The sequence below is a fragment of the Streptomyces odontotermitis genome, from assembly GCF_050510915.1.
Taxonomy (GTDB): domain Bacteria; phylum Actinomycetota; class Actinomycetes; order Streptomycetales; family Streptomycetaceae; genus Streptomyces.
The window spans coordinates 680,086-736,832 of sequence record NZ_JBNJLS010000002.1; the positions used below are offsets into that span (position 1 = coordinate 680,086).

General features: G+C 72.0%; 54 protein-coding genes (2 of these 54 only partly in view). 28 read left to right on the top strand and 26 right to left on the bottom strand.

What is annotated here, in order from left to right; genetic code table 11:
• Both ACQB60_RS09215 and ACQB60_RS09220 read right to left on the bottom strand, forming a co-directional pair.
• On the bottom strand, positions 1-318 hold the 5' portion of the coding sequence (locus tag ACQB60_RS09215) for a toxin Doc (protein ID WP_496925340.1). It extends 57 nt beyond the left edge of the window; only the first 318 of its 375 coding nucleotides appear in the window; its start codon is at positions 316-318; its stop codon lies off the left edge, out of view.
• A complete protein-coding gene (locus ACQB60_RS09220; protein ID WP_496925341.1) occupies positions 318-560 on the bottom strand; it encodes a hypothetical protein in 243 nt (80 codons plus the stop codon). Before ACQB60_RS09220 ends, ACQB60_RS09215 begins: the two co-directional genes overlap by 1 nt.
• A 391-nt stretch (positions 561-951) precedes the next feature.
• Between ACQB60_RS09220 and ccrA the strand changes: the two genes are divergently transcribed.
• The 7 genes from ccrA (at position 952) to pssA (ending at position 8,746) form a co-directional block, all read left to right on the top strand.
• Entirely contained in the window at positions 952-2,289 is a 1,338-nt protein-coding gene (gene ccrA / locus ACQB60_RS09225) for a crotonyl-CoA carboxylase/reductase (protein ID WP_496925342.1), read from the top strand.
• 1 nt (position 2,290) lies between these two features.
• A complete protein-coding gene (locus ACQB60_RS09230; RefSeq protein WP_496925657.1) occupies positions 2,291-4,363 on the top strand; it encodes a protein meaA in 2,073 nt (690 codons plus the stop codon).
• A complete protein-coding gene (locus ACQB60_RS09235) occupies positions 4,360-5,331 on the top strand; it encodes an HpcH/HpaI aldolase/citrate lyase family protein (protein ID WP_496925343.1) in 972 nt (323 codons plus the stop codon). Before ACQB60_RS09230 ends, ACQB60_RS09235 begins: the two co-directional genes overlap by 4 nt.
• A gap of 6 nt (positions 5,332-5,337) precedes the next feature.
• Positions 5,338-5,862: a MaoC family dehydratase gene (locus ACQB60_RS09240; protein ID WP_496925344.1), complete on the top strand. Its 525-nt coding sequence runs from the start codon at positions 5,338-5,340 to the stop codon at positions 5,860-5,862.
• Positions 5,863-5,864: 2 nt separating this feature from the next.
• The gene (locus tag ACQB60_RS09245; RefSeq protein ID WP_384828279.1) at positions 5,865-7,070 is read left to right on the top strand and encodes an acyl-CoA dehydrogenase family protein; all 1,206 of its coding nucleotides are present in this window, start codon (positions 5,865-5,867) and stop codon (positions 7,068-7,070) included.
• Positions 7,071-7,242: 172 nt separating this feature from the next.
• Entirely contained in the window at positions 7,243-7,899 is a 657-nt protein-coding gene (locus ACQB60_RS09250) for a phosphatidylserine decarboxylase (protein WP_496925345.1), read from the top strand.
• Positions 7,886-8,746, top strand: coding sequence for a CDP-diacylglycerol--serine O-phosphatidyltransferase (gene pssA, locus ACQB60_RS09255; protein WP_384828283.1), 861 nt, complete (start codon positions 7,886-7,888; stop codon positions 8,744-8,746). The genes ACQB60_RS09250 and pssA overlap by 14 nt, the downstream gene beginning before the upstream one ends.
• A 117-nt stretch (positions 8,747-8,863) precedes the next feature.
• Here pssA and ACQB60_RS09260 read toward each other — a convergent pair whose 3' ends face one another.
• On the bottom strand, positions 8,864-9,712 hold the full coding sequence (locus ACQB60_RS09260; RefSeq protein ID WP_496925346.1) for a PhzF family phenazine biosynthesis isomerase: 849 nt from the start codon (positions 9,710-9,712) through the stop codon (positions 8,864-8,866).
• 161 nt (positions 9,713-9,873) lie between these two features.
• Here ACQB60_RS09260 and ACQB60_RS09265 point away from each other — a divergent pair, with 161 nt between their 5' ends.
• Positions 9,874-10,473, top strand: coding sequence for a TetR/AcrR family transcriptional regulator (locus ACQB60_RS09265; RefSeq protein WP_496925347.1), 600 nt, complete (start codon positions 9,874-9,876; stop codon positions 10,471-10,473).
• A gap of 49 nt (positions 10,474-10,522) precedes the next feature.
• Here ACQB60_RS09265 and ACQB60_RS09270 read toward each other — a convergent pair whose 3' ends face one another.
• Positions 10,523-10,945 carry a winged helix-turn-helix transcriptional regulator gene (locus ACQB60_RS09270; protein WP_496925348.1) on the bottom strand — a complete coding sequence of 141 codons (423 nt, stop codon included), beginning with the start codon at positions 10,943-10,945 and terminating at the stop codon, positions 10,523-10,525.
• A gap of 102 nt (positions 10,946-11,047) precedes the next feature.
• On the opposite strand from ACQB60_RS09270, the gene ACQB60_RS09275 reads away from it, so the two are divergent.
• Positions 11,048-11,899 carry an alpha/beta fold hydrolase gene (locus ACQB60_RS09275; protein ID WP_496925658.1) on the top strand — a complete coding sequence of 284 codons (852 nt, stop codon included), beginning with the start codon at positions 11,048-11,050 and terminating at the stop codon, positions 11,897-11,899.
• A gap of 33 nt (positions 11,900-11,932) precedes the next feature.
• On the opposite strand, the gene ACQB60_RS09280 is transcribed toward ACQB60_RS09275, so the two are convergent.
• Positions 11,933-12,946: a zinc-binding dehydrogenase gene (locus ACQB60_RS09280; protein WP_496925349.1), complete on the bottom strand. Its 1,014-nt coding sequence runs from the start codon at positions 12,944-12,946 to the stop codon at positions 11,933-11,935.
• Positions 12,947-13,034: 88 nt separating this feature from the next.
• Positions 13,035-14,273, bottom strand: a complete 1,239-nt coding sequence (locus ACQB60_RS09285; protein ID WP_496925350.1) for an LLM class flavin-dependent oxidoreductase — start codon at positions 14,271-14,273, stop codon at positions 13,035-13,037.
• Between the two features lie 144 nt (positions 14,274-14,417).
• Here ACQB60_RS09285 and ACQB60_RS09290 point away from each other — a divergent pair, with 144 nt between their 5' ends.
• The 3 genes from ACQB60_RS09290 to ACQB60_RS09300 all read left to right on the top strand — a co-directional run bounded on the left by ACQB60_RS09290 (position 14,418) and on the right by ACQB60_RS09300 (position 17,980).
• Positions 14,418-15,260, top strand: coding sequence for a PaaX family transcriptional regulator (locus ACQB60_RS09290; protein WP_496925351.1), 843 nt, complete (start codon positions 14,418-14,420; stop codon positions 15,258-15,260).
• A 142-nt stretch (positions 15,261-15,402) separates the two neighbouring features.
• A complete protein-coding gene (locus ACQB60_RS09295) occupies positions 15,403-16,245 on the top strand; it encodes a mycofactocin-coupled SDR family oxidoreductase (protein WP_496925352.1) in 843 nt (280 codons plus the stop codon).
• A 25-nt stretch (positions 16,246-16,270) separates the two neighbouring features.
• Positions 16,271-17,980: an amidohydrolase gene (locus ACQB60_RS09300; protein ID WP_496925353.1), complete on the top strand. Its 1,710-nt coding sequence runs from the start codon at positions 16,271-16,273 to the stop codon at positions 17,978-17,980.
• Positions 17,981-18,303: 323 nt separating this feature from the next.
• Here ACQB60_RS09300 and ACQB60_RS09305 read toward each other — a convergent pair whose 3' ends face one another.
• Both ACQB60_RS09305 and ACQB60_RS09310 read right to left on the bottom strand, forming a co-directional pair.
• Positions 18,304-19,623, bottom strand: coding sequence for a sensor histidine kinase (locus ACQB60_RS09305; RefSeq protein ID WP_496925354.1), 1,320 nt, complete (start codon positions 19,621-19,623; stop codon positions 18,304-18,306).
• The gene (locus tag ACQB60_RS09310; protein WP_496925355.1) at positions 19,620-20,294 is read right to left on the bottom strand and encodes a response regulator transcription factor; all 675 of its coding nucleotides are present in this window, start codon (positions 20,292-20,294) and stop codon (positions 19,620-19,622) included. The genes ACQB60_RS09305 and ACQB60_RS09310 overlap by 4 nt, the downstream gene beginning before the upstream one ends.
• A 122-nt stretch (positions 20,295-20,416) precedes the next feature.
• On the opposite strand from ACQB60_RS09310, the gene ACQB60_RS09315 reads away from it, so the two are divergent.
• Positions 20,417-21,196, top strand: coding sequence for a response regulator transcription factor (locus ACQB60_RS09315; protein ID WP_496925356.1), 780 nt, complete (start codon positions 20,417-20,419; stop codon positions 21,194-21,196).
• Positions 21,197-21,214: 18 nt separating this feature from the next.
• Here ACQB60_RS09315 and ACQB60_RS09320 read toward each other — a convergent pair whose 3' ends face one another.
• The 4 genes from ACQB60_RS09320 to ACQB60_RS09335 form a co-directional block, all read right to left on the bottom strand.
• Positions 21,215-21,568 carry a hypothetical protein gene (locus ACQB60_RS09320; protein ID WP_496925357.1) on the bottom strand — a complete coding sequence of 118 codons (354 nt, stop codon included), beginning with the start codon at positions 21,566-21,568 and terminating at the stop codon, positions 21,215-21,217.
• Between the two features lie 218 nt (positions 21,569-21,786).
• The gene (locus ACQB60_RS09325) at positions 21,787-22,542 is read right to left on the bottom strand and encodes a bestrophin-like domain (RefSeq protein ID WP_496925358.1); all 756 of its coding nucleotides are present in this window, start codon (positions 22,540-22,542) and stop codon (positions 21,787-21,789) included.
• A complete protein-coding gene (locus ACQB60_RS09330) occupies positions 22,539-23,138 on the bottom strand; it encodes a hypothetical protein (RefSeq protein WP_496925359.1) in 600 nt (199 codons plus the stop codon). Before ACQB60_RS09330 ends, ACQB60_RS09325 begins: the two co-directional genes overlap by 4 nt.
• 115 nt (positions 23,139-23,253) lie before the next feature.
• Positions 23,254-23,811 carry an EF-hand domain-containing protein gene (locus ACQB60_RS09335; RefSeq protein ID WP_496925360.1) on the bottom strand — a complete coding sequence of 186 codons (558 nt, stop codon included), beginning with the start codon at positions 23,809-23,811 and terminating at the stop codon, positions 23,254-23,256.
• Between the two features lie 109 nt (positions 23,812-23,920).
• On the opposite strand from ACQB60_RS09335, the gene cqsA reads away from it, so the two are divergent.
• Entirely contained in the window at positions 23,921-25,186 is a 1,266-nt protein-coding gene (gene cqsA, locus ACQB60_RS09340; protein ID WP_496925361.1) for an alpha-hydroxyketone-type quorum-sensing autoinducer synthase, read from the top strand.
• A 37-nt stretch (positions 25,187-25,223) separates the two neighbouring features.
• On the opposite strand, the gene ACQB60_RS09345 is transcribed toward cqsA, so the two are convergent.
• The 5 genes from ACQB60_RS09345 to ACQB60_RS09365 all read right to left on the bottom strand — a co-directional run bounded on the left by ACQB60_RS09345 (position 25,224) and on the right by ACQB60_RS09365 (position 30,170).
• A complete protein-coding gene (locus tag ACQB60_RS09345) occupies positions 25,224-26,510 on the bottom strand; it encodes a sensor histidine kinase (protein ID WP_496925362.1) in 1,287 nt (428 codons plus the stop codon).
• Between the two features lies 1 nt (position 26,511).
• Positions 26,512-27,255 carry a two-component system response regulator CseB gene (gene cseB / locus ACQB60_RS09350; RefSeq protein WP_496925363.1) on the bottom strand — a complete coding sequence of 248 codons (744 nt, stop codon included), beginning with the start codon at positions 27,253-27,255 and terminating at the stop codon, positions 26,512-26,514.
• 96 nt (positions 27,256-27,351) lie between these two features.
• Positions 27,352-28,266, bottom strand: coding sequence for an endonuclease/exonuclease/phosphatase family protein (locus ACQB60_RS09355; protein ID WP_496925659.1), 915 nt, complete (start codon positions 28,264-28,266; stop codon positions 27,352-27,354).
• Positions 28,267-28,325: 59 nt separating this feature from the next.
• Positions 28,326-29,354, bottom strand: coding sequence for a D-alanyl-D-alanine carboxypeptidase family protein (locus tag ACQB60_RS09360; RefSeq protein WP_496925364.1), 1,029 nt, complete (start codon positions 29,352-29,354; stop codon positions 28,326-28,328).
• A 120-nt stretch (positions 29,355-29,474) separates the two neighbouring features.
• Positions 29,475-30,170 (bottom strand): FadR/GntR family transcriptional regulator, encoded by a 696-nt coding sequence (locus ACQB60_RS09365; protein ID WP_496925365.1) that lies wholly within the window; start codon positions 30,168-30,170, stop codon positions 29,475-29,477.
• A gap of 175 nt (positions 30,171-30,345) precedes the next feature.
• Here ACQB60_RS09365 and ACQB60_RS09370 point away from each other — a divergent pair, with 175 nt between their 5' ends.
• On the top strand, positions 30,346-31,686 hold the full coding sequence (locus tag ACQB60_RS09370; RefSeq protein WP_496925366.1) for a CynX/NimT family MFS transporter: 1,341 nt from the start codon (positions 30,346-30,348) through the stop codon (positions 31,684-31,686).
• A gap of 101 nt (positions 31,687-31,787) precedes the next feature.
• Here the strand turns inward: ACQB60_RS09370 and ACQB60_RS09375 are convergent, their stop codons facing one another.
• On the bottom strand, positions 31,788-32,948 hold the full coding sequence (locus ACQB60_RS09375) for a glycerate kinase (protein WP_496925367.1): 1,161 nt from the start codon (positions 32,946-32,948) through the stop codon (positions 31,788-31,790).
• Positions 32,949-33,104: 156 nt separating this feature from the next.
• Here ACQB60_RS09375 and ACQB60_RS09380 point away from each other — a divergent pair, with 156 nt between their 5' ends.
• The gene (locus ACQB60_RS09380; protein WP_496925368.1) at positions 33,105-34,832 is read left to right on the top strand and encodes a BCCT family transporter; all 1,728 of its coding nucleotides are present in this window, start codon (positions 33,105-33,107) and stop codon (positions 34,830-34,832) included.
• 84 nt (positions 34,833-34,916) lie between these two features.
• Positions 34,917-36,020, top strand: coding sequence for an ADP-ribosylglycohydrolase family protein (locus ACQB60_RS09385; RefSeq protein WP_496925369.1), 1,104 nt, complete (start codon positions 34,917-34,919; stop codon positions 36,018-36,020).
• On the opposite strand, the gene ACQB60_RS09390 is transcribed toward ACQB60_RS09385, so the two are convergent.
• The 4 genes from ACQB60_RS09390 to ACQB60_RS09405 form a co-directional block, all read right to left on the bottom strand.
• Positions 36,006-36,860, bottom strand: coding sequence for a hypothetical protein (locus ACQB60_RS09390; protein ID WP_496925370.1), 855 nt, complete (start codon positions 36,858-36,860; stop codon positions 36,006-36,008). The genes ACQB60_RS09385 and ACQB60_RS09390 overlap by 15 nt on opposite strands.
• Complete coding sequence (locus ACQB60_RS09395) at positions 36,844-37,749, bottom strand: helix-turn-helix domain-containing protein (RefSeq protein ID WP_496925371.1); 906 nt, start codon at positions 37,747-37,749, stop codon at positions 36,844-36,846. The genes ACQB60_RS09390 and ACQB60_RS09395 overlap by 17 nt, the downstream gene beginning before the upstream one ends.
• The gene (locus ACQB60_RS09400; RefSeq protein WP_496925372.1) at positions 37,746-37,988 is read right to left on the bottom strand and encodes a hypothetical protein; all 243 of its coding nucleotides are present in this window, start codon (positions 37,986-37,988) and stop codon (positions 37,746-37,748) included. The genes ACQB60_RS09395 and ACQB60_RS09400 overlap by 4 nt, the downstream gene beginning before the upstream one ends.
• Positions 37,989-38,426: 438 nt before the next feature.
• Complete coding sequence (locus ACQB60_RS09405) at positions 38,427-38,963, bottom strand: hypothetical protein (RefSeq protein ID WP_496925373.1); 537 nt, start codon at positions 38,961-38,963, stop codon at positions 38,427-38,429.
• Positions 38,964-39,128: 165 nt separating this feature from the next.
• Between ACQB60_RS09405 and ACQB60_RS09410 the strand changes: the two genes are divergently transcribed.
• The 9 genes from ACQB60_RS09410 (at position 39,129) to ACQB60_RS09450 (ending at position 52,016) form a co-directional block, all read left to right on the top strand.
• A complete protein-coding gene (locus tag ACQB60_RS09410) occupies positions 39,129-41,249 on the top strand; it encodes a WD40 repeat domain-containing protein (protein ID WP_496925374.1) in 2,121 nt (706 codons plus the stop codon).
• Between the two features lie 55 nt (positions 41,250-41,304).
• Positions 41,305-41,694 carry a DUF2089 domain-containing protein gene (locus ACQB60_RS09415; RefSeq protein ID WP_496925375.1) on the top strand — a complete coding sequence of 130 codons (390 nt, stop codon included), beginning with the start codon at positions 41,305-41,307 and terminating at the stop codon, positions 41,692-41,694.
• Positions 41,691-41,951, top strand: a complete 261-nt coding sequence (locus tag ACQB60_RS09420) for a hypothetical protein (protein WP_496925376.1) — start codon at positions 41,691-41,693, stop codon at positions 41,949-41,951. The genes ACQB60_RS09415 and ACQB60_RS09420 overlap by 4 nt, the downstream gene beginning before the upstream one ends.
• A 58-nt stretch (positions 41,952-42,009) precedes the next feature.
• Positions 42,010-42,441 (top strand): SHOCT-like domain-containing protein, encoded by a 432-nt coding sequence (locus tag ACQB60_RS09425; protein WP_496925377.1) that lies wholly within the window; start codon positions 42,010-42,012, stop codon positions 42,439-42,441.
• A 461-nt stretch (positions 42,442-42,902) separates the two neighbouring features.
• Positions 42,903-43,391 carry a CU044_2847 family protein gene (locus tag ACQB60_RS09430; RefSeq protein ID WP_496925378.1) on the top strand — a complete coding sequence of 163 codons (489 nt, stop codon included), beginning with the start codon at positions 42,903-42,905 and terminating at the stop codon, positions 43,389-43,391.
• A gap of 2 nt (positions 43,392-43,393) precedes the next feature.
• Positions 43,394-45,952, top strand: coding sequence for a VMAP-C domain-containing protein (locus ACQB60_RS09435; RefSeq protein ID WP_496925379.1), 2,559 nt, complete (start codon positions 43,394-43,396; stop codon positions 45,950-45,952).
• A complete protein-coding gene (locus ACQB60_RS09440; RefSeq protein ID WP_496925380.1) occupies positions 45,949-46,956 on the top strand; it encodes an AAA family ATPase in 1,008 nt (335 codons plus the stop codon). The genes ACQB60_RS09435 and ACQB60_RS09440 overlap by 4 nt, the downstream gene beginning before the upstream one ends.
• A 497-nt stretch (positions 46,957-47,453) precedes the next feature.
• Positions 47,454-51,467, top strand: a complete 4,014-nt coding sequence (locus ACQB60_RS09445; protein WP_496925381.1) for an SAV_2336 N-terminal domain-related protein — start codon at positions 47,454-47,456, stop codon at positions 51,465-51,467.
• A gap of 48 nt (positions 51,468-51,515) precedes the next feature.
• Positions 51,516-52,016 carry an NUDIX domain-containing protein gene (locus tag ACQB60_RS09450; RefSeq protein ID WP_496925382.1) on the top strand — a complete coding sequence of 167 codons (501 nt, stop codon included), beginning with the start codon at positions 51,516-51,518 and terminating at the stop codon, positions 52,014-52,016.
• A gap of 4 nt (positions 52,017-52,020) precedes the next feature.
• Here the strand turns inward: ACQB60_RS09450 and ACQB60_RS09455 are convergent, their stop codons facing one another.
• Entirely contained in the window at positions 52,021-52,890 is an 870-nt protein-coding gene (locus ACQB60_RS09455) for an aldo/keto reductase (RefSeq protein ID WP_496925383.1), read from the bottom strand.
• 14 nt (positions 52,891-52,904) lie between these two features.
• Entirely contained in the window at positions 52,905-53,966 is a 1,062-nt protein-coding gene (locus tag ACQB60_RS09460; RefSeq protein ID WP_496925384.1) for an NAD-dependent epimerase/dehydratase family protein, read from the bottom strand.
• A gap of 71 nt (positions 53,967-54,037) precedes the next feature.
• Here ACQB60_RS09460 and ACQB60_RS09465 point away from each other — a divergent pair, with 71 nt between their 5' ends.
• Together ACQB60_RS09465 and ACQB60_RS09470 are read left to right on the top strand one after the other, a co-directional pair.
• Complete coding sequence (locus tag ACQB60_RS09465) at positions 54,038-54,937, top strand: LysR family transcriptional regulator (protein ID WP_496925385.1); 900 nt, start codon at positions 54,038-54,040, stop codon at positions 54,935-54,937.
• A gap of 259 nt (positions 54,938-55,196) precedes the next feature.
• On the top strand, positions 55,197-55,613 hold the full coding sequence (locus ACQB60_RS09470) for a hypothetical protein (protein ID WP_496925386.1): 417 nt from the start codon (positions 55,197-55,199) through the stop codon (positions 55,611-55,613).
• Between the two features lie 21 nt (positions 55,614-55,634).
• On the opposite strand, the gene ACQB60_RS09475 is transcribed toward ACQB60_RS09470, so the two are convergent.
• Positions 55,635-56,417, bottom strand: coding sequence for a hypothetical protein (locus tag ACQB60_RS09475; RefSeq protein WP_496925387.1), 783 nt, complete (start codon positions 56,415-56,417; stop codon positions 55,635-55,637).
• A 141-nt stretch (positions 56,418-56,558) separates the two neighbouring features.
• Positions 56,559-56,747, bottom strand: partial view of a methylated-DNA--[protein]-cysteine S-methyltransferase gene (locus ACQB60_RS09480; protein WP_496925388.1) — the final stretch only. 321 nt of this gene lie beyond the right edge of the window; the window shows 189 of its 510 coding nt (coding positions 322-510); the start codon falls outside the window, past its right edge; it ends in the stop codon at positions 56,559-56,561.

Below are 56,747 nucleotides of genomic sequence, written 5' to 3' on the forward strand. Positions count from 1 at the left end.
GCGGATCCTGCGGACGAGTTCGGGGAGCGCACCGTACGGGGGGTCGATGCCTTCGCCGGACTGGCCCATGTACTGGGCCGCGACGATCGCCGCGAACAGCGAGTTGCGGTAGGGCAGGGGCTCCAGGCGTACGAGGGTGTGGAGCAGGGCCGCGGCGCGCCAGGCCGCGTCCGGGTCGGCGGCGGCCAGGGTCGGCAGCCGCGTCCGGTGCCGGGCGACGGCGGCGACGAGTGCCGAGTAGTCGGCGACGGTGACGTCCTCGGGGACGGCTTGTTCCTGGACGTCGAGGAGCCAGGCGACGTCGATGTGGAGGACCATCAGGCGGCGTCGGCTCCCCGGTGGGGGCGGGGGTCGGGCGGGGCCTCGTCGGGGAACGCCTCGTCGAACTGGTCGCGGAGCCGGTCCGCCCACTCGAGCGCGCCGCTGACGAACTGCTTGCGCTGCATCTCCCGCACGCCGAGGTCGTGCAAGTACTGCTTGAGGCTCTTGTTCTCGGCGGCCGCGGCGGCGCGGACGCCTTCCAGTTCCTCTTCGGTGAAGGGCACGTTCAGGGAGGGCATGCCTTCATGGTATCCAGCCAGGTACCAACTAGGTACCTGGCGGGTAGCCGACCTCCCCGCACCCCTCTGACCTGCACTGATCGATCATCGCTCAAAAATTTTTGGCACCCAGTGTCTTGCACGCTGGCACGCGGTGCCATACGTTGAAGTCGTCCGGGCGGCCGGCGTACAGAGATCTTCCGTACGCCGGCTGTCCCCGCAAACCCCGCACCGCCGGGGCGAGCGCGCCCGGACGCCTGCGTCACAGGCAACCTCCCGCGCACACACAGCGCTGCCGAAGCTCCACCCCGCCGAACCGACGGCACAGCTCTCACCACAGCACCCTCAGCAGCCAGCAACGCATCCCGACGAAACCCTCAGCGCTCCTCTCAGCGCTCGCCGGAGGCACCCCGTGAACGAAATCCTGGACGCGATCCAGTCCGAGAACGCCACGTCCGCCGACTTCGCCGCTCTCCCCCTGCCGGAGTCGTACCGCGCGGTCACCGTCCACAAGGACGAGACGGAGATGTTCGCCGGGCTCACCACCCGCGACAAGGACCCCCGCAAGTCCCTGCACCTCGACGACGTCCCGGTCCCCGAACTCGGCCCCGGCGAGGCCCTGGTGGCCGTCATGGCCAGCTCGGTGAACTACAACTCGGTGTGGACCAGCATCTTCGAGCCGCTCTCGACCTTCGGGTTCCTCGAAAGGTACGGAAAGCTCAGCGAGCTGACGAAGCGTCATGACCTGCCGTACCACGTCATCGGCTCCGACCTCGCGGGCGTCGTCCTGCGCACCGGCCCCGGTGTCAACGCCTGGCACCCCGGTGACGAGGTCGTCGCGCACTGCCTCTCCGTCGAGCTGGAGTCCAGCGACGGCCACAACGACACGATGCTCGACCCCGAGCAGCGCATCTGGGGCTTCGAGACCAACTTCGGCGGCCTCGCCGAGATCGCCCTCGTCAAGTCCAACCAGCTCATGCCCAAGCCCGACCACCTGAGCTGGGAGGAGGCCGCCGCCCCCGGGCTGGTGAACTCCACCGCCTACCGGCAGCTGGTCTCCCGCAACGGCGCCGGGATGAAGCAGGGCGACAACGTCCTGATCTGGGGCGCCTCCGGTGGACTCGGCTCCTACGCCACCCAGTTCGCGCTCGCGGGCGGCGCCAACCCCATCTGCGTCGTCTCCAGCGAGCAGAAGGCCGACATCTGCCGCTCGATGGGCGCCGAGGCGATCATCGACCGCAACGCCGAGGGCTACAAGTTCTGGAAGGACGAGCGCACCCAGGACCCGAAGGAGTGGAAGCGCTTCGGCAAGCGCATCCGCGAGTTCACCGGCGGCGAGGACATCGACATCGTCTTCGAGCACCCCGGCCGCGAGACCTTCGGCGCCTCGGTCTACGTCACCCGCAAGGGCGGCACCATCACCACCTGCGCCTCCACCTCGGGCTACATGCACGAGTACGACAACCGCTACCTGTGGATGTCCCTGAAGCGCATCATCGGCTCGCACTTCGCCAACTACCGCGAGGCGTGGGAGGCCAACCGCCTCATCGCCAAGGGCAAGATCCACCCGACGCTCTCGAAGGTGTACTCCCTCGAAGAGACCGGGCAGGCCGCCTACGACGTGCACCGCAACCTCCACCAGGGCAAGGTCGGCGTCCTCGCCCTCGCGCCCACCGAGGGACTCGGCGTGCGCGACCAGGAGAAGCGCGCCCAGCACATCGACGCCATCAACCGCTTCCGCAACATCTGAACTGCCCCAGGAGCGCGTACAGATGACTGAGCGTCAGAAGGACCGTCCGTGGCTCATGCGCACCTACGCCGGTCACTCCACGGCGGAGGCGTCGAACGAGCTGTACCGGCGCAACCTCGCCAAGGGCCAGACCGGTCTGTCGGTCGCGTTCGACCTGCCGACGCAGACGGGCTACGACCCGGACCACATCCTCGCCCGCGGCGAGGTCGGCCGGGTCGGCGTCCCGGTCTCCCATCTCGGGGACATGCGCAGGCTGTTCCAGGACATCCCCCTGGAGCAGATGAACACCTCGATGACCATCAACGCCACCGCGATGTGGCTCCTGGCGCTCTACCAGGTGGTCGCCGAGGAGCAGGGCGCCGACATCACCAAGCTCCAGGGGACGACGCAGAACGACATCGTCAAGGAGTACCTGTCGCGGGGCACCCACGTGTTCCCGCCGGGGCCCTCGCTGCGGCTGACGACGGACATGATCACGTACACCGTCGCGCACATCCCCAAGTGGAACCCGATCAACATCTGCAGCTACCACCTGCAGGAGGCGGGGGCCACTCCGGTGCAGGAGATCGCGTACGCGATGTCCACCGCCATCGCCGTCCTGGACGCCGTGCGCGACTCCGGGCAGGTCCCCGAGGAGAAGTTCGGGGACGTCGTGGCCCGCATCTCCTTCTTCGTGAACGCGGGCGTCCGCTTCATCGAGGAGATGTGCAAGATGCGGGCGTTCGGGCAGCTCTGGGACCGGGTCACGCGTGAGCGGTACGGGATCACCGACCCCAAGCAGCGCCGCTTCCGTTACGGGGTGCAGGTCAACTCCCTCGGCCTGACCGAGGCGCAGCCCGAGAACAACGTCCAGCGGATCGTGCTCGAAATGCTGGCCGTGACGCTGTCGAAGGACGCACGCGCGCGTGCCGTGCAACTTCCGGCCTGGAACGAGGCGTTGGGGCTCCCCCGGCCCTGGGACCAGCAGTGGTCGCTGCGCATCCAGCAGGTCCTCGCGCACGAGTCGGACCTCCTGGAGTACGAGGACATCTTCGCGGGCTCGCGGGTCGTCGAGGCGAAGGTGGACGCCCTCGTCGAGGAGTCCCTGGAGGAGATGGACCGGATCGAGCAGATGGGCGGCGCGATGGCCGCCGTCGAGTCGGGCTACCTCAAGTCGCAGCTCGTCTCCTCGCACGCCGAGCGGCGCGCCCGCATCGAGTCCGGCGAGGAGAAGATCGTCGGCGTCAACTCCTTCGAGTCGACGGAGCCGAGCCCGCTCACCTCGGACCTGGACACCGCGATCATGACGGTGGACCCGGCGGTCGAGGCGCGCGTGGTGTCGGCGCTCGACACCTGGCGCACCACGCGTCAGGAGTCCTCCGACCGCCAGGGCGAGGGCGACCCGTTCCACTACCCGACCACCCGGCAGGCCCTCGACCACCTCAAGGAGGTGGCCGCGGGGACGGGCAACCTCATGGAAGCCACTCTGGAGTGCGCACGCGCCGGTGTGACGACCGGGGAGTGGTCGGGTGCCCTGCGGGAGGTCTTCGGCGAGTTCCGGGCGCCCACGGGCGTCTCCAGCGCTCCGGTGGCCGTCACCGCCGAGGCGGGCACGCCGCTGGCCGTCGTGCGCGAGAAGGTCGAGAAGACCGCCGCGGACCTCGGCGTCGGCAAGCTCCGCTTCCTGGTCGGCAAGCCGGGCCTGGACGGGCACTCCAACGGCGCCGAGCAGATCGCCGTCCGCGCGCGGGACGCCGGCTTCGAGGTGGTCTACCAGGGCATCCGGCTCACGCCCGAGCAGATCGTGGACGCCGCGCTCGCGGAGGACGTGCACGCCGTGGGCCTGTCGATCCTCTCGGGCTCGCACGCACAGCTCGTGCCGGACGTCCTGGAGCGCCTGCGGGCGGCGGGCGCGCCCGACATTCCCGTGATCGCGGGAGGCATCATCCCCAACAGCGACGCCGAGGACCTGAAGGCCGCGGGTGTGGCCGCCGTCTTCACCCCGAAGGACTTCGGCATCACGGAGATCATCGGCCGTATCGTCGACGAGATCCGGAAAGCGAACAAGCTCGACCCTCTGGAGGTCCCCGCATGACCGAGAGCACCCCCGTCAACCGGCTTCGCCCGCGTCGCTCCTGCCTGGCGGTCCCCGGCTCCAACCCCCGCTTCCTGGAGAAGGCCCAGGGCCTCCCGGCCGACCAGGTCTTCCTCGACCTGGAGGACGCCTGCGCCCCGCTGGCCAAGCCGGAGGCCCGGCACACCATCGTCAAGTTCCTCAACGAGGGCGACTGGACGGGCAAGACGCGGGTCGTGCGCGTCAACGACTGGACCACCGAGTGGACGTACCGCGACGTCGTCACGGTCGTCGAGGGCGCCGGCCAGAACCTCGACTGCATCATGCTGCCGAAGGTGCAGACGGCCGACCAGGTCGTGGCCCTCGACCTCCTCCTGACCCAGATCGAGAAGACGATGGGCTTCGAGGTCGGCAAGATCGGCATCGAGGCGCAGATCGAGAACGCCCAGGGCCTCAACAACGTCAACGCGATCGCGGAGGCGTCCCCGCGCGTCGAGACGATCATCTTCGGCCCGGCCGACTTCATGGCGTCGATCAACATGAAGTCCCTCGTCGTCGGCGAGCAGCCGCCCGGCTACCCCGCGGACGCGTACCACTTCATCCTGATGAAGATCCTGATGGCGGCCCGCGCCAACAACCTCCAGGCGATCGACGGCCCCTACCTCCAGATCAAGAACGTCGACGGCTACCGCGAGGTCGCGAACCGCGCCGCCGCGCTCGGCTTCGACGGCAAGTGGGTGCTGCACCCCGGCCAGGTGGAGGCGGCCAACGAGGTGTTCTCGCCCTCCCAGGAGGACTTCGACCACGCCGAGCTGATCCTGGACGCGTACGAGTACTACACGTCCGAGGCGGGCGGCAAGAAGGGCTCGGCGATGCTCGGCGACGAGATGATCGACGAGGCGAGCCGGAAGATGGCGCTCGTCATCTCCGGGAAGGGCCGTGCGGCGGGCATGCAGCGCACGTCGAAGTTCGAAGCCCCGGAGGCGTAAGACACCATGCAATTCGGCCGCACCTACGAAGAGTTCACCGTCGGGGACGTCTACAAGCACTGGCCCGGCAAGACGGTCACCGAGTACGACGACCACCTCTTCTGTCTCCTGACGATGAACCACCACCCCCTCCACATGGACACCAACTATGCGGAGAAGACGACGGACTTCGGCAAGAACGTCGTCGTGGGCAACTACATCTACTCGCTCCTGCTCGGCATGTCCGTGCCGGACGTCTCCGGCAAGGCGATCGCCAACCTGGAGATCGAGTCGCTGAAGCACGTGGCGCCGACCTTCCACGGCGACACCATCTACGGCGAGACGACCGTCCTCGACAAGACGCCCTCCAAGTCCAAGAGCGACCGCGGGATCGTCTACGTGGAGACCAAGGGCTACAAGCAGGACGGCACGCTGGTCTGCGTGTTCCGCCGCAAGGTGATGGTGCCCACCGAGACGTACATCAAGGAGCGCGGCGGCGAACAGCCCGGCCGCCCGGAGCTGAACGCCCCTTCGAAGAGCACGGAGAAGTAGCCATGAGCCGACTCGCCCAGACCGCCGGACTCACCGACGTCCAGCAGGAGATCCTGTCCACCGTCCGGGACTTCGTCGACAAGGAGATCATCCCGGTCGCCACGGAGCTGGAGCACCGCGACGAGTACCCGCAGCAGATCGTCGACGGCCTCAAGGAGTTGGGCCTCTTCGGCCTCATGATCCCGGAGGAGTACGGGGGTCTGGGCGAGTCGCTGCTCACCTACGCGCTGTGCGTGGAGGAGATAGCGCGTGGCTGGATGTCGGTGTCCGGCATCATCAACACGCACTTCATCGTGGCGTACATGCTCAAGCAGCACGGCACGCAGGAGCAGAAGGAGACGTTCCTGCCGCGCATGGCGCTCGGCGAGGTGCGGGGCGCGTTCTCGATGTCGGAGCCGGGCCTCGGCTCGGATGTGTCGGCGATCACATCCAAGGGCGTCAAGGACGGCGACGAGTACGTCCTCAACGGCCAGAAGATGTGGCTGACGAACGGCGGATCGTCGACTTTGGTGGCCGTTCTGTGCCGAAGTGACGAAGGACACCCCGAGGGCACCGCGCCCCACAAGTCGATGACGACCTTCCTCGTCGAGAAGGAGCCCGGCTTCGGAGAGGTCCGGCCCGGCCTCACCATCCCCGGGAAGATCGACAAGATGGGTTACAAGGGCGTCGACACCACCGAACTCATCATGGATGAACTGCGCATTCCGGCCAATAGGGTCCTCGGCGGGACCACCGGACGCGGGTTTTACCAAATGATGGACGGCGTGGAAGTCGGCCGCGTGAATGTCGCCGCGCGTGGTTGCGGCGTCGCCCAGCGTGCCTTCGAACTGGGTGTCTCTTATGCCCAGCAGCGCCACACTTTCGGCAAGCCGATCGCCCAGCACCAGGCGATCCAGTTCAAGCTGGCCGAGATGGCTACCAAGGTTGAGGCCGCCCATGCGATGATGGTCAATGCAGCACGCAAAAAGGACTCCGGGGAGCGAAACGACCTGGAGGCGGGGATGGCCAAGTACCTCGCGTCCGAGTACTGCAAAGAAGTCGTAGAGGACGCGTTCCGGATTCATGGCGGCTACGGCTTCTCCAAGGAGTACGAGATCGAGCGTCTCTACCGCGAGGCACCGATGCTGCTGATCGGTGAAGGTACCGCCGAGATCCAGAAAATGATCATTGGCCGACGACTGCTCGAAGAGTATCGATTCCAGGGCTGAATGCCCGAATTGGGGCGATTTCTTCGGGACGAAGATCACACCCTGTCAACACGCTTCAGCCCCCGACTCGGCTTCCTGGCTTGCCCAGTTGTGGCTCGCAACCGATACCATCCCGGGAAAAGCCGCCGTCCCCCTCTACGCAGCGCGGCATCATCCGCTACGAAGGTCATCCATGCCCCACAGCCAAACCTCTGCACCTCGCGACAGCCGGGCCGGCGTACGCCTCGCGCGCGGAGCATCGCCGTGGCTCCTGCCGACCGTCGCCACCGCGGCACTCAGCCTGGCCAAGGCCCGCCGCTCCAAGGGCGCGGCGGTGGTCGCCGTACCTGCGACCGCCCTCGCGGCCGGAATGCTGTGGTTCTTCCGCGACCCGGAGCGTGAGATCACCCAGGGCCGGGTGATCTCCCCGGCCGACGGCGTGGTGCAGAGCATCATGCCGTGGAAGGACGGACGCACCCGCGTCGCGATCTTCATGAGCCCGCTGAACGTCCACGTCAACCGCGCGCCCCTCGCGGGCACGGTGACGTCCGTGGAGCACATCCCCGGCGGGTTCGTCCCGGCGTTCAACAAGGAGAGCGAGAACAACGAGCGCGTTGTCTGGCACTTCGACACCGAGCTCGGCGACATCGAGATGATCCAGATCGCGGGCGCCGTCGCGCGACGCATCGTGCCGTACGTGCCGCAGGGCACGAAGGTGGAGCAGGGCGAGCGGATCGGCCTGATCCGCTTCGGCTCCCGCGTCGACATCTACCTCCCCGAGGGTGTCGAGGTGGACGTCGAGGTCGGTCAGAAGACCGTGGCTGGGGTGACTCGCATTGACCGTGGTTGATCCTGATACACAAGCGGGCTGGGTGCCCGAAGCCGCTGAGGACGACGCGGACGAGGAGATGCCCCTCTCGCTCCGCCTCTCAATAGCGGACACCCTCACGCTCGGCAACGCCACGTGCGGATTCATGGCGGTGTACTTCACCACCACCGGAATCCTCATCCCGCACCTGTCGGGCGACGAGTCGGGCATGGCCCGCAACAGCGCCGCCACCGCGGTGATCCTGATGCTGTGCGCGGCCGTCTTCGACCTCTTCGACGGGCTCGTGGCCCGCAAGCTGCGGTCGTCGCCGATGGGCGCGGAGCTGGACAACCTCTCCGACCTCATCAGCTTCGGCCTGGCCCCCGCGTACTTCGTGCTCGTGTACGGCATGGTCGCCAGAGACGCGCATGAGCGGGTCGCGGCGGTGGGCGCCATCGTGGTGCTGCTGGCGGTGGTGCTGCGGCTTGCGAGATTCTCCTGCGTGACGCTGCCGGACGGCACGTTCCAGGGCATGCCCTCGCCCTTCGGGGCACTGACGGTGGTCTCGATCGTGCTTCTGGAGCTGCCCTTCGTGGCCACGCTCCTCGCGATCATCGGCACGGCCTGGCTGATGGTGAGCCGGGTCGAGTACCCGAAGCCGCGGGGTCCGCTCGCGGTGGCGATGCTCTCGTGGATCGTCGCGGCCATGGGGCTGCTCGCGGCCTGGGCGTTCGACGCCCCCGGCGGCCAGCTGCTCCTGCAGACCGGCTGCGCGCTCCAGCTCGTCCTCGGCGCGGTGATCCCCCTCTTCGCCACGGCGCGGCGGGTGAACAACTTCCGGGGCAACCGGCGGGAGGCACGGGAGGCCGAGGCGGCGCAGCTGCCGTAACGCCACTCCGGATTTCCGTACGACGGCGAAGGGCCCGAACCACATGGTTCGGGCCCTTCGCCGTTTCCCGTCCGTGCCGGGTCGCCGGGTCTCCGTCTGCCTCTGGCGGTACGGGGGTCAGTGCTCGACCTTGGTGGCCGCCCCCGACACCCGCACCCGCGGGTCCCCCGCCCGCAGCTCGACCTCCAGCAAGGAGGGGCTGCCCATGTCGTGGCCCTGGTGGATGGTGAACCGGGCGTCCGACGGGACCAGGTCCAGGGCGCGGACGTAGCCGCCGAAGGCGGCCGCGGCGGCGCCGGTCGCGGCGTCCTCGACCACGCCGCCCACCGGGAACGGGTCGCGGGCGTGGAAGACCGTCTCGGACTCCCGCCACACCAGCTGCACCGTCGTCAGCCGCAGCCGCTCCATGAGCGCGAGCAGCCGCCCGAAGTCGTAGTCCAGGTCGGCGAGCCGCTCCCGGGTGGCAGCGGCGAGCACCAGGTGGTCGTTGCCGCCGAAGGCGATGCGGGGCGGCAGCGCCTCGTCCAGCTCCGCGCGCGACCACCGGAGCGCGGCGAGGGCCTCGTCGAGGTCGGCGGCCGCGACCTCCCGCACCCGCGGCTCGACGCTGGTCAGGGTGGCCCGCAGGGTGCCGTCCCGCTCCGTGACCGTCACCGGCACCGGCCCCACCACCGAGTGGAAGAGGAAGTCGCCCGCCCCGTCGCGCTCGGCGAGGGCTACGGAGGTCGCGACCAGGGCGTGGCCGCAGAAGTCGACCTCGGCCTTGGGGCTGAAGAACCGGACGGTGAAGGAACGCGGGGCGCCGTCGGGGCCGGGCGTGACGAACGCCGATTCCGAGTAGCCGACCTCGGCCGCGATCGCGAGCATCCGCGGGTCGTCGAGGGCGGCGGCGTCGAGGACGACTCCGGCGCGGTTGCCGCCGGCGGGGTCGTCGGAGAAGGCGGTGTAGTGCAGTACGTGGGTCACGGCTTTCCTTCGCTGGGTGGGTGGCCAGGCTGGGGGCGGCGAGCACCGGATGAGGGCACCGAGCACCGACGGGGAGCACCGGCGCGGCGGCGAGACCGTCGTCGGTCTCGGCAGATCCTTAGTCAAGACTGCCGGTCTCGTCAACGGCTATCCTTCACGTCATGCCCACGACGCCCGAATCCGAGCGGCGGCCGCACACCGGGCGGCGCCGCAACGAGGCCGCGCGGCAGGCGATCCTCGCCGCGGCCCGGCGGCTGCTCGCCGAGAACGCGCCCGGCAGGCCGGTGACGGTGGACGCCATCGCCAGGGAAGCCGGGATCGGGAAACAGACGATCTACCGCTGGTGGCCGTCGAAGGGCGCCGTCCTCCTTGAAGCGCTCACGAGCGTCGCCCGCGACGAGGTCCGCACGCCCGACACCGGCGCGCTCGAGTCCGATCTGGCGGCCTTCCTCGGCGACATCTTCCGGGCGGGGACGGCACCGGACAACGCCGCCCTCCTGCGCAACCTGGCCACCGAGGCGGCGCGCGACGCCCAGGTCGCCGAGCTGCTCCTGGGCTTCACCCGGACCCGGCGCGCCGACCTCCGCACGCTCCTGGAGCGGGCCGGGGAGCGCGGCGAGGTGGCGCCCGGCACCGACCTGGACCTCCTCGTGGACCAGGCGTTCGGCGTCTACTGGTTCCGCTTCCTGTCGGGCCTCGCCCCGCTGACTCCGGCGGTGGCCCGCGAACTCGCGCGCACGCTGGCACGGGGCGCCCGCTGACCTCACGGCGCGGCCTCAGCGGTCGGCCGCCGGAGTGCGACCCGGCTGACTACCGCGAGGGGCTCGCGGGTGACTCGTCGGCGAGCTGGTTGTTGCGGTCGATCTCCGCCATGTGCGTCTCGGCCCAGACCCGCAGGGCGGAGAGCCGTCTTTCGAGGGACAGGCCGAGCTCGGTGAGCCGGTAGTGGACGGCGGGCGGCACGGTGGGTTCCACGCGGCGCGCGACCAGGCCGTCGCGGACCAGGCTCTGCAGGGTGACGGACAGCATCTTCTGTGAGATGCCGGGGATGCGGCGCCGCAGTTCCGCGAAGCGGAGCTCGTCCGGAGCCTCCTCGGCCAGCACCTTGACCGCCATCGACGTCCACTTGGTGCCGATGCGGTCCAGCAACTGGCGGGTCGGGCAGCGCGGATCCAGCACATCACCCCGCTCACCGCGTCGCGGGCCGGGTTCGCCGGTCCTCGATGTGGTCACTCCGGGCTCACCACCTGAAGGGAAAGTGCCGTCTTGGACGGCCCAGGATAGTTCCCTAGCGTGACGTGGTCACCATTCCTCACCATCTACCTGGAGCCCTCCATGCCCGAGCTGCGGCGCGTCCCCGTCAACGGTGTCGAACTGAACGTCGCTCTCGCCGGGTCGGGCCCGGCCGTCCTGCTGCTGCACGGTTTCCCGCACACCTGGGAGCTGTGGACGGACGTGATGGCCGACCTGTCCGGCCGCTACCGCGTCATCGCGCCGGACCTGCGCGGGTTCGGCGCGAGCGGCCCGGCCGCCTCCGGGTACGACGCGGGCACCCTGGCCGAGGACGCCGCGGCGCTCCTCACCGCGCTCGGTGTGTCCTCGGCCGCGGTGGTGGGCATCGACGCGGGTGCCGCGCCGGCCTTCCTCCTCGCCCTGCGCCGCCCCGGTCTCGTCCGGCGCCTGGCCGTCATGGAGTCCCTTCTGGGCAGGCTGCCCGGCGCCGAGGACTTCCTCGCCGACGGGCCGCCGTGGTGGTTCGGCTTCCACTCCGCCGCGCCCGGCCTCGCCGAGACCGTGCTGGAGGGCCACGAGGCCGCCTACGTCGACTGGTTCCTGCGCGCCGGCACGCTCGGCGACGGGGTGCGCCCCGCCCTCCGGGACGCCTTCGTCCGCGCATACACCGGCCGCCAGGCGCTGAGCCGCGCGTTCTCGTACTACCGGGCGCTGCCCGAGAGCGCGGTACAGATCGAGCAGGCCCTCGCCACCACCCGCCTGACGGTGCCGACGATGGCGCTGGGCGCCCGGCCCGTCGGTGCCGCGCTGGAACGCCAGCTCCGCCCGGTCACCGACGACCTCACCGGACACGTCATCGAAGACTGCGGCCACATCATCCCGCTGCACCGCCCGCGCGCCCTGCTCACGCTGCTGCGTCCGTTCCTGGCCGGTGAGGACGCGAAGGCAGCCTGACCGGGACGGCGGCCGCCTTTCGACATGCGCGCCCTAGGGCCGCACCAGCACCTTCACGTGCTCCTCCGGCTCCGCCAGCATCGCGAACGCGGCGTCGACGTCGTCGAAGCCGACCTCCGCCGTGATCAGGGCCGCCGCGTCGACCCTCCCCTCCGCGATGCGGCGCAGCGTCGCCGCGAACTCCTCCGGCGGGTAGGCCATGCACATGGTGACGGTGATGTCCTTGTAGATCCCGACGACGGGCCGGAACACGTCCTCCGTCATGCACGCCCCGATGAGCAGCACGCGGGTCGAGCGGGGCGCCCGGTGGAGGATGGTGTTGAGCATGCCGGGCCGCCCTGAGCACTCGTAGACGGTCAGCTCCTGCCCGGCGGACGACGCCTCCCGCCAGGCGTCGAAGGGGTCCCGCTCTCCTGGGTCCACGACGACGTGCGCCCCGAAGCGCCCGGCGAGGGCCCGCCGCTTCTGTGCGGGCTCCGATACGACGACGGGCGCGACGCCGCGCTCCAGCAGGGCCGCGGTGGCGCCGAGACCGATGGGGCCCGCCCCGAGGACGAGGGCGCCGGAGCCGGGTGCGGGGTCCGCCCGCGCCACGTTCCCGAAGCCGACGGCGAGGGGTTCGGTGAGGGCGGCGACGCATGGGTCCACGGAGGCGGGGACCGGCACGAGGGCGGCTTCCTGCAGCACGAGGCGCTCGCCGAAGCCGCCGGGGAAGGTGTTGGAGTAGCCGATGGTGCGGAGGGTCCCCGCGCCGTCGAGCGCCCACGGGAGGCCGACCACGACCTGCCCCTCCCACTCCCCCGGGCCGAGCACCCGCGCGCACAGCTCGTGGCCCAGCACCAGGTCCGCGTCCGGGTCGAAGAGGAAGGACTCCGTGCCCGAGTCGCGCGAGGCGGCGAGGAAGTCGGCGGTGTGCCGGGCGGCGGAGAGATCGGACCCGCAGATCCCGGTGGCCAGACTCTCGGCAAGCACCTGCCCCGGCCCCGGCACGGGCTCGGCCACCTCATCGACGACGAACCGCCCCCGCCGCAGCACGGCGGCCCGCATCACCGGCCCTCACCCGCGCCGGCCGACCACGCCGCGCCCTCCCCGACCGACGACAACACACCCACCCCCACTGATCCCCGCACGCTCCTCACCGGCCCCCGCTCTCCACGGCCGCCCGCACCGCGTCCCCCATCGCCCCCACGAAGCGCTCGCTGTTCGTGTGGGCCCAGGCCATGGATGCCGTCCGGCCGAGGTTCGCGGCGGTGCAGTGGGGGATCACGTGTTCGGCGAAGAGTTCGTAGCTGCGGCGTTTGGCCTCGGGGGCGCACAGGGGCATGTCGGCGATCAGGAGGGTGCCGAAGCCGCCGGTGGCCGCCGTCATCGCCTCGATCCGGGCGATCGCGTCCGCCGGAGAGCCGATGGTGGCGACGCCGAAGACCGGATAGCCCTCGGTGGTCCACTGTTTGACCGCGTCGGCGGCGCTGCGCCCGTACGGGAGCGACCGGCCCGACAGGCCCTCCAGGTAGCGGACCACGTGCAGGACGCCGTACTCGGCCTGGGTGCGTGCCTCGGCCTCCGTCTCGGCGAGGTGCATCGGCAGGACGAGGCGCCAGGTGCGGCGGTCGGGGGTGTGGCCGTGCTCGGCGCACGTCCGCTCGTAGACCGCCCAGTTCGCGGCGAGGGCGTCCAGTCCGGCGGGGGCGGCGGCCGCGAGCGAGAGCAGGCCGATGCCGTGCCGCCCCGCGTGTACGGAGCCGGTGGGTGAGACGGAGGACGCCACCGCCAGTTCGATGCCTTCGGGGCGGCAGGGGCGCAACTGGAGCCGGGCCTCGGCGAGTTCGAACCAGTCGGTGCGCGCGGTGACCGTCTCGCCGCGCAGCAGCCGGACGATCACGTCCAGGGCCTCGCCCATCATGGCGCGCTGGCGCAGCGGGTCGATCCCCATCATGAAGGCGTCCGAGGCCAGCTGCCCCGGGCCCGCGCCCAGCATGACGCGGCCCGTCGTCTGCTGGTCGAGCTGCATGATGCGGTCGGCGAGGATGAGCGGGTGGTGGTACGGCAGCGAGTTCACGCCCGTGCCGAGGCGGATGCGGCGGGTGTGCTCGGCGGCCGCGGCGATGAAGACCTCGGGCGAGGCGACCGTCTCGTACCCGGCGGAGTGGTGCTCCCCGATCCACGCCTCGTCGAAGCCGAGCGCGTCGAGGTGGCGCACCAGGTCGATGTCGCGGCGGAGTTGGAGCGCCGGATTCCCGTCGATGCCGTGGTACGGGGCGTGGAAGGTGCCGAAGCGGGTGGGGCCGCGCTGCGCCGCAGGGCCTGCGGGTTCCGCCGGGTCTGCGGGCTCCGCCGAGCTTGGAACAGGTCCTGCCGGTTCTGTGGAGTGCACGCGTACGCCTTTCGCCGGAGACGATGTGTGACGTAATTTCGTGGTGCTCGCTCACTACGTCCTACATGGGGCGGCGTGCAGGGTCAACGGCCGGGACACCGGACAAGGCAACGGACAAGGCAACGGACAAGAGGCGGTGGGACGTTGGAAGCGCCACGCACCCGGCGCCGGGGGGACGGCTCCCCGAGTGCCCGGTCGCTGCTCCTGACGCTCCTCGGGGAGTACGTCCGCTACCCGGGCCACGAGCGGGTCTGGGCGAGCGCGGCCGTGGCGGCCCTGGGCTCCTGCGGGATCCGTGAGCCCGCCACCCGTCGCGCCCTGGCCCGGCTCGCGGAGGAGGGCTGGCTGCGCACGGAGTCCGTGGGGCGCCGGGCCCAAGTCGTCCTGGAACCGCGGCTCGTCGCGCTCCTCACCGCGTGGACGCGCCGTCTGGAGCGCGCCGTGGAGGAGACACCGTGGCGCGGCACGTGGCAGCAACTCCTGCTCCGCGGGCCCGCGCAGAGCCACTCCCTGCTGGCGGAGCAACTCGCCTTCGAGGGCTTCGGCGCGCTCGGCCAGGGCGTGTGGATCGCGGCGGACACCGGGGGCGTGCCCGCCCTGAAGGCCCTGCTGTGCGAACAGGGGCTCGCTCCGCACGCGACCTGGCTGACCTCCCGTACGGAAGACGCGTCTATCGACGCCGAACTGGTCGCCCGCGCCTGGGACTTGGCGGCGGTGCGCGCGGCCCACGAGGACTTCCTGCGCCGGTTCGCCGAGGCGAAGGTCGCGGCGGCCGCCTCGGGCGACGAGGAGGCGTTCGTGCTGCGCACGCGTCTCGTGCACGCCTGGCGCGGCACCTTCGCGCGGGACCCCCGGCTGCCCGCGGCGCTGCTGCCGGAGGGCTGGCCCGGGGACGCGGCCACGCGGCGGTTCGTCACGACGTGGCGCGCGCTGCGGGACCCGGCGGACCGGCACTGGGCCGCGCTGACCGGGACGCCGGGCCGCTGACCTCTCAGATCGCTCAGAACTCTCGGATCGCTCAGGAAGAGGTGGTCGCGCCCAGGACCAAGTGGTCGCGTCCGCCCGGGTGGTGACGTCCTCGCGTCCCTGCGGTACGCCGGAACTACGCGGCACGCGAAGGAGCCACGCCATGCCGGATGAGGAAGCTCAGCGGACGAGAGGGCGCCTTGACGGCAAGGTGGCCTTCGTCACCGGGGCGGCCGGAGGACTCGGCCTCAGCCACGTCCGGCGCCTCGCGGAGGAAGGCGCCGACCTGGTCATCGTGGACATCTGCCGGTCGATCGACACCGTGCCGTACGCGCAGTCGACACCGGAGGAGCTCTCCGAAGCCGTCGAGACGGTGCGGGTACTCGGCCGCCGCGTCGTGGCGCGCGAGGCGGACGTGCGCGACCGGGCCGCCCTCCAAGAGGCGTACGACGCCGGGCTCGACGCGTTCGGGCGGATCGACGTCGTCGTCGCCAACGCCGGGATCGCGCCGCTGCTGGTGGAGGACCGGGTGCAGGCGTGGCACGACGCCATCGACGTGAACCTCACCGGCACCTTCCACACCGTCGAGGTGGCGATCCCGTCGATGGTCGAGGCCGGGCACGGCGGCTCCATCGTGATCGTCAGCTCCACCGCGGGCCTTGTCGGCATCGGCGGGGCCAGCAACGGCGGCCTGGGCTACGCCGCTTCCAAGCACGGCGTGGTCGGGCTGATGCGCTCGTACGCCAACAACCTCGCCCGGCACCACATCAGGGTGAACTCCGTGCACCCCACCGGCGTGGCCACCCGCATGGTGGCCGACCCCGCCATGGCCGAGTTCGTCGCCCAGGACCCGATGCTGTCCGAGGGGGCGCCCAACGCCCTTCCGGTGGACACGATCGAAGCGGTCGACGTGTCCCATGCCGTCCTGTGGCTCGCCTCGGACGAGGCCCGCTACGTCACCGGTGTCACGCTGCCCGTCGACGCCGGATTCATCAACCGCCGCTGAGCCGCCGATCCGGAGGTGGAGCGCCATGTCCGAGCCGAGCGCCGAGCCGAGCGCCATGACCGATCAGTACGCGGACCCGTACGCGGCTCCGTACGCGGACACGATTCTGGTGGGCGGGCGCGTCAAGACGCCGTCGGGCTGGGCCGAGGGGCTCACCGTGCGCGCCGGGGTCATCGAGACGGTCGGCGGCCGCGACGAGGTGCTGCGGCGGCGCGGGCCGGGGACGCGGGTCCTCGACCTGGCCGGTGCCACCGTGCTGCCCGGCCTGCACGACCTGCACGTGCACCCGGTGTACGCCGGGGTCCGGGAACGCCGCTGCAAGATCCCGCAGGGCTCGGACCTCACCGACACCCTCCGTATCGTCGCCGAGCACGTCTCCCGGGCGGCCCCGGGCGCCTGGGTCCTCGGCGGGCAGTGGGACGCGTCGGCGCTCGGCGCCGTCCCGGACCGGACCATGCTCGACGCGGTCGCCCCCGGCCACCCCGTCGTCCTGGAGGACACCAGCGGGCACAGCTCATGGGCGAACAGTGCGGCACTGGAGGCCACCGGCATCGGACCCACCACGCCTGACCCGGTGGGCGGCTTCTTCGAGAGGGACGCCGCGGGGAACCCGAGCGGCATCCAGCGCGAGGCCGCCGTCGATCTCCTCGTCGCCTCGGCGCCCAAGCCGGCCGACGAAGAGGTCGAGGAGGCGCTGGAGTGGTCGCTCGGCGAGATGCTCTCGTACGGGATCACGTCGTTCACCGAAGCCGCGGTCGGGTTCACCGCCGGGCCGCGGGCCGAGCTGCGCGCCTACACGCGGCTCGCCGCGCGCGGGGCGATCAGGCAGCGCGTCCGCCTCTGCCTCGTGTGGTCCCCCGTCGACCCCGTGTGCGAGGACGTGATCGCCGCCCGCAATCTCTGCGCGAGCCCCCACCTCGCGCCGGACTGCGTGAAGATCTTCCTCGACGGGGTACCGACCGACAGCCGCACGGCGGCGATGATCGAGCCGTACAAGGACACCGTGGCGGGGCGGGACGACGAGGCCGGCCGGCACGGCATGCTCGCGATCGCTCCGGCGGTCCTCGACCATGCGGTGACCCGGTTCGACCGGATGGGCATCACGGTCAAGTTCCACGCGGCCGGGGACGCGGCGGTCAGGGCGGCCCTCGACGCCATCGAGGCCGCGCGCACGGCCAATGGCCACGGTCCCTGCATGCACAACGTGGGTCACTGCACGTTCGTGACGAAGACCGACATCGAGCGCGCGGCGCAGATCGGCGCCACGTTCGAGGTCTCCCCCTACCTGTGGCAGCCCTCCCCCATCTGCTCCGACATCGCGGCCGCCGTCGGCCCCGAAGTCGTCGAACGCGCCTGGCCGGTACGGGAGATGCTCGCGGCCGGCGCACCGGTCGTGGCGGGCTCCGACTGGTCCGTCGTGCCGTCGGTGAACCCGTGGTCCGCCATCGAGACGCTCGTCACCCGGCAGCGGCCTGGCGGCAGCCCCGACTCCTTCGGCGCCTCCCAAGCCATCACGCTGGACCAAGCCTTCGCCCTGTTCACGGCCAACTCCGCACGCCAGGAAGGCATGGCACACCGCATCGGACACATCGAACCGGGCCTGCTGGCCGACATCATCGTCGTCGACCCGAACCCCTTCGAGGTGCCGATCACGCACGTGCACGCCACCCAGGTGAAGATGACGTTCGTCGAGGGCGACCTGGTCTTCGACACCAAGGCGTCCAACTCCCCATGAACTCTGCCCTGTTGCCCCCGTACAGAGTTACCGTGGGAGCTTCCACCGCCTGAACCACAGCTCCAGGCGCGGAAATTATGGGAGAGCCCCACCCTCCGGTCCCAGAGGGGAGAGCCGGGGGGTGGGGCACCCCCTCACGAGCGGGACGGGGGTTGTCTCCCACTCCCACCGTCCCGGACGGGTTCGCCCGTCGTCCGCGAAGGAGCTGTGACCCGCAAAGGAGGTGGAGGGTGTCCGAGAACAAGAAGGAGTGGCGCAGGGAACTAGCCACACGATTCGCCGTCGCAGCATTGGTCAAGGTGCTGTGGGGGTTGATCGTCGAGCTAGTGATCCGTCCTCATGAGTGACCCGGCACCATCGGGCGCCCCAGCCGCACCTCTGGCTGGGGCGCCACCCCCCGGCTCCGCAGGGAACGAGACCGACACGGTGAGACCGCCGCCCCGGTTGGCGGTCGCCTCGACGGCGGCACCGTGGGCGTGCGCGATGGAGGCCACGATCGACAGGCCGAGGCCGGCCCCCTCTCCCGGCACCTGGCGTCGGTCCTCCAGGCGCCGGAACGGCTCGAACAGCTCGGGCACCACCTGCGCGGGGACGTGCCGCCCCGTGTTGCTCACGCACAGGACGCGGCCGCGCACCCGTACGTCGACGGTGCCGCCCCGCACGTTGTAGCGGAGCGCGTTGCCGAGGAGGTTGGTGATCAGGTGGCCGAGCAGGACGGGATCGCCGCCGACCGCGCTCACATCGCTCACTTCGCACTCGTCGCACTCGTCGCACTCGTCGCACTCGTCGCTCCCGTCGGTATCGGTGTGGATCACGACCTGCGCCTCCTCGGCCCGTGCCGCCAGGTCCGCCACCGCGGTGTGCACGAGCTCCGCCAGGCACACCTGTTCCCGTCGCGTCAGGCCCCGGTCGGTGACCGACAGCAACAGCAGCCCCTCGATGAGCTGTTCGCTCTCCTGCGACACGGCGATGAGCCGGCGCCGCACCCGGTCGACGCGCTCCGGAGTGGGGCGTGCGAGGCCGATCTCGGCGGCGGCCCGCTGCACGGCGAGCGGGGTGCGCAGTTCGTGCGCCGCGTTCGCGACGAAGCGCTTCTGGGACGCCACCAGCCGCTCGATGCGGTCGAGCATCTCGTCGAAGGTGTCCGCGAGTTCCTTCAACTCGCCCGGTGGCGCGTCGAGTTCGATGCGCTGATGGAGGTTCCCGGTCGAGAGGCGGCGCGCGGTGCTCGTGATGACGCCCACCGGCCGCAGGACCCGCCCCGCCATCCACCAGGCCAGCGCCAGCGAAAGCAGCGCGAAGGCGGCGAGCGCGATGCCCGAGTACGCCAGGAGGTGGTCCAGAACCGCGTCGGCCGCGCCCTGGGAGGCGAGACGGAACGTGCTGATCAGCTCGCCGGAGGGCGGCCGCCGCTGTCCGGGGGCGGGCGTGGCGCCGCCTTCACGGGTCGCGGGGGCACCGCCTCCGTGCCCCAGAGCGGTGCTGATGGTGCCGGTCAGGTCGTGGCGCACCAGCGCGTACACCAGGGCCACGAGGACTCCGCCGGAGAGCAGCACGAGGCCGCCGTACAGCGCGGTGAGCCTGCCCCGTTCCCCGAGGAGCGCCCGCGCCGCCCGGCGCCCGGCCGCGCCGCCGCCCCTCATCGGTGCCCCGGCCCGCGCAGGACGCGGTAGCCCGCGCCCGGCACCGTCTCCACGGCCGGGGGGTCGCCGAGCTTGGCCCGCACTCTGCTGACCAGGATGCGCACCGCGTTCGTCCGGTGGCCGCCGTCCTCCCCCCACACCTGCCCGGCGAGGTCGTCCGTGCGCACCGTCGCACCCCCGGCCCGCATGAGCGCCTCCAGGACGGCGAACTCCTTGCGCGAGAGGGCGAGCGGGCGCCCGTCGCGGCTGGCCCGGCGGGCGGCCGGGTCCAGGACGAGACCGTCGAGGCGGAGGGCCGGGGGCGGCGCAGGAGCGGCCCTTCGGCCGAGCGCCACGACGCGGGCGAGCAGTTCCTCGTACGCGAACGGCTTGGTCAAGTAGTCGTCCGCGCCCAGGCGCAGGCCCGCCACCCGGTCGTCGAGGGTGCCGGACGCGGTGAGCATCAGGACGCGGGTCCTGCGCTCCTCGGCGACCAGGCGGTGGCAGATCTCGTCCCCGCCGACCACCGGTACGTCCCGGTCCAGGACGACCACGTCGTAGTCGCCGTGCCGGAGCTTGCGCAGCGCCACCGCGCCGTCGCGGGCCACGTCCACGGCCAGGGAGTCGTGGCGCAGGCCCTCGGCGACGAGATCCGCCAGGAATTCTTCGTCTTCCACGACCAGTACGCGCATATCAACCTGTCTACCCGAGAACCGCATTTCAGCGCCATAAGCTTTTTCTGTGCGGGAATTGAAAGGCATTTTCCTGGAATGATCCCGACGCCGGACCATCGGACACAGGAAGGTGCCGCATAATGAGTCACCCCATCGCGAGTCATTCCAGCGCGCCGCGACCGCGCCTGCTCGTCGTGGAGGACGACGACCGGCTCCGTGAACTCCTGCGGGAAGGGCTGGAGTCGGAGGGGTTCTGCGTCGACGGCGTCCGTGACGGTGACGCCGCCCTGGCCATGCCCGAGCGGCACGACTACGCGGCCATCGTCCTCGACGTGCGCATACCCGGCCGCTCCGGCTACCAGGTGTGCGCGGAGCTGCGGGCCCGCCGGAACCGGACGCCGGTGCTGATGCTGTCGGCCAAGGACGGCGAGTACGACGAGGCCGACGGCCTGGACACCGGGGCCGACGACTACGTCACCAAGCCCTTCTCGTTCGTGGTCCTCGTCTCCCGGCTGCGCGCGCTCATGCGCCGCGACCAGCAGGAGCACATCGGCGTCATCGTCCTGGGCGACCTGCGCATCGAGCCGGAGTCCCGCTCGTGCGCGCGCGGCGCCGACCGCGTCACGCTCACCGCGAAGGAGTTCGACCTCCTGCACCACCTGGCGCGCCGGGCGGGCCGGGTCGTCTCGAAGGCCGACCTGATGGACGCCCTGTGGGACCGCCCGGCCGACGGCCTGGAGGCGGTGAACCTCGTGGAGGTCCACATCCGGCACCTGCGGCAGAAGATCGACCTGCCGTACGGCTGCCGGTCCATCCGCACGGTCCGCGGCGCCGGTTACGTGCTGGACCTGGACGGGGGCCGGGATGCGGACAGGGACCGGGGCCGGCCCACGAGCCGGCCCCGGGATGACGTCAACTAGCCGCTGCCAGCGCCCGCTTCAGCCCCGCGTGGAAGCGGGGACACCGCCCTCGGGCATCGACTTCGGGTGTGTGATGTGCCCGGCCGCGTCCGTGGCGACGAGGCCGCCCGCGTTCTCCCTGGCGTCCTTGTCCGAGTGCTGACGGCTGCTGTCGTCCTTGGGCGAGGTCGCCTGCTTGAGGGCCGGGACGCCGCCCTTCGGCATCGACTTCGGGTGGGTGACGTGACCGGCGGAGTCGACGGCGACGTACGGGGACCGGGCGTCGTGGCCGCTGCCCTGGTCCGCCGCGAACGCGGCCGACGGGGCGGCGATCGCGGCTCCCAGGGCACCCACGGTGGCCACGGTCAGCACGGTGCGACGGGTCTTGCTCATTCCTCGAAGGCTCTTCATTTCTCTTCTCCTTTACCGGCCGAGAGTTCTGGGATTCCCCGGGATTCCGGATGATTTCCCGGGGTCGGCTTCTCGACTGACCCCACCGTCACACGGGGCGCCTTGAGGCCGGCTGAATCAGCTGAACGCCGACTGAAGAAGGCGCAAGGAGACGACACCGGGAGAAGGCGGCAGGGTAAGGCGCCGGAATGCGCGATGCCTCACGTACTGATCAGATCCTGAAAGGCGCTCGCCGAGTCGGTCACCGAGCGGCCGAAGGGTTCGTCGAAGTTCCAGACGAGGAACAGCAGGAAGGCGATGAGGGCGCTGAAGGTCCCGGCGAGCAGCAACTCCCGCGCAGAGCGCCGGATTTGGAGCGTGAAGATCAGGCCGACCGTCACGACCGCGCCCGCCACGAGGCCGAACCAGACCACTCCCGGCAGCGTCGCCTCCGCGTTGTCGGCGCGGGCTCTGCGGGCCTCGTCGGCGGCGGCCACCTGGTCGAGCAGGGGCTGGTAGGTCTGCGCCTCGACGTCGTTGGCCGGTGGGCGGCGCGCGATGTCCGTGCGCAGGTCGTCGAGGAGCCGGGTGCCCTTGTCGGTGAGTTCGTGGTGCTCGATCATGCGCGGCCACTCGACGGCCGCCACGTGCCGCGAGTAGCGCTCCACGTCGCCGCGGATCCGCTCGGCGGTGTCCGGCGGGTAGACCTGGGCGCGTTCGCTGATCTCGTGCAGGGCCTGGGCCTCCTGCCGTACGCCGTCCTCGGCCGCGCCGCGCGCCTCCCAGACTCCGGCGATGGCGAGGCCGAGGACGATCGCGTAGACCACGCCGACCATCATCACCATGTACTCGATGACGTCGGGTGTCTCGGCGGTGTCCTCGTCCTCGGGGACGCGCCGGTGGCGGACGAGGGTGACGATCAGAACGACCGCGCAGGCCAGCCCCATGGCGACAGCGAGTACGAGCCATTCCGTCACGAGGTTCCTCCGGTGGTGGGTCGGGAGCGGGAAGGGGTGCAGGACCGCGAGCGCGAGCGCGGCCGGAGCAGGGCGGCGGCGAGGACCGCCGGGGTGGTGACGACCATCGTCGTGGTGACCACGGAACGCCCTCCCTCACGTTCCCGGTCGGCCGGGGCGCGGTAGTGCGGGAGGTCGAGGCCGGGCGGCGGAGGCGGGTTCGACGGCCGCCGCTTCGGGGGGTGCGCTGCCGTCTCCAGGCGTACGGGGACGAGGAGTTCGCGGACGCGGGGCGGGGTCGGGGAGTGGGGCGCCGGGGGGCGTGGGGGCTGCGGACGATCCGGCGACGGGGCGGGCTGGGCGGGCGGTTCCGGCGGGGGTGCCTGCCGTGGGGCAGGGCCAGGCGCCGGTGCGGGCGGGGTCGGGGGCGGGGACACCTGGGCCGGTGGCGTCCGCACCACCACCTCGGCACCCAGGGGCTCCTCCTCCCCGCACACCTCCACCCACCCCGCCACCTCCACGCCGAGTGCCTCGATGTGTGCGGCGACGGCCGCCCCTCCCACCGGGCACAGGGTCACGACGACGCCGAGCCCCCCGATCTGCGCCCACCCGGCCACGAACCTCTCCCCTTCCTCGGTCCTCTTCCTCGTCCGGCACCATTGGTCCGGCGCCCTTGGTCCGGCGCCCCTTGACCGGCAGCCCTTGACCGACGCCCCGTGGTCGGCGGGGCGGTCAGAAGGGGCCGAACAGCCAATTCCCGGGCGCCTGCGGGTCGTTGCTCGTGTAGTACTCCTCGGTGGCGAGGCGGATCTCGTCGCGGTCGAGGGTGCCGTTGCCGTCGCGGTCGAGGGCCTTGAAGGCGAGGATGAGCGCGTCGGGCGAGGCGCCGAGCGTCCGGGTGTACATCGTCAGGAACTCGTCCCGGTCGATGACTCCGTTGCCGTCGGCGTCGCAGATGTCCATCCACGCGTCGACCATGGCGCCGAGCCGCGTCAGGTGCCCCTCGCGGTCGTTGGCGGCCGCCTTGCGCATGCCGCCGAGGAACTCCTGCCGGTCGACCAGGCCGTTGCCGTCGGCGTCCATGGGAAGCAGGCTGGTGTCCCACAGGACGCGGAAAGCTTCCTTCAAACGAATGATCTTTGCGGCGTCTCCGGTCATGGCGAAGGCGGCGGCGAGCCGGTCGGCGAGCGTCAGCAGGTCCGCCTCCACCAGCGCGCCGTCCCCGTCCGTGTCCAGCATCTCGAAGGCCCGCAGCAGCTTCCGGTCGAGGACGTCATCGGCTCCGTGCATGGCAGGCTCCCATCGGTTCGTGCGGGACGCGCTCGGGGCGCCCCAGTGATCACGTACAGGAGAAACGATCACGCTTCTGCTTTGATACGGGCCAGCCATCGCCCATCTGATGGATCTTCAACACCCGTGTTCCACAAGGGAAGCCACACGGAAAGCCACCAGGAAGGCCGCAAGGAAGACGATGCCCAGCACCACCCCCCTGTCCGCCGCCCTCCTCGACCGGATGACCCGCCACGCGAACCGGCTGAACGACGACTGGAGGGGCCGCCACATCTTCGAGGGATCGGTGCCGGGCCCCGGGGCGATCCACCTCTCCAGCAACGACTATCTCGGCCTCGCCCGCGAGCCCCGCATCCTCAAGGTCATGGCCGACACCTTGACCTCCGAGGGCAACAGCACCCTCATGTCGGGGGCCTACCTCAGGGGCACCCACCCCCAACTGCGCCTGGAGAACGACCTCGCACACCACCTGCGGGCCGCCGGAGGCATCCTGTGCCAGTCCGGCTGGGCGGCCAACACCGGCCTGCTGCAGGCGGTCGCGGCCCCGGGCACCCCCGCGTACATCGACGTGCTCGCACATATGTCGCTGTGGGAAGGGGCGCGCCTGGCCGGCGCCGAACCGCACCGGTTCCGGCACAACGACCCCGCCCATCTGCGCCGCCGCATCGCCGCGTCCGGACCTGGCGTGATCCTCGTCGACTCCGTCTACAGCACCGACGGCAGCGTCTGCCCGCTTCCCGAGATCACCTCTGTCGCCCAGGAGACGGGCTGTCTCCTGGTGGTCGACGAGTCGCACGCCCTCGGCACTCACGGCGCGCTCGGCGAGGGCCTGGTGGCCGACCTCGGCCTCGAAGACAAGGTGCACTTCCGCACCGCGAGCCTGTCCAAGGCGTTCGCGGGCCGGGCGGGCCTGATCGCCTGCTGCGACGGCGAGTTCGTCGACTACTACAAGCTGGCGGCCTACCCGGCGATCTTCAGCTCGGCGCTGCAGCCGCACGACGTCGCGGGCCTCGCCGAGACGCTCTGCGTGGTGCGCGAGGCAGGAAAGCGGCGTGACCGCCTGGCGGCCCTCTCCTCGTACGTACGCGAGGAGTTGACGGCCTCGGGCGTCGGTGTCGGCGGCTCGCGGAGCCAGATCATCGCGCTGGAGGGCGGCTCCGACCTGCGGACCATGGAGCTGCGTGACGCCCTGGAGCGCCACGGTGTCTTCGGCTCCGTCTTCTGCCCGCCCGCGACGCCGCGCGCCCGGTCGCTCGTGCGGCTCTCCCTGCACGCCGGGCTCTCGGACGCGGAGGTGGAGCGTGTGGTGGAGGGGTGTCGGAGGGTGCGGGGGTTGTTGCGGTGCCCGGGGCCGCTGGGTGGCGGCGCTGCCTGAGCGGTACGGGCTGACCTGGCGGAGGGGCCGCCGGTGGCTACATCGCCTCGTGGTGGGGCAGCTTCAGGGTGGCCGTCGCGCCGTGCGGGGTGGTGTTCGTGAGGGTGAGGTCGGCGTTGATGACGTGGGCCTGGCCGAAGGCGATGGTCAGGCCGAGGCCGTGGCCGTGGCCGCGTTCGGCGGCGTGGGTGCGGAAGCGCTGGGGGCCGTGGGCGAGGAGGTCCTGGGGGAAGCCGGGGCCGTGGTCGCGTACCACGACGGTGTCGGTGTCGACGGTGACCTCGACGGGCTGTGCGCCGTGGCGGTGGGCGTTGAGGACCAGGTTCGTGATGATCCGGTCGAGGCGGCGGGGGTCGGTCTGTGCGACGGGGTCTCCCGTGATGGTGATGCGGGTGTCGAGGCCGGTGCGGCGCACCGATTCCGTCACCAGCTCGCCCAGGGGCACCTGTTGGGCGTCGGCCTGTTCGGCGCCCGCGTCGAGGCGGGAGATCTCCAGCAGGTCGTCGACCAGGGCGTGCAGGACCCGCACCCGGTCGCGTACGAGGTCGGTGGCCTCGCTCTCGGGCAGCAGCGAGGCGGCGGCGACGAGGCCGGTGAGCGGGGTGCGCAGTTCGTGGGCGACGTCGGCGGTGAAGCGCTGTTCGCTGCGCAGGCGCTCTTGGAGGGCGTCGGCCATGTGGTCGACGGCCGAGGAGATCTCGCCGATCTCGTCGTGGCGGCGGCTGCCCGTGCGTACGTCGAGTTCGCCGTGGCGGATGCGGCGCGCGGTGCCCGCGACGCGCCGCAGCCGGCGCAGCACCAGTTCGGCGCCGAGGAGGGTGAGCGGGATGACGACGGCGAGCATGACGAGGGCCGCGTACCGCATGTAGCGGTCCATGGCCTGGCGGCTCTGCAGGTCGCCGAACATGTTCCAGCTCACGGCCAGGACCGTGCCGTCGGTTCGGGTGGCCGCCCACATCTCGGGGCCCCGGAGGGGGTGTCCGGTGTCGTACCACGTCACCGGGCCGGGCTGGGAGTCGAGCAGTTCACGCAGGTGGTCCGGTACCTCGTCGCCGGTCAGGTAGCTGCTGACGGGGCCCGACGACGGGCAGCGGTCGGAGGGCCGGTCGCGGTGGTTGGCCTCGGCGGTCTGCAGCGAGCAGAGGGCGGTGCTGCGGCCGATGCGCAGGGAGCGGTTCTCGTTGGTCTGGTGCACCAGGAGCCCGATGCCCAGGGCCATGGCGCAGGACGCGGCGGCGACCGCGGCGGCGATCTTCCAGCGCAGGGATCTCAGGTCGGCCAGGCGGCGCAGCGCGGTCCGGCCGCACTCGGTCGCGTGTCCCATGTCAGCGCCGGAACTTGTAGCCGAAGCCACGGACGGTCTCGATGTGGTCGGCGCCGATCTTCTTGCGCAGGCGCTGCACCGCGAGGTCGACGACCCGGCTGTCGCCCTCCCAGCCGTAGTCCCACACCTCGCGCAGCAGCGTGGGCCGGGCCAGGGCGATGCCGGGCGCGGCGACGAATTCGAGCAGCAGCCGCAGTTCCGTGGGGGTGAGCGTGAGGAGTTGGCCGTCCCTGCGCACTTCCAGGCCGCGGGTGTCGACGGTGAGGTCGCGGAAGGTGAGCAGCGGCAGGTCGTCGCCCGGGGTGTCCGGTGCGGCGGGCGCCGTGTAGGTGGCGCGGCGCAGGAGGGTGCGGATGCGTGCCAGGAGGACGGGAGGGTCGACGGGTTTGACGACGTAGTCGTCGGCGCCCGCCTCCAGGCCGGCCACCACGTCGAGTGCGTCGCCGCGCGCGGACAGCATCAGGACGGGGGCCTGGCTGGTCTCGCGGATCCTGCGGCACAGTTGGATGCCGTCGAGCTGGGGCAGCATCACGTCGAGCAGGAGCAGGTCGGGGTGCTCGGCGTGGAACATCTCCAGGCCGGTCAGCCCGTCGGGTGCCGCCGAGACGCGGTAGCCGTAGCGTTCCAGGGCCATGCCGATGGATCTGCGGATCGCCTCGTCGTCCTCGACCAGCAGGAGGTGCACGGGAGCGGAGGGGCTGGTGATGGTGTGCCGTCCTGGCGGGTCGCTGTCGTGGTGGTGCATGGCGTCGCTATCTGAAGGTCGTTGCCTGGGGATTGCTGCGATACGGGTGGTGGCTGCGGGGTTCGGGTTCCGTCGACCGTATCCGCTGCGGTGATCTCACAGGCGCAGGGCGGCGGCGACCGGAAGGTGATCGCTCCCGGTGCGCGGCAGGGTCCAGGAGGAGACCGGGGTGAGGCCCTTGGTGAGGATCTGGTCGATCCTGGCCACCGGGAACGCGGCGGGCCAGCTGAAGCCGAAGCCGTTCCCCGCCTCGTCCTGAGCCGATCGCAGCTGTGCGGTCAGCGGGCGCAGCGCCGGGTCGCCGGTGGTGCCGTTGAAGTCGCCCGCCACCACGACCCGGGGCAGCGGCTCGGCCCGTACGGCAGCGGCGAGGCGGTTCGCCGACTGGTTGCGCTGCGCCGTGGCGAACCCCGTCTTCACCTGCACCCGGACCGAGGCGAGGTGGGCCACGTACACCGCGACCGGCCCCTTCGGCGTGGTGGCGGTGGCCCGTAGGGCACGCCCCCAGGCCATGACGTGGACCGGCTTCACGTCGTGCAGCGGGTACGTGCTCCACAGGCCGACGGTGCCCTGCACCGAGTGGTACGGATAGCGCGCGGCCAGCACCTTGTCGTACAGCGGTGCCGAGGCGGCAGTCACTTCCTCCAAGGCGATCAGTCCGGCGCCCGAAGCCGCCAGGGAGCGGGCGGTTCCCCGCACGTCGCGGTTGCCGTCCTCGACGTTGTGGCTGACCACGGTCACGTCCCCGCCGCCGGTGCGCTTGTCCGTCAGCACCTGCCCGAACAGCGCGCCCCACACCAGGGCGGGGACCAGCACGGCGACACCGGCTGTCGCGGACCGCCGGACCGCGGCCAGGACGCCCAGCACGGGAACGCCCGCCCCCAGCCACGGCCGGAAGGTGTCCAGCAGGCTGACGAGGTGGCGTGATCCGTTCGGCAGCCACGAGGGGGCGAGCATGACCAGCGCCCAGAGGACGGCGGCGCCCGCGATCCAGCGACCGCGCCGCCACATCCCCCTGACGCGTCGACGCGTCACCGGCGACGGCAGGACCTCGGTGTCAGGTGTCAGGGTCATGCGCCCGCCCCGGTTTCGGCGGCGGCAAGGGCATCGGGCAGCTGCTTCTCCACGGCGTCGATCAGCGCCCCGCTGGTGTCCAGCGCGGCCTGCAGCCCTTCCGTGGGCGAGGTCCCGGCGCGCTGTCCGAGGACGACTCCGAGCACGAGGTGGCGCTTGCCCCCGGACTTCACTTCGACGGCCCACATGAGGTTGCCCCCGGCGGGGGTGCTCGAGCCGGTCTTGAGGCCGATGACTCCGGGCCTGTCCAGGAGGGTGTTGGTGTTGGCGATCGGGCCCGGTATCCCTGGGACGGTCGTGCTGCGCTGGGCGACGACCGCGCGGAGCACCGGCTCCTTCATGGCCTCGCGGGCCAGCTTGAGCTGATCGTCGGCGGTGCTCCTGGTGGTCGTCTCGAACCCGCTGGCACCGGTGTACGTGGTGCGGTCCATCCCCAGGCCGCGGGCGGCGTCGTTCATCTTGGCGGTGAACGCCTGCTGGCTTCCCGCGTCCCAACGGGCCAGCAGCCGGGCGATGTTGTTGCCGGACGGGAGCAGCAGCAGCTCCAGCAGCCGGCGTTCGGTGAGCCGCAGGCCCGCACGGACCGGGGCCGAGGACTCGTCGGGCGAGTACGCCTCCTGCTCCGCGGCGGCGTCGACCTCGATGCGCGGCCCCTGCTCGCCGCCCTTGAGCGGGTGTTCCTTGAGGATCACGTACGCGGTCATCACCTTGGCGACGCTCGCGATCGGCACCGGCTTCTGCCCGCCCGAACTGCCCAGCGTGCCCACCCCGTCGAGCGCGATGCTCGCCTCGCCCTCCCGCGGCCAGGACAGATCCAGGCGCTTGGCGACGGCGGACTGCCCGGACACGACAGCGGCACGGTCCGGGCCCTGCCCGGTGAGGCCGGCCCAGCCGCCCACCCCGACGACGGCCAGCACCGCGGCCGCCCCGCAGACCACCCGGCCCCGGGCCCAGCGCCCCCGTGCCCGATGCCCCTGCGGCGGCCGGCCCACCGCGGCCGTACGTATCCGATCGACGACGTTCACCGGGAAGTCCACCTCTCCACGCCCAGGTCCACACGGCGTGAGCCGCGCATGCCTGCAAGCCTTGGAGAGGGCCGCATCCGCCTGATCAGGGGCTCGTATCCGGCAGCCCGCGGATTTGTGTCATCCAGGTATCGGGGGCTCGCCCACGGTCTTGTCGAGGGCCGCCTGCGCGTCGCGGGTGTGGGCCCAGGCGGCCCGTTCGGCGGCTTCGGGGTCGCGGCGGGCGATCGCGTCGGCGAGGTCGTCGTGGGTGCCGCCGCCGAGGACTTCGCCGGGCCATCCGGCGGTCAGCGACGCGATGCTGTGCCGGACGGCCTGGGCGATGCTCTCGTAGAGGTCGACCATGAGCGGGTTGCCGCTGGCGGCCACCACGGCCCGGTGGAAGTCGAGGTCGCGGTCGACGAACTCGGGTCCGGTGCCCTCGGGGTCCGCCTCCAGCGCCCTGCGGCGGGCCAGCAGGGCGGAGAGGATGCGGGCCAGGTCCTCCTCGCCGCGGTTGACCGCGGCCACGGCGGCCGCCTCCCGCTCCAGCGAGAGCCGCACCTGCAGGACGTGACGCAGTTCGGCGTGGCGCAGGCGTCGTTGGAGCGCGGCGTTCAGGTCGCTGGTCGCCCGCACATAGGTCCCGTCGCCCCGGCGGGCCTCGAGCAGCCCGGTGTGGCAGAGCGCGCGGACCGCTTCGCGCACGGTGTTGCGGCCGACGCCGAGGGACTCCACCAGTCGGCCCTCGGCGGGGATCTTCTCGCCGAGGGGCCAGGAGCCGCTCTCGATGGCCCGTTGGATCCGCTCGATGGTCTGCTGCACCAGCGTCGTCACGCGCGGCCTCTTTCGTGGACACGAAGGGTATGTCTGGGATCCTACCTTCCTCAAAGATCCCATATTTAGTTCGCTAAATGCCCGATTTATGGCTACTCTGAACGAAGATCTCCGGATACGAGCCGATCACGCGGCCTCAAATATAGGAGATCTACGCAAACATATGCAGTGATGGGTGAGTGAGGTGAGCGACGTGCAGACGATGACCCGCGAGATCCGGCAGGAGGCCCAGGAGGCCCGCACCGACAGGAGCCAGACGAGCCGTACCGGCAAGGACAGGGGGCTCGTCGTACTGGCCGTCGGTGTGCTCCTCATCGGCGCCAACCTCCGGCCCGGTGTCGTGGCGGTCTCGCCCGAGCTGGCCGCGATCCGGGCCGACACGGGGCTGAGCGCCTCGGCCGCCGGGCTCCTGACCACGCTGCCGATCCTGTGCTTCGGCCTCCTCGCCCCGCTGGCCGCGCGCCTGGCCCGCCGTATCGGCAGGGAGCGGGCGCTGGGCACGATGATGGCGCTGCTGACCGTGGGCATCGCCGTCCGGCTGCTGCCCGGCCTGATCGCGCTCTTCGCGGGGACGATCGTGCTCAGCGCGGCCCTGGCACTGTCCAACGTGCTGGTGCCCAGCGTCATCAAGCACCACTTCGGCCGGCAGGTCGGCCTGATGATGGGCCTGTACTCGGTCGCCCTGTTCTCCGGTGCCGCGCTCGCCGCCGGAGTGACCCTGCCCCTGGGTGACGCCCTGGGCCTGGGCTGGCGCGGGGCCGTCGGCCTGTGGGCGCTCTTCTCCGCGCTCGCCTTCGCGCTGTGGCTGCCGCAGATGCGCCGCGCACCGGCCACCGAAGCCCCGGCGGCGGCTCCCATCGCGGTCTCGCCGCAGACCCTGGACGAGGTGGACACGGCGGAGGCGGCGGACGACCCCGCGGGCCGTCGGAAGCTGCGGCACTCGCGGCTGGCCTGGCAGATCACCATGTTCATGGGCCTGCAGGCACTCGTCTACTACTCCTGCGTCGCCTGGCTCCCGGAGGTCCTCACCAGCCACGGCATCGGCGAGTCCAAAGCGGGCTTCCTGCTCTCCCTCATGAACCTCGTCGGCATCACCGGCTCGCTCGCCTTTACCGCCCTGGTACGCCACACCCGCAACCAAGTGCCCTTCGCCGTCTGCGGATCCGTACTGTTCGCCGCATCCCTTCTCGGGCTGGTCATCGCCCCGGCCGACGGCGCCTACCTCTTGATGCTGCTGCAGGGGCTCGGCGGCGGCCTGCTGATCAGCACCGCGCTCGCGGTCATCGTGCTGCGCAGCTCCGACAGCACGCGGGCGGCCGAGATGTCCGGCATGGCGCAGGGCTTCGGCTACCTCCTTGCCGCGGCCGGCCCCTTCCTCGTCGGCGTGCTGCACGACGCGACGGGACAGTGGACGCTGCCGCTGCTGCTCCTGGCCGCGCTCTGCGTCCCCATGGCCCTGCTCGGGATCGGGGCGGGACGCGACCGGCGCCTCGACGCCCCCGCGACCGCCCGCTGACTCCGCCCCCACACGGCGGCGACGCGTCGACGAAGGCCGCCACCCCTTGGCCCGGGGTGGCGGCCTTCGTGCTCTGCCGTGGGTTGCCGGAGATCGGCCCGTCAGACGAGGAAGTCCCGCGCGATGCGCTCCGCCACGTCCTCCAGGATCGGGCCCGCCTCGGCGATGCAGCGGGCCACGTCCGGCTCCACCTCCGTGAGGGCGTACGCGCGGCGGATGCCCGCGCGGCCGAGCGCCTCGGCGGGCAGGGCGAGGCGGCCGCAGACCGCGACGACCTCGATGCCCGCGGCGCGTGCGGCAGCCGCGACGCCCGCGGGGGCCTTGCCGTGCAGGGTCTGCTCGTCGAGGGAGCCCTCGCCCGTGATCACGAGGGTGGCCTTCTTCAGGGCCGGGGCGAAGCCGAGGACGTCGAGCATGACGTCGATGCCGGGGCGGAAGCTCGCGCCGAGGCCGACGAGGGCGCCGTACCCGATGCCGCCGGCCGCGCCCGCGCCCGGGGACTCCGCGTACTCGGCCGCCTTCGGGACCCCGGCGTCGGCGAGGACCCGGGCGAAGTGGGCGAGGGAGGCGTCCAGCGTCGCCACGTCCTCGGGGGTGGCGCCCTTCTGCGGGCCGTAGACGGCGGGGGCGCCCTTCGGGCCGGTCAGGGGGTTGTCGACGTCGCTGGCCAGGACGATGTCGACGTCCTTGAGGCGGGCGTCAAGGCCGGACAGGTCGGCCGTGGCCACGTCGCGCAGGGGGCCGCCGCCGGGGGCGACCGGCTCGCCGTCGGCGTCCAGGAAGCGGGCGCCGAGCGCGGCGAGCATGCCCGCACCGCCGTCCGTCGTCGCGCTGCCGCCCACGCCGAAGACGATGGTGCGCGCACCCGCCTCGATCGCGGCCAGGAGCAGCTCGCCGGAGCCGTACGTGGTGGCCGTGAGCGGGGCGAAGACGCCCTCGGGCAGGAGCTGGAGGCCCGACGCCTCGGCCATCTCCACCACGGCGGTGCCGTCGCGCAGCGCGTACGCCGCCGTGACCTCGGTGCCGAGCGGGCCCGTGACCCGCACCTCGCGGCGCTCGAAGCCGCCCGCGAGGGCCGCCGCGACCGTGCCGTCGCCGCCGTCGGCCACGGGCAGGGCCTCGATGGCCACCTGGGGGGCCACCCGGCGGAGCCCGGCCGTCACCCGCTCCGCGACCTGCACGGCCGTGAGCGATCCCTTGAACTTGTCCGCGGCGATGAGCACATGCCCAGCCGTCGCCGCCGTCGCTGCAGCGTCCGCCACCTTGGTTCCCCTTGCTTTCCGGGCCTTGCTCGCGTCAAGGCAGTCGCGCCGCTGCGACCTTAACCGCACGAGGGGCCGCCTGCCCATGGCCGACCTCACGGAGGGACGGCGTGCCCGCACGTTAAATCACCCCTTACCGCACCATAGTGGGGCGTCATGAGCACGGAAATGATCGATCAGCCCCGTCCCGACGACGGCCCGCCGGGCTCCGGGGACCCGGCGGGCGGTGATCTCAACGGGTCCCCCGACTACGCGGTCGTCTCCATCGGGGTCGCCGCCGTCCTCGCGGTGGTGGCCTGGGCGGCGCTCGGCAAGAAGTCCTTCGACAGCGCTTCGAGCTCCGCACTCGGCTGGGTCCTGGACAACTTCGCCTGGCTCTTCGTGATCGCCGCGGACACCTTCCTGGTCCTCTGCCTGGTCCTCGCCTTCAGCCGGTTCGGGCGGATCCGGCTGGGCGCGGACGACGCCGAGCCCGAGTTCACGAACCTCGCGTGGATCGCGATGATGTTCAGCGCCGGAATGGGCATCGGCCTGATGTTCTACGGCGTCGGGGAGCCGCTCACGCACTATCTGAACCCGCCCCCGTCCAGCGGCGCCGAACCCCGCACCGGAGGGGCCGCCCGCACGGCCCTGGAGTACTCGTTCTTCCACTGGACGCTCACCCCGTGGGCGATCTACGGCATCGCGGGCCTGGCCCTCGCGTACGCGGTGTTCCGCAAGGGCCGCGGCAACCGGCTCAGCTCGGTGTTCGTGCCGCTCATCGGCGAGCGGCGGGCGGCCGGGTGGCCGGGGCGGTTCATCGATCTGCTCGCCGTCTTCGCGACCGTCTTCGGCACCGCGACCAGCCTCGGCGTCGGCGCGCTCCAGGTCGCCACGGGTCTCCACCTCACCACCGGCGTCAAGGACTCGACGAGTCTCGAACTCATCATCATCGCCTCGCTCGGCGCCGCCTTCGTCGCCTCCGCGTTCTCCGGGGTGCACCGGGGCGTGAAGTGGCTCAGCACGCTCAACCTCGCGCTCGCCGCGCTGATGATGCTGTTCGTCTTCGTCCTCGGGCCGACCGTCTACATCCTGGACGCGATCCCCGCGAGCCTCGGCGGCTACCTCCACCAGCTGCTCCCCATGGCCTCGCGCACCGGCGCCTTCACCGACAGCTCCTGGCTCGGCGCCTGGACGATCTTCTACTGGGCGTGGTGGCTGTCCTGGGCGCCGTTCGTCGGCACGTTCATCGCGCGCATCTCGAAGGGCCGCACGATCCGCGAGTTCCTCGTCGGCGTGCTCCTGGTGCCGAGCGGCGCCACCATCGTCTGGTTCTGCGTCATGGGCGGTACGGGCATCCGCCTGGACGCCACCGGGAAGATCGACATGGCCGAGAAGGCCAAGGAGGGCGCGGAGGCTTCGCTGTTCGCGATGCTCGACGGCCTGCCCCTGCCGACGGTCACCTCCTGGGTGGCGATGATCCTGGTGATGACGTACTTCGTCACCAGCGCCGACTCCGCTTCCCTGGTGATGGGCTCGCTCACCAGCCGCGGCTCCCTGCACCCGCCGACCTGGCTGGTGGTCACCTGGGGCGTGCTGATGGCGGCGGTCGCGGCGGTGCTCCTGGTCGCGGGCGGCCTCAACTCCCTGCAGAGCGCGACGATTCTGGTGGCCCTGCCGTTCGTCGTGGTGATGCTGCTGCTGTGCTGGGCGCTCCTGAAGGAGCTGCGCGTGGACCCGGGCGCGGGCCCGCCCCGGCACGCGGCGCTGCACGGGCTGCGGGACGCGGTGCGCGCGATGGTCGGCGACGCCATCACCGGGCAGGGTTTTCCGGTGCGCCATCACCGGCTGCGACGGGTCGCCAACTCCCGGAGCCAGGACGACGATTCGGGGAGCCAGGGGTAGCCGACGGCCCCTGTCGGGGAGTCGGGGTTGGCAGATGGGCCCTGCCGGGGAGTCAGGGACGGGTCGGCGAGGTAGACCAGACACATGACCGCACTCGATGACTCCGAGCTCGACGGCGCCGGGCTCGACGCCTCCGGGCTCGGCGACCGCGTCCTCGGCGGCTGGCTCGGCCGGATCGCGGGCAACATGCTCGGGAAGCCGGTCGAGCGCGGCGACTTCTGGACGCGGGCGCGCATCGACCGCTACCTCAGCGCGGCCGACGCCCTCCCCCTCACCGACTACCTGCCCGAACCCGCCTCCCCCGAGAACGAGTCGGCGCTCCGGCCCGAGTGGCGCCGCTGCGTGCGCGGCCGCGTGCACGGCAGTTGCCGTGACGACGACGTGGACTACTCGATCCTCGGCCTGCACCTCCTGGAGACGCACGGCTTCGAGTTCACCACCGAACAGGTCGGCGAGCTCTGGCTGTTGCGGCTGCCCTACCTGCAGACCTTCACGGCGGAGCGCGCCGCCTACCGCAACCTCGCGAGCGGCCTGAAGCCCCCGCTCACCGCCACGTACGACAACCCCTACCAGGAGTGGATCGGCGCCCTCATCCGCGCCGACGTCTTCGGCTGGACCTCCCCCGGCGCCCCGCGCCGCGCCGCCGCCCTCGCCCGCCGTGACGCCGTGCTCTCCCACACGGGCAACGGCGTCTACGGCGCGATGTGGGCGGCGGCCCTGGTCGCGGCGGCGTTCACCGCGACCTCGCCGCGTGCCGCCCTGGACGCCTCGCTCACGGTGTTCCCCGCGAGCAGCCGCCTGGCCCGTACGGTGCGCCACGCCATGTCGCTGCACGAGGCGGGGCTCAGCTGGGAGGAGTCCCTCGACACCCTCGGGGAGGAGACTGCGGGGCTCGGCTGGATCCACACGGTGCCGAACGCGGCAGTCCTGACGGCCGGACTCCTGTACGGCGAGGGCGACTTCACCCGCACGATCGCCCTCACGGTCCGCGGCGGCCTGGACACCGACTCCAACGGCGCGACGGCGGGGTCCGTCGCGGGCGTGCTGTGCGGGGCGGCGGCGATCCCGGCGCGGTGGCGGGAGCCGCTGGAGGACCGGGTGAGCAGTGCGGTGTTCGGGTTCGACGGAGCGTCGATCTCCGAACTGGCCGCTCGGACGGTGGAGTTGGTGAGGTCAGAGCCTCACTAGCGCCAGGCGCCACCGTCCCTGCGGTTGCTCCCTGTTGCCCATGCCCGATCGTCCGGGGCTGCGGGACGGGAGGGGGCGCGCTGCCACCGAGCGCTCCGGATGTGCCGGGTCCAGGGGGGAGGCATCTGCCGGGACGGAGCCGATGCAGCTCAGGCGGCGGATGCGGTCGGTGAAGTCCGGGTCGGGGAGCGGGAGTTCGAGGTCGTCGTCCACGTACCCGACGGCGGCGACCACGTAGTCGACGACCGCTCTCACCAAGGGGGGCCAGGGTGCGGTGCGGGCACCCGGGCGTTCGGGGCACTTGAGCTTGCGCAGGATTCTCAGGGTGGTCGGCAGGTTGGCCTCGCCCGCGGTGAACTGGGGCAGCGCGTCCCGCACGGTCGGTTCGGCGGGTTCGTCGAGGGGCGCGGCGCCGGGGGTCTGGTCCTGCCACCAGGCGGCCGGGGCGAGTTCACCCAGGGAGAGGTGCTGGAGGTACAGGCAGAAGGACGCGGTGTTGTCGTCCGCTCCGGCGGCGAACTGCCACCAGAAGCGCGCGCCGTCCTCGAAGCCGCCGAGCTGGAGGAAGCAGCCCAGCACCACCGCGCTGTCGGGCTCGGGGATGAGGCTGTGGGTGAGGAAGTCACCGAGGAGGTCGACGTCGGTCTGGGTGACCACGGTCTCGCACAGGGTGCGCAGGTCGCGGGCGGCGTCGCGCTCCGAGTCGCCCGTCGTGCGGCGCCGGTCGCCGCGGGGCAGTCGCGGGCGGGGGCGGGCGTGTCGCTCGGTGACGGGCACGGGGCACTCGGGCTGGTCGATGAGCCGGGCTCTGTGCAGGAGTTGGTCAATGGTCGAGGTCACCGGGGTGTCCCTCCTGGGCGGTGCGGTCGGGGTAGAGGCGGGAGAACAGGTTGCGCCGGGCGTGCCGGGCCGTGGAGCGGACGGAGGCGAGCGAGAGGCCGAGCACGTCGGCCGTCGCCGTCTCTGACTGTCCGCGCAGGTGGAGCAGGACCATGACGTCGAGCTGGGCCTCCGGCAGGCGGCGCAACTGCTCGAACAGGGACAGGGATTCCTCGATCTGCCGGAATCGGGCTTCGACGCCTTCCGTACGGTGCAGGGCGAGCGTGTCGAAGGCGGCTTCGGCGAGCGCGGGGTGCCCGTCCGCCTGAGGGGTGCGTTCCAGCACGGTTCCGCGCAGGAGTTGCCAGGCGAAGCGCTCCGGGTTCTCGCTCTCCAGGGCCTCGTCCCAGAGGATCAGCAGAAGGTTGAACACGTCGTCGACCGCACGGCGCGCGTCGGCGGGGCGCCGCAGGAACGTCGACGTATAGGCGTGATAGACGGGCCGGTGCAGATGCTGGAACGCACTGAAATCCAGCGGAGGTTGCCCCGGCCGCAGATCCTTCAGCACGCAGTCGTTTATCCACACCGTGCGCTTGTTGGCCTCGCGGGCGGCCTGCACCCACATGCGGCGGAGCATTTCCACGGAGGCGAGCGGCCAGCCCAGCGCGTTGAGGAGATCGCGGATGAACTCCCAGCGGGGGTAGCGGCCGGCGGCCCGCAGCAGCTCGCTGATCTTCGAGCGGGACCAGCCGGTGGTGTTCTCCAGCTGCTGCAGCGTCAGGCCGCTCGCCTGGTACGCCTGGCGCAGCTGTTCCAGCCAGGCCCGATGGGTGGGACCGGCGTTCTCGCTGATGGGGCCCAGCTTGCGGCCCGGTCTGCCCGGCTCGGTGGGCTGCGTCGGCGGGTTCACCGCTCGGGCTCCCCGTCGCCTGCCGGGGTTCCGGGAGGGTCGGGATGGCGAGGTGGGTGGGGAGGGTGGGGATGGTGGGGATGGGCGGCGTACGCCTGCACGATCTGCTGGACGCCTAACGCGATCGTGGGAATGAGCGCGATCACGGCCGCGACGTTCTGACCCAATGCGGTCATCACCGCACTCAGCACCACGAGGGAGATCAGAGACGTCACCGCCACGGCGGTTTTACTGATCATTGCTTCCTTCAAATGTGAATCACTGTCTGGGACTTGATGACCCCTCAGGTGTTTGCCGCACCTGTCGAACCGGTCGCACCGATCACGCGGATCGCACTGACCGCGCTGACCGCGCTGATCACACTGACCGCACTGACCGAGGAGCCGCGCTCAGCATGGAGGCCCCACGGCCGCATCGATGCGCGAATCTTGGATCCGGGAACAATGAAGGAAGCAGAGAAGGAAGCGGGCGAGGGCAGATCGGTCGTTTTCGATACGCGACCTCCTGCATACATGCACGACCTGACCCGGACAGGGCGAAGTTCCCCATTCCGCTTGCGCGTCGGCCCCCCGGCGGCGCGCAATGGACGCGCGGCCGCCTCTGCGCTCCGGGGGCGACCGCGCGGGATCCCTGTCTGGGATGGGCCCCCTCGGTTTGCCACGAGGGGGCCTTCGCCTTCACTCGGAATCGGGCTCGGACTCGGGCTCGGACTCGGACTCGGACTCGGGCTCGGACTCGGACTCGGACTCGGACTCGGACTCGGACTCGGACTCCGACGGCGAGGGTGCCCAGGCGAAAGCGGGATCGTAGGCGTCCGTGTCCAGCGGGAGCGGACCGCGGGCGCGTTCCAGGGATCGGCGCAGCGCGGCCGCGGCCACCCACGCGACGGTCTCCGAGCCATGCCCCACGCCCTCTTCCCCGCGCTTCGCCGCTCCCTTCGCGTCGTCGAGTGCGTCCTTGAATTCCCGCCCCTCCGCACGCGCGTCCAGCAGGGTGCCGACAGCCGCCTGGGTCCGCACATCGCGACGGGCCTCGTCGATGACGTCCTGGACCCCGACGAACGCCCGCCCCGACCGGGCCGTCTGCGCCTCGACCAGGGCCCTGACGACGACGTGGTGCGCCGCGTGGGACAGCCACGGCTCCAGGTCGGCCAGGTATCCGCGCCAGGCCCGGCGCTGTCGCCGCTCTTGAAGTGCTTGCCTGAAATGCCTCACGACTGCCCGCCTCCGCTCCGGTCGGGGTGAGACGCAGGTGACCTGCCTGTGGTTCTCGCCGCTCTGGGTAGCCTCGGCGCTGCCGGTCGGAAGCCGAAGAAGCGGGGGGCGGAAGTGTCGTACGGGACGAGGGTGTTGTGGACCGCTGGTCCGCGTCGTGACGAGGTGGCGGAGCTCGACGGCGGGGCCCAGGCGGTCGGGGCGGTGTGCGCGCTGTCGCTGCCCGGCGGGGTGCGGCTGGCCGGGGGCACGGAGGACGGCCGGATACGGGTCTGGGATCCGGCCGACGGTGAGGAGACCCTCGTTCTGGGTGGGCCGGGGGCTGCCGTGTTCGCCCTGTGCGCCGTGGCCGTGGGCGGGGAGGTGCTGCTTGCCGCCGGTGGGGCCGAGGGAGCCGCCGGCGCCGTACAGGTGTGGAATCCGCTGAGCGGTGAGCGCTCGCACACGCTGACCGGGCACACCGGCCGGCTGGTGAACGGGCTCTGCGCGGTGCCGTTCGGGGATCACACCCTGCTGGCGAGCGGTGGCGACGACGGCACCGTGCGGCTGTGGGATCCGGGCACCGGCCGCCAGGTGCGGGTCCTCGACATCGGCACCGAACCGTTCGACGGCTCCCACCCGGTCCGCGGGCTGTGCGCGTTCTCCCTGGACGGCGCGACCGTGCTGGCCGCAGGTGGCGACGACGGGACGATCCGGCTGTGGGACGCGGCCACCGGCCGGTTGGTGCGCGCGTTCGCCGGGCGGCCCGACACGACGCGGGGAAAGACGTGCGTGCTGTACGCGCCGGGCCACGCCCCCGTCGGCATCCCGGGTCACACCGGCCCGGTGTACACGCTGTGCGCGCTGTCGCTGGGCGGGCGCACGGTGCTGGTCAGCGGTGGGAGCGACGGCAAGGTGCGGGTGTGGGATCCGGTCACCGGTGAGCTGGTGCGCGCGTTCGACGGTGGTGCGGGGCTGATCTTCGGCGTGTGCCCGGTGGAGGCGGGCGGGCGCACGCTCCTGGCCGCTGTCGGTGGCGGCGACTACGGGCTGCGGCTGTGGGACGCGGGCAGCGGTGAGCTGGTGCGCACCTTGCGGGGGCACACCGGGCCGGTCTGGGGCGGCGTCTGCGCGCTGCCGCTGCCCGGCCGGGCCCTGCTCGCCAGCGGGGGCGGGAAGTTCGACGGCATGGTGCGGCTGTGGGATCCGGAGGCGGAGCCGCCGCCCCAAGCCCCCGACCTGCGCGAGTCGTTGGCCACGGTGTGCGCGGTGCCGCTCGGCGGCGACCGGACCCTGGTGGCGACGGGGAGCACCAACGGAGCGGTCCGGCTGTGGGACGCGGAACTCGGCACTCGTACGGACGTGGTGGACCGCAAGGAAGCGGATTTCAACCAGCTGTGGGTCAGCGGGGTCTGCGCCGTGCCCGTCGAGGGCCGCAGCCTCCTCGCCGCCGTCAGCCACAACGGCACCATCCGCCTGCACGACCCCGTCACGGGCCGGGACACCCGGCTCATCGGGTACGCGCATACGGATGGGGCCGGGACGTACGCCGTCACGGCCGAAGGGGAGCTCGTCTCCGAGGAGTTCACCGCGGTGTGCCCGGTGGCGGCGGACGGGCGGCACCTGTTGGCCACCTGCGGCGAACGGTTCGGCGAGCACGTCGCGAACGTACGGCTCTGGGACCCGGCGACCGGCGGACACGTGCGGACCGTCGCCCGGCACAAGGGCAAGCTCCGCACGCTGTGCGCGCTCTCCCTGCCGGGGGACGCTCTGCCGGGAGACGATCTGCCGGGGCGCGCTCTGCTGGCCGGTGCCGGCTGGGACCCGTATGTCTGGCTGTGGGACACCGGGTCGGACGACCGGCCACGTGAACTGCCGGGCCACCGCGGCCGGGTCAACGCGCTGTGCGCCGTACCGCCGGGCGGCGCCGGACGGACCCTGCTGGCCAGCGGCAGCCACGACGGCACGGTGCGCTTGTGGGACCCCGGCACCGGAGCGGCCGAGCAGGTGCTGGGCGGCCATCAGGACTGGGTCACGGGGCTGTGTGTCCTCCCGCTCGGCGGCGGGCGCACGTTGCTGGCGAGTGGGAGCAAGGACCGTACGGTGCGCCTGTGGGAGAGAGACAGAGGAGGACGGGCGACGGGGGCGGAGGCGTTCCGGTGCGTGGCGGTGATCCCCGTCCGCTCCCCCGTGAGCGCGCTCGCGGCCGCGGATCACCGCCTCTTCGTCACCACGTCCGCCGGGCTGCTGAGCCACGCCATTCAAGATCAACTTAAGGATCTTAATGTCTGCGCGTTGACGCCTTAAAAATCTCAAGCTACAAATGAACTGCGAGTACGTCGCCGAGCGCAGGGAGCCAAGGGTGGAGTGGCAGGAGCTGACGGACCTGACCCAGGGGCAGCCGTTCGTGGTCGAGCGGGTCCGGCTCGTCGACAGCGGCATCGCGGTGGAGGGGCAGTTCGAGCCGCCGCAGCTGGCGCAGCTCGGCGTGGACGACCAGGTGTTCGTCGCCGCGTTCGTACGGTCGCACGGCTCGATCAAGGAGATGGAGCGGATCTTCGGGGTGAGCTACCCGACGATCAAGTCACGGCTCAAGCGGATCGCCGAGCGCATCGACTTCGCCGACGCCGTCGAGACCATCGAGACCGTCGACACCGACCCGGCGCCCACGAGCGCCGACGTCATCGACCGTCTGCAGCGCGGCGAGATCAGCGCCCAGGAGGCGCTCACCGAACTGGAGAAGTCCCGGTGATCCCACAGCTGGTGACGGTGCGGTACCGCCGCACCGACGGACGTCGACGACGCGTGTTCGTCCCGGTCGTGCCGGTGCTGCTGGTGCTGTCGCCGCTGCTGCTGCTCGCCCTGCTGGCCGGACTGGTCGCGTGCGTCGTCTTCCGCATGAGCCCGGTGGGTCCGCTGCGGGGTGTGTGGCTGGTGGCGTGGGCGCTGCCCGGCACGCGGTTCGAGATCGAGCAGGGGCCTTGGGCGCTGCTGGTCAGCGTCAGATGACCGGACAGCCAGAGACATTCAAGGGAATCAAGGGAATCAGAGGGGCCAGGGAACATCCATGAGTGAGCAGCGTCGCCAGATCCTGAACATGCTGTCCGAGGGCAAGATCACCGCGGATGAGGCCGAGCGGCTCATCGACGCGGTCGAGCGCGACCAGCCCGGGCCCCAGCCCTCGTCCGGCGCCGCGTCCCGCCCGAAGGGGCGGCCCAAGTACCTCCGCGTGCTGGTGAGTTCGGACGACGACCCCGAAGGACCGACCCGCATCAACGTCCAGGTGCCGCTGCAGCTGCTGCGCGCCGGTGTCCGGCTCACGACCCTGGTCCCGCCGCAGGCGCTCGCCAAGGCCAACGCGGAGCTGAGCAAGTCGGGGATGCCGATCGACCTCACCGAGCTCAAGCCGCAGCACCTGGAGGAGCTCATCGACCACCTCGACGAGGTCACGGTCGACGTCGACGACCCCACCAGCAAGGTGAAGATCTTCTGCGAGTGACGGGCGCGACCGGGTCCACCAGCCTGCGCCGCCGCGCCCGTTCCGCGTCGCACGCCACGTCGATCCACGCACGTCGATCCACGCACGTCGATCCACGCACACGTGGCCCGGAGCCAGACGGGGGAACTGGCTCCGGGCCACAACTGTGAGCGTAGTTCCGGTGAGAGGAGCACGAACCATCCGGGTGGCCGGTTTTCTTCGCCTGTCGCGTCGGCCGCCCGGCGGCGCGCGTGATGTGCCCGGCCAGAGCCCTTGACCGGCTCGTGCCCCGTACTTCTGGGCCGGGGGCGACGAGCTGTCCCGTCCGCGCCCCGGCGGCGGGGACCAGGTGAGAAGCTGAATCCTCGTTCCGTGACCGCCTGTCCGGTGAGTGGAGGAAGCGGCGCGAATTCGATTCCGCCGGCGGTGGAGTTGAGCGCAAACCTGTGCGCCCGGCCGGGTGTGATCGGCACAATGAGGTCATGCCGGAGTACATCGAACTCGACCTGGCCGGAGCGGTGTTGCGGGTGCAGCTCGCAGATGTCGGGGACGCCGCGGGTGTCGGGGACCTCGGGGACCTCGGGTACACCGTCGACGATCCCGCGTCCGACGCCGAGCGCGGTTCGGGGCTGCCCGAGGAGTTCGGCTCGCCGGAGCCCGTCTCCACCGGCGGCCGCCGCCGCACCGCCGCCCTCGCCGCGGGCGCCCTGCGCGCGACGCTCGCCCCGCTCGGCCCGCTCCTCGACGAGGTGCACACGGCCGTCGCGGGCGCCGCGCACCCGCCCGAGGAGTTCACCGTCGACTTCGGCATCGAGGTCGGCAAGGACCTCAAGCTCGGCATCGTCGGGCTCAAGGGGTCCGCCACGATGACGGTGTCCGCGACCTGGCGCGGTGACGGTGCGGGTACTAGGACAAGTGGGAGTACCAGTACGAGTACGGGGAGCAGTTCGCAGCGGGGATCGCAGGGGTAGGCATGGGCTGGTTCCACCGGGGCGGCGGGGCGCCTCCGGTCGTCGCCGTCCTCGATCGGGGAGGCCAACAGGCCGTGGGCGCCGCCGCGTTGATCTCCCCGCGGCGCGTCCTCACCTGCGCCCACGTCGTCAACGACGCACTGGGGCTGCCCCTGTTGAGCAAGGCGCAGCCGGGCCCGGAGAGCGAACCGCTGCACGTCGGCTTCGCGCGGCGCACCGTACGCGTCGGCGCGCGCGTCGAGGTGTGGGTGCCGCCGCAGCGGACCGGGCCCGGGGCCTGGCAGGGCGACCTGTGCGTCCTCTCCCTCGCCGAGCCCGCGCCCGACGGGGCACAGCCCGTCGTGTGGACCGACATGGCCGAGGGGCAGCCGCTGCGGGCCTGGCACGGCTGCGGCGACCCGATCACGTTCGCGGACGCCACCCTGAAGCTGCTTGACGGTCATCTCGGCTACTTGGACGGGGTGTTGGCGGGAGCCGCCATCGGTCCCGGGTTCAGCGGCGGGCCCCTGTGGACGCCCTCCGGTGACAGCGTCGCCGGGCTCGTCGTGGGACAGCTGGGGCAGCCCACCACGCAGCCCATCACGCAGCCCACCGCTCAGGCCGCCGGGCAGTCCACGCGCTCCTCGTCCGGGGGCGCGGGCGCGGCAGGGTACGCGGGCTTCGCCGGGCATCCGGGGCAGACGCTGCGGCGCACCTGGGCGCTGTCCTGGCAGGCGGTGCGGGATCAGTTGTACGCGGCCGGGGCGGGCGCCGTCGTCGCGGACTGCCGGACGGTGCTGCCCCACGCCGGACACGCCGGGCACGCCGGGCACGATGGGCACGCCGGGCACAGCCCGGCCACGAGTGGCGGTCCGGGCACGGCCGGCGGCCCGGGCGCCGTCGGCGGCACACACCCCTCGTACGATTCGTACGACCCGCTGCGCGCCGAACTCACGCTGCTGCTCGGCGCGTTGCTCGCCAACCCCTTCGAGCGGGCCCGGCACGCGCAGCGGCTCGCCGCGCAGCTGGGCATCTCCGTGCCGCAGGACGGCTCGGCGCCCTCCGTCGAGGAGCTGGCCGACGTGCTGCTCTCCCGGCCGCGCGCGCTGCCCACGCTCAGCGAGACCCTGGCCGCCTCCGGCCCGTACGGCTCGCGGCCCGAGCAGCTGACCGCGCTGCTCGGGCTGGGGCGTCGCGTCGAGGGGGCGGGGCTGCTCTCACATGATGAATACGCCTTCCTGTACGCGCAGTTGGGGCAGGTCGTCGTCGCCGACGCGACGCTGCCGCCGCGCGCCGCGCAGGAGGCGCTGCGCTATCTGCCGCTGCCGTCCGCGCTGTGCACGGCCCGCCTGGAGGAGGCGCGGATCGGGCCCGCGATCGAGGGACTTGAGGCGTACCACCAGGACGGGGGCACGGTTCCGGAGGGGACGCCGTTCGTGCCCGCGATCGTGCACGCCGTCGAGTTCGTCGCCGCCGCTGCCGAAGGGCCCGCCGGGCGGGCGCTGCGCTCCTGGAGCGACCGGGTGTGCGGGCGGCTCGGCGTGCACCCCGTCGCCCGCGACCAGCGGCGTGCCGATGCCGCGCACTGGGCGGGTTCGCGGGCGGCGCCGGTGACCCGGCTGCTGGTCCAGCTCACCCGCGTCGGCTCGCCCACTGGTCCCGGCCCGCACGCCGGTTCCGGCCCGCACGCCGGTTCCGGCCTGCACACCGGGCCCGATTCACGCACCGGGCCCGAAGCACGCACCGGGTCCGCCGCGCGCTTCCGGTGCCGGCTGTGGCAGCGGCACGCCGACGGCTCGGCGCACCGCCTGGAGACCGGCCCCGGAGACACTCCCCTCACCCCGGAGGAGGTGGCCGCGGTCATCCGCGAGGGCGCCGAGCGCTCCGTGGGCGAGGGCCGCCTGCCCTCCGTGGACGTGCAGGTGGACCGCGACGGACTGCACCTGCCCATCGACGAGTGGGACGCGGGCAGCCCCAACCCGTTCGTGCCGGGCCTCCCGCTCGGCGTCTCGTTCCCGCTCACCCTGCGCTGCCCGGAGATGACGGGCTACGTGCCCGACCGCACCAAGTGGCAGGAACACCGCTGGTCCGACGGGCACGGGCGGCTCCTCGTCATCGACGAGCACCTCACCGACAAGCGGCAGGTCGCCACGGAGCTCTCGGGCGAGAGCGGCAGCCGCATCAACCAGGTCGTCCTGCACGGGCCACCCGAACTCCGTGCCCAGTTCCTGGAGTTGTGCCTCGCTCTCGGCGTGCCCGTCGTCCTGTGGGACCGCGAGGCCGAGGGCCACGAACACGCGCATCGCCTCACTCCCCTCACCCCTACGGGTGCTCCGCACCAGCTGCCGGAGCGGGTACGGGAGTTCAGAGCCCAGTCGCTGGACCGCGCGGGCCTCGTGGCGCGCCCCTCCCTCGTATGGGAGGACCCCATGGGAACCGTGGGGGAAGAACTCGGCCGCGTACGGCTGACGGACCCCGACGAGGCGGCCACGCATGAACCCGAACCACACCCCCACGAACCCCACCCTCACGTACCTCACCCCCACGAACCTCACCCCCACCAAGGAGCAGCCCTCTCATGACAGATCAGCGCGGACCCGCACCGGCGGCGGGCGACTGGCGGCTGTTCCGCGGGGACGGCGAGGCCCGGCGCGTGACGTTCCCCGAGGCCCCGCCCTGGCGCCGCTTCACGCCCGCGGCGGACGGGGCGCGCAGGCCGCGCCCGTATCTCATCGGCAGCGCCGAGTCGGAGGTCGTGAACGCGGCGCTGCTGCTGCGCCGCCCCCTCCTGGTGACCGGCCACCCCGGCACCGGCAAGTCGTCCCTCGCCCACGCCATCGCCCATGAGCTGACCCTCGGCCGCGTCCTGACCTGGCCGGTCAACAGCCGCTCGACGCTGCGCGAGGCGCTGTACGGGTACGACGCGATCGGGCGGCTGCGGGAGTCGAACCTGGGGCGGGAGCGGGACCCCTCCGCTGCCCCTTCCCCCTCCCCCACGACTCCGGGCGGTGCGGGCGCCGACATCGGCTCGTACGTCCGGCTGGGACCGCTCGGCACCGCCCTCGTGCCCGGCGACCGGCCCCGCGTACTGCTCGTCGACGAGCTCGACAAGGGGGACGTGGACCTGCCGAACGACCTCCTGACGGTGTTCGAGGAGGGCGAGTTCGAGATTCCCGAGCTGGCGCGGCTGCCGGAGGAGCAGTCCGAGGTGCACGTACTGACGGCCGATCCGGAGGTGCGGGCGCCGGTGACGCGGGGGCGGGTGCGCTGCTCCGAGTTCCCGGTGGTGGTCATCACCAGCAACGGGGAGCGGGAGTTCCCGCCCGCGTTCCTGCGCCGCTGCGTCCGCCTCGACCTGGCCGAACCGGACGAGGCCCGGCTGCGCGACATCATCGAGGCGCATCTCGGTGACGAGTCGCTGGTCGGCGTCGACGATCTGCTGGCCGCGTTCCTGGGGCGCAGGGCTCCGGGCGAGCTGGCCACCGACCAGCTCCTGAACGCGGTGTTCCTGCGCAAGGGCGGGCTCGACCTGCCTGCGGGGCCGCTGCTGGACGCGGTGCTGCACCGGCTGGGCGGGACGGTCTAGGGGTGGGGGCGCCGCCGGAGGGGCCGGAGGGGCCGGAGGGGCCGGAGCCCGCGGAGACGCCGGGTTCGCCCGAGGGGGCGAGGGGCGACGCTGCGGACTCTGAGGAGCGGCTCGATCCGCCGGGTAAGGGCTCGGCGGGTGGGGGCTCGGCAGGTGAGGACTCGGCGGGTGGGGACTCGGCGGGTGGGGACTCCGCAGCTGAGGACTCCGCGAGTGAGGACCTGGCAGCCGAGAGCTCGGCAGCTGAGGACTCGGCGGGTGGGGACTCCGCGAGTGAGAGCCCGGCGGACGAGGCCGCCCGCGAAGACGCGTCCGACGGGCCCGGTGCGTCCGATGCGTCCGATGCGGCCGATGCGTCCAGCGGGGCCAGCGCGGCCGGTGCGGCCAGCGCATCCAGCGCCTCCACAGCCGACCACGTGCCGCCCGGCTGGCACTCGCTGGCGGAGATCGAGAGGGCGACGGAACAGTATCTGGCGGGCCTGTCGGATCCGTCACCCGTGACGGAGCGGGTCAACGAGCTCCTGCGGCCGTACGGGGAGGGGCCGCCGGATCCGGCGGGCGTGGCGGATAGGGTCCACGAACTCCTGGAACGGCTGGCACGACTCGGCGTGACCGGGGCCGAGCCGCCCTCGCGTCCCGAGTGGACCGGCACCGTCTCGGGCCCCCGCCTGCGCGCCACCCTCGACGCGCTCACCGCGAGCGGTGTCGACCTGTCCGGCGAGGAGCTGCTCGACGCGCTGTGGCTGGCCGGGCGGATGCCGACCGGGGCCGACGCCCCCCTCGCCCGGGCCACCGGGATCGCCCCGGCGCCCGCCGCGCCCCGCCCGGCGGCCGAAGAGCCCGGCGACGCCGTGTCGGGTCAGGCCCAACTCCCGCCCCTGCCCCCACAGTTCCAGCCGACTGTCCGGCCCGGCGCCCCTCAACAGCACCAGCCACGACCCGCGAGCCCCGCTGCCGACGCCCCCGCCACCGACCCCCGGGCCCGCATCACCCCCGCCCCCACCCCCCTCTACGGCGCCGCACGCTCACAGCCCCCCGGCCGCAGCCCCGACCGACAACGCCACCAGCCCCTCCCCGCCCGCCCCGTCCGCACCCCCGGCACCAAGGCGCTCGGCGCCCGCCAGCTCCAACTGGGGCGGGCCCTGCGCCCGTTGAAGCACCGGGTGCCCGACCGGGCGCGCTGGGAGCTGGACGAGGACGCGACCGCGGAGTCCTCCGCCGAGAGCGGGCTGACCGACGCGGTGCTGCGTCCGGCGCGGGCCCGCTGGCTCGACCTGGCGCTCCTGGTGGACGACGGCGCGTCCATGCTGCTGTGGCAGCGGCTCGCCACCGAGGTGCGGCTGCTCGTCGAGCGCAGCGGCGCCTTCCGCACCGTACGCGTGCACGGCCTGGACACCCGCGGCCCGGACGCCCCGCTCCTCGGCCACCGCCCCTATACGCCGGGCACCGCCGTCCTTCCGCCCTCGACGGTCACCGACCCGAGCGGCCACACCCTCATCCTCGTCGTCAGCGACGGCGTCGGTGCGGCCTGGCGGGACGGCCGGATGCGGGAGTGGTTGAAGCAGTGGGGGCGGTACGGGCCCACTGCGGTGCTGCACGCGCTGCCCGGCCATCTGTGGGACGGCTCCGGGATCCGCGCCGAACGCTGGCGGGTCACCACGCGGCGGCGGGGCGCGCCCAATGTGACCTGGGACGTGGCGGATCCGGTGCTTCCTCCGGAGGTCGCACCGTTCGACGGGATGCCGGTGCCGGTGCTCGCGCCGGAGCCGGAGGCGGTGGGGGCGTGGGCGGCGCTGGTGGCGTCGCCGGGGGCGAGCGCGGTGCTGCCGCTGCTCGCACAGCACCCCGGACCAGCGAGCGATCCCGCCCCCGTACCGGCATCGACTCCCGTAGCCGCAGCGGCCGGTGAGCCGTCGCGGGACCGGGACGCGGCAGGCCGCTCCGTCCTGCGCTTCCGTGACGCCGCGTCCCCGGAGGCGTACCGCCTCGCCGCTCATCTCGCGGCGGTCGCGCCGCTGTCGGTGCCGGTGATGCGCCTCGTGCAGGGCGCGCTCGGCGACGACGTCACGACCGGGCACCTGGCGGAGGTGTTCCTGGGCGGGCTCATGCGGCGCACGGCGTCCGAGTCCGCCGAACTCCCGCCGCACCACCGCAGTTACGACTTCACCGACGGCGCCCGCGCCATCCTCCTCAGCACGGCTCCGGCGCCCGAACTCCTGCGGACGAGCCGCCGGGTGACCGAGCGGCTCAGTGAACTCGTGGGCCGGTCACCGGACTTCCCCGCGTGGCTTGCGCACCCTGCGGGCACGGAGCGGGTGGACGCGGACGCGCTGCCGTTCGGCTGGGTGGACGACCGGCTGCTGCGCAGGCTCGGCGTGAGCACGGCTCCGGCGCGGACCGAACCGGCCCCGGAGTACGTCGGGGCTCCGCACTCCGAGTGGCTCCCTCTCTCCTCGTACGACCTTCAACGGGTCGGCCCGTGGGGCCTGTTCGCCCGGCACCTCACCGCCGACGGGGCCAGCGGGGTGTTCCTGGGGCGCGACGGGGAAGGGCGGACCGCCACGATCAGGGTCGCCCCGCCGGGCACCCCGCAGCAGCTGATCCTGCGGGGCGAGGCGGACGTGCTGCGGCACCTGAACGGGCGGGGCGCGCCCCGGATCCTCGGCGTCGACGCGGAGGGCGCACCCCCGTGGCTGGCGACGGAGCCGGCGATGGCGGGCAGCCCGGCGGCTCCGGCACCCCATCTCGTCGACTACACACGGCAGTTCGGGCGGCTCGAACGGACGGAGTTCGCCCGGCTCGGCCATCAGGTGGCGAGCACCCTCGCCCTCGCCCACGCCGCCGGGCTCACCCATGGGCGGCTCATCCCCGAGCGGGTGCTGATGACCCCGCACGGGGCGGTGCTCGCCGGCTGGGGCGGCCACGGGAGTCCGCTGGGCGCCACCCAGGACCTGCACGCCCTGGGCGAGACGCTGCTGGGCGCGGCGGGCGAGGACGTGCCCACGGCGCTGATGGACCTGTTGCGGCGGTGCGTGCGGGGGCTGCCGCACAACAAGCCGAGCGCCGCCGAAGTGGCCGACGGCTTCGGGGAGTTCGTGACGGGGATCAGGGTGGCCGCGCCCGCCCGCGGGCCGCTCACCGACCTCGTCGCCCGCATCGGGTACGACGAGACCGGCGCGGAGGTCCTGCTGGACCTCGCCGAAGCGGGCCAGCACGGCGGCATCACCGGGCCTGCCGACGAGTCGGCCGCGCTGCTGGAGTCGGTCGTCGACGGCCTGGTGCGGCGGTACGCACCGCAGGACCTGCAGATCTACCTCGCGAGCGACGACGTCCTCGCCGCCGTCCCCCCGGGCGCGACGGCGGGCGTGCCGCACATCGTGCGGGGTCCGGGCGGGGACCGCTGGCCGGAGGCGCTGCTGCCCGAACTCCGCAGGCGGCAGGGGCTCGCACAGGAGGCGCCATGGTCGCGGCGGGCGTCGGACCCCGTTCTGGTGGTCTTCTGCTCCGGGCTCCAGACCCTGTCCCCGCACGGAGTGGAGTGGGCGGACGCCCTGAGCGGCGAACTCGGTGTTCACGTCCTGGCGCTCGGCCGCCCCCTGACCATGGCGGAGGGTGAGTACACCGTCTCCTATCGCACCTATCGCATCAGACTGGCCTCCGGCAGCGACCTGTCCACGTTCCACCACCGGGGATCGCCGCCCTCCGGCACCCTTTTCCACCGCGACCACAGGCCGACGCACCCCCTCGGCGGCGGCTCCCCGTTCCCGCCGGACCCGCCTCCCCCGATCCCGTCGTCCGAACGGCTCGCTCTCGCCCGGCAGTTCCGCGCGGCCGTCGACCGGGGGCGGGCCGGACACCTCGCCGACGCCCACGCCGCCCTGGACAGCGTCATCGGCGAGCAGGCCCAGCTGCTCGGCCAGGACGACCCCGACACGCTGGCCAGCGTCTACGAACTCGGCTTCGTCCTCCTCGGCCTGGGCCGGACGGACGAGGCGTACAACGTCTTCGACGTGGCCGCGACCAGCCGGGACCGGGCGCTGGGCCCGCATCACACGGACTCGCTCCTCGCCCATCAGCAGCGCGCGTTCGTCCGCGGCCTCCAGGGGCGCCACTTGGAAGCGGAGGAGATCTACCGCGGGCTGCTGACCGCGTGGGAGAAGTCCCCGGGGGCGCTGCACCCGCACACCCTGCTGTGCCGCCACAACCTCGCCGCCACCCTCATCAACCTGGGCCGCCACGAGAAGGCGGCGGCCGAGGCCCGCACCGCATACGCGGGCCGGGCCCTCACGCTCGGTCCCGACCACCCCGACACGCTCTCCAGCGGCCACGAACTGGCCGTCGCTCTCGCGAAGTTGCCGTCCCGCTCCGCGTTCCGCGCGGTCGCCGAGGAGGTGTACGAGGCCCGCCTGCGGACCCTCGGCGCACACCACGCGGACACCCTCGCGACCAAGGCCCTCCTGGATCCCCCGTCCCCCTCCCCCTCGAAGCGCGCCCCCCTCAACAAGGGTTGATCCACAAGGGTTGATCCACGCCTCCCCCGCCCTCGCTACCCTTCCCCTGTGACCATCCAGGACTACGCCACGTACATCGCAGGTCTCCCCCGCGTCCTCGCGGGCGCCGCCGTGCTCTTCCGGGACGCCGAGGGTCGGGTGCTGCTCGTCGAGCCCAACTACCGTGAAGGCTGGGCGCTCCCGGGCGGCACCGTCGAGTCCGACCAGGGCGAGACGCCCCGGCAGGGGGCCCGGCGCGAGACCGTCGAGGAGATCGGGCTCGACGTGGAGCTCGGCGCGCTGCTGGCGGTGGACTGGGTGCCGGGGCCCGGACGGCCGCCGATCGTGGCGTACGTGTACGACGGCGGCGTCCTCGGCGAGGAGCAGCTGAAGTCGATCCGGCTCCAGGAGGAAGAGCTGCTGTCCTGGCGGCTCGTGGCCCGCGAGGACATCCCCGAGCACCTGCCGAACGCGCTAGGCCGCCGCGTCCTCGCCGCCCTCGACGTGCTGGCGGCGGGTGCGGGGACGGTAGAGCTGGAGGACGGGCGGCGGGTGGGGCACGCCGGCTGATCCACTAGCCGAGCTGCGCCAACTCCGCCTCGCTGAGGTCGAGTTCAGCGGCCCCGGCCGAGTCCTGGATCGAGGCCGGGCGGCTGGCGCCCGGTACCGGGATCACCACCGGGGAGCGGGACAGGAGCCAGGCCAGGGCGACTTGTTGCGGACTGACGCCGCGCGCGGCCGCGAGGCGGTGAAAGGCGGTACCCGTCGAACTCGGCCCCGACGGGCCGTCGAGGGAGCTGCGGGAGATGCCGCCCAGCGGGCTCCAGGGCAGGAAGGCGAGGCCGAGTCCGGTGGCGAGGCGCAGCTCGGGCTCGCTGTCGCGGACGGCGGGCGAGTACTGGTTCTGTACGGAGACGAGCCCGTCGCCGAGGATCGCGTGGGCCTCGCGGATCTGCTCGCAGGTCACGTTGGAGATCCCGGCGGCGCGGATCGTGCCCGCGTCGAGGAGTTCACGCAGCGCGCCCACGGACTCCGCCCAGGGCACGGCCGGGTCCGGCTTGTGCAGCTGATAGAGGCCGATGGCGTCGCCGCCCAGGCGCCGCAGGGACGCCTCGGCGGCGCGCTTGAGGTGGCCGGGCGTGCCGGTGACGGTCCAACTCCCGTCGCCGGGGCGCCCCCGGCCGCCCTTGGTGGCGACGAGGACGTGGGAGGTGTCGGCGCCGTAGCGGGCGAGGGCGCGGGCGACGAGGAGTTCGTTGTGGCCGGTCTCGTCGGCGTGCCAGTGGTAGCTGTCGGCGGTGTCGATGAGCGTGACACCGGCGTCGAGGGCGGCGTGGACGGTGGCGATGGCCCGCGCCTCGTCCGGGCGGTGCTCGATGGACAGCGGCATGGCGCCGAGGCCGACGGCGCTGACGGTGGTGTCGCCAAGGGGGCGGTACTGCATGGCGGGTGGGCTCCTCAGACGGCGGGGGTGACGGGGGTGTCAGGGGCGACGGGGGTGTCAGGGGCCGCGGATACGGCGGATGCGGTGGATGCGGCGGCCAGGGCTTCGGCGACGGCGCCGGGCAGCCAGTCGGCGGTGCGGGAGAAGGCGAAGCCCAGGTGCTTGGCGCGGGCGTTGCTCAGGGCGTAGTGCCGGTCGAAGGAGAAGGGCGAGACGGGCTCACGCTCACCGGCCCCGGCGACATTCCCGTACGCCGAGTGCACCGGGTGCGCCGAGTGCACCGGATGCACCGGGTGCGTCCGGAACACCGGCTCCCGCCCGACCAGCGCACCGATCGCCCCGCTCAACTCCCGGACGTCGAGCGCCCCGTCGGAGCAGGCGTTGACGGCGCCGGTGAAGTCGGTGGCCGTGGCCGCCCACGCGAGCAGGTCCGCCAGCTCCTCGTAGTGGATGAAGACCGTGGGCAGCGCATCGGCGTGCACGGCGATCTCTCTCCCCTGGGTGATGCGTTCGACGTAGTGCGCCAGTCGGCCGGTGAACTCCGCCGCACCGCCGCCGAGCACGTGGGCGCTGCGCACGGCGGCGAAGTCGAACCCGTCCTGCCGCGTGAGGACGGCTTCCGCCTGGCGCTTGCCCTCGGCGTAGTGCGCTTCCAGGTAGGCCGCGTCGTGCCAGGGCAGGTCCGTCCGTACGAGCCATGCGGCCGGGTCCACGGTGTCCTCCGGTACCGGTGTGCCGGGCGGGACGGCGGGGAGGGCGGCGGTCGACGGGTCGTAGACCTCGATGGTGGAGGTCATGACGTAGCGGCGGGTGCGGCCGTTGAAGACGCGGGCGGCGGTGGCGGCCTGCACGGGGGTGTAGCAGACCTGGTCGATGACCACGTCGAAGGCGGCCGGGCCGAGGGCGGCGGCCAGGGCGGCCTCGTCGTCGCGGTCGACGACGAGATGCTCGACGCCCGGCGGGGGCGCGGCCGAGCCGCGGTTGATGACGGTGACGTGGTGCCCGGCTTCCTGGAGGCGCTGGACCAGGAGCTTTCCGAAGTACCGGCTTCCGCCGATGACGCAGATCCTTTGCATGCCCCTCATCCTGGGCATCTACGATCACCAGCAGAAGTACCTGCCTACTGGATACGCATTAAGGAAAACTGTTGATTGATGTGCAGCGGCTGCGGGTTCTGCGGACGGTGGCGGAACACGGCAGCTTCAACCGGGCGGCGCAGGCCCTCCACCTCACGCCCTCGGCCGTGTCCCAGCACATCGCCGCCCTCGAACGCAGCCTCGGCGCCCGGGTCATGGCGCGCAGCACGCGCGGGGTGACCCTCACCGCGGCGGGAAGGATCATGGTGGGCGCGGCCGAGTCGGTCGCCGCGGAGCTCGCGCACGCGAAGCAGCGGGTGGACGGGCTCGGCACCGGTCGCACGTCGCTCACGGTCGCCACCTTCACCAGCGGCGGCAGGCTCCTGCTGCCCGGCGCGCTCGCCCGTCTCGTCGCGGCCCACCCGGACACCGTGGTCCACGTCCGGGAGAGCGAACCGGAGGAGAGCCTGCCGCTGGTCCGCCAGGGCGCCGTGGACGTGGCACTCGCCTACCACTTCGACGGCCCGCTGCCCGGCGGCCCGGGCTCGACATCGAGCCTCACATGGACGGCACTCAGGGACGACCCACTGCACGTCGTCCTGCCCGAGGCCCACCCCCTGGCCGGCCGCGCGGCGCTCGACATCACCGAACTGGCCGCCGAGCCCTGGGTGTTGGGCTGCCTGAAGACGGAGGCGTTCCTGCGGCGCTACGCCGAGCGCGCGGGCTTCGCCCCGGACGTGCGCGGCTCGACGACCGACTACTTCTTCGCCCGCTCACTGGTCGCCGCGGGCATGGGCATCTCCCTGATCCCCACCATCGCCCTGGCCCCGGCCCTGCCGGGCCTGCGCACCGTCCCGATCACCCCGCCGACCCCGACCCGCCACATCGGCGCCGCCTCGATCCGGGACCGCGACCACGCTCCCCTCACGACGCTGATCGAGGCGCTCGGGGAGCAGGCCGCGGCCGTGTGAGGACCTGGCATGGAGGACGGTCCATTCTCAGGGTGGGCGTGATGGCACCTCGCGAGTATCTTCCTGGGATCAGGCAGCGGGCGACCGGGGGGATCCGATGTTTCGATCACGTGCGGACCGCATTTGGGATTGGGACCCGGAGATCAAAAAGGAGTTCCGAGAGTGCCAGAACCTCATGAAAAGGACCTTGGTCGTCGGATATCGGCGCTCTCGCTTTCTCGGCCGGTCGTCCACCGTCTGGTTTCGCATCTTCGGCGTCGTGGAGGTCGTCCTCGGCGTGACGTTCCCGCTCCTCTTCGTCTATCAACTGACCAGCGGGAACGAGCCGTTACAGGCCACGCTGAGTGTGCTCATCGCCGTGTCGGCCGCATTGGGCCAGTTCTTCGGCTGGCGCCAGGGCAGCGGCGAATACAGGGCACAGAACATCCTCCTGGGAGCTGTCATCGGGGAATGGGAGATCGAGCTGATCGGCCTGATCGTCCGCAACCCTGCGGACAAGAAGGAGCAAGCACTGGCCAAGACGGGCGAGGCCCTGCGGAAGCTGTTCGAGGCCCTCGATCGCGAGCACCACGCCTTCTTCGGCGCCAGCCAGACCCCGAGTGAGATCCTGGACGAGGTCAACAGGCGCCAGACGAGGGCTCGCAACCAGGCCGACGACGGAACGAATCAGGGCTGAGGTCAGAGCTGGCGAGCGCGTTCAGTATTTGCTGATGCAGTAGAGCTCGACGCCTTTCTTGCCGTCGATCTGCCCCTTGAGGTACTTGGCGTTCCGGGCATTCACTACCCATTTCACCGAGCGCATTTCCGTGGGCGTCCAGCGCACCGTGACGAGATATCCCTGAGAGCCACCGAAGGCGTGCGTCCGCACCTTCGAACCGCGCTTCAGCGACTTGAACTTGTGCTCCATGCTGCCGATACCGGAGTCTTCGATCATGACGGTCTTCCCTGCGGGGCAGCGCTTGACGCCGGACCTCTTCGCGTTGACCTTTCCTGGCTTGGCCCCGACGCGCCAGCCGTTCTTGCTGCAGTAGGCGTACGCCTTCGACAGGTTCTTCGGCTTCTTCCCCACTCCGTAGATGGACGTCACCTTCCACTTCACGCTCTTGCGCCAGGTGGGGATGGTGCGCACCGAGATGCCGTCAGGAGTGTGCGCCCACTTCCTGGACACCAGCCTCCCGCCTGCCGGTTTCCATGAGACGCGGGTCCTGCCGACGGCCGCGTCCCAGAGCCAGACGGTCTTGCCCTTCCCGCACTTCTTCACACCCGAACGCGAGTGGATTCCCTTCTTGCCCACACCCTTGCTGCCGACACCCTTGGCCGACGCCTCGCCGACCCCAGAAGCCGGGGCCTCCGCGGAGCGGGAGTTGACGCGGTGTTCGGGCGCGGCCTGGGCCGTCGACTCGAACGCGAGCGGCGTGATGGCCGCGGCTGCGGCGACCAGAGCACCGATCGGCACACCCACGCGGCGGGGGACTGGCATATACGCCTCCTGTTTTCCCTCTCGAACTTCACCGAATTCGAGCCACGCTAGGGGCGAGCGATGACCGGCCGCTATTGACCGAAGGGGCAACTACCGCGATGTGAATCCCCATTTGGGGCGAGATTTAGCGGTGATGTGCGCCTAGAAGAGCACCGCCTCGGGCGCCGGAGCCGCCGCTGCCCCGCCCTCGAACTCCAACAGCCGCTGCTTGCGGTCGAGTCCGCCGCCGTAGCCGGTGAGGCTGCCGTTCGCGCCGACCACGCGGTGGCAGGGGACGATGACGCCGATGGGGTTCTTGCCGTTGGCGAGGCCCACCGCGCGCGACGCGCC

Excerpts from the sequence above, each read along its gene's own strand:
- ACQB60_RS09220 (WP_496925341.1), bottom strand. The coding sequence starts at position 560 with ATGCCCTCCCTGAACGTGCCCTTCACCGAAGAGGAACTGGAAGGCGTC.
- ACQB60_RS09235 (WP_496925343.1), top strand. The coding sequence starts at position 4,360 with ATGACCGAGAGCACCCCCGTCAACCGGCTTCGCCCGCGTCGCTCCTGC.
- ACQB60_RS09240 (WP_496925344.1), top strand. The coding sequence starts at position 5,338 with ATGCAATTCGGCCGCACCTACGAAGAGTTCACCGTCGGGGACGTCTAC.
- ACQB60_RS09245 (WP_384828279.1), top strand. The coding sequence starts at position 5,865 with ATGAGCCGACTCGCCCAGACCGCCGGACTCACCGACGTCCAGCAGGAG.
- ACQB60_RS09250 (WP_496925345.1), top strand. The coding sequence starts at position 7,243 with ATGCCCCACAGCCAAACCTCTGCACCTCGCGACAGCCGGGCCGGCGTA.
- ACQB60_RS09265 (WP_496925347.1), top strand. The coding sequence starts at position 9,874 with ATGCCCACGACGCCCGAATCCGAGCGGCGGCCGCACACCGGGCGGCGC.
- ACQB60_RS09275 (WP_496925658.1), top strand. The coding sequence starts at position 11,048 with ATGCCCGAGCTGCGGCGCGTCCCCGTCAACGGTGTCGAACTGAACGTC.
- ACQB60_RS09280 (WP_496925349.1), bottom strand. The coding sequence starts at position 12,946 with ATGCGGGCCGCCGTGCTGCGGCGGGGGCGGTTCGTCGTCGATGAGGTG.
- ACQB60_RS09295 (WP_496925352.1), top strand. The coding sequence starts at position 15,403 with ATGCCGGATGAGGAAGCTCAGCGGACGAGAGGGCGCCTTGACGGCAAG.
- ACQB60_RS09300 (WP_496925353.1), top strand. The coding sequence starts at position 16,271 with ATGTCCGAGCCGAGCGCCGAGCCGAGCGCCATGACCGATCAGTACGCG.
- ACQB60_RS09305 (WP_496925354.1), bottom strand. The coding sequence starts at position 19,623 with ATGAGGGGCGGCGGCGCGGCCGGGCGCCGGGCGGCGCGGGCGCTCCTC.
- ACQB60_RS09310 (WP_496925355.1), bottom strand. The coding sequence starts at position 20,294 with ATGCGCGTACTGGTCGTGGAAGACGAAGAATTCCTGGCGGATCTCGTC.
- ACQB60_RS09315 (WP_496925356.1), top strand. The coding sequence starts at position 20,417 with ATGAGTCACCCCATCGCGAGTCATTCCAGCGCGCCGCGACCGCGCCTG.
- ACQB60_RS09320 (WP_496925357.1), bottom strand. The coding sequence starts at position 21,568 with ATGAGCAAGACCCGTCGCACCGTGCTGACCGTGGCCACCGTGGGTGCC.
- ACQB60_RS09335 (WP_496925360.1), bottom strand. The coding sequence starts at position 23,811 with ATGCACGGAGCCGATGACGTCCTCGACCGGAAGCTGCTGCGGGCCTTC.
- cqsA (WP_496925361.1), top strand. The coding sequence starts at position 23,921 with ATGGATCTTCAACACCCGTGTTCCACAAGGGAAGCCACACGGAAAGCC.
- ACQB60_RS09345 (WP_496925362.1), bottom strand. The coding sequence starts at position 26,510 with ATGGGACACGCGACCGAGTGCGGCCGGACCGCGCTGCGCCGCCTGGCC.
- cseB (WP_496925363.1), bottom strand. The coding sequence starts at position 27,255 with ATGCACCACCACGACAGCGACCCGCCAGGACGGCACACCATCACCAGC.
- ACQB60_RS09355 (WP_496925659.1), bottom strand. The coding sequence starts at position 28,266 with ATGTGGCGGCGCGGTCGCTGGATCGCGGGCGCCGCCGTCCTCTGGGCG.
- ACQB60_RS09380 (WP_496925368.1), top strand. The coding sequence starts at position 33,105 with ATGAGCACGGAAATGATCGATCAGCCCCGTCCCGACGACGGCCCGCCG.
- ACQB60_RS09385 (WP_496925369.1), top strand. The coding sequence starts at position 34,917 with ATGACCGCACTCGATGACTCCGAGCTCGACGGCGCCGGGCTCGACGCC.
- ACQB60_RS09400 (WP_496925372.1), bottom strand. The coding sequence starts at position 37,988 with ATGATCAGTAAAACCGCCGTGGCGGTGACGTCTCTGATCTCCCTCGTG.
- ACQB60_RS09425 (WP_496925377.1), top strand. The coding sequence starts at position 42,010 with ATGAGTGAGCAGCGTCGCCAGATCCTGAACATGCTGTCCGAGGGCAAG.
- ACQB60_RS09430 (WP_496925378.1), top strand. The coding sequence starts at position 42,903 with ATGCCGGAGTACATCGAACTCGACCTGGCCGGAGCGGTGTTGCGGGTG.
- ACQB60_RS09435 (WP_496925379.1), top strand. The coding sequence starts at position 43,394 with ATGGGCTGGTTCCACCGGGGCGGCGGGGCGCCTCCGGTCGTCGCCGTC.
- ACQB60_RS09440 (WP_496925380.1), top strand. The coding sequence starts at position 45,949 with ATGACAGATCAGCGCGGACCCGCACCGGCGGCGGGCGACTGGCGGCTG.
- ACQB60_RS09455 (WP_496925383.1), bottom strand. The coding sequence starts at position 52,890 with ATGCAGTACCGCCCCCTTGGCGACACCACCGTCAGCGCCGTCGGCCTC.
- ACQB60_RS09460 (WP_496925384.1), bottom strand. The coding sequence starts at position 53,966 with ATGCAAAGGATCTGCGTCATCGGCGGAAGCCGGTACTTCGGAAAGCTC.
- ACQB60_RS09475 (WP_496925387.1), bottom strand. The coding sequence starts at position 56,417 with ATGCCAGTCCCCCGCCGCGTGGGTGTGCCGATCGGTGCTCTGGTCGCC.